The organism is Catellatospora coxensis, assembly GCF_016862635.1.
Lineage (GTDB): Bacteria > Actinomycetota > Actinomycetes > Mycobacteriales > Micromonosporaceae > Catellatospora > Catellatospora coxensis.
On record NZ_BONI01000024.1, the window covers coordinates 57672 to 108224 of the forward strand.

Here is a 50553-nt window from a genome sequence, read left to right on the forward strand (position 1 = left end):
CGCGCAGGGCGAGCGCCCGCTGGATCACCTCGCGCTCGCGCTGTGTGCCGCCCTTGGCGCCCTTCGGCCCTGCGGCGGCCTCGTTCTGCCCGGTGCTGGCCTCTTTGCCCAGCGAGACGCCGACATTCTTCGAGTCGGTGATCGTGTTGTCCTCGATCACCCAGCCCTTCGACCAGTGCGGGCCGATCAGGCCCTCTTGCAGCGCCGTGGGCGGGGCCCACTGCGTGGCGGCCTTCGTCAGGGTGAAGCCGCGCACCGTGATGTAGTCAATGCCCGTGGCGGCGGGCCAGAAGACGGACTTGCGCGCGTTGATCTCGATCTGGTGGTCCGCCGGGTCGGCGCCCCCGAAGTTCGCCCAGATCGTGGTGACGTCGTCGCCCACCTCGCAGTACCAGGTCAGCAGCGAGCCCGCCTGGTCGAACGAGTCCACGGTGACCTCGGGGTGCTCGACGCCGGCCATGGTCAGCGACTCGTACAACGACTTGCCGTCGAGATACACCTCGCCCGTATGCCAGGTGTTGACCTGGTCGAAGAACCAGTCCCCACCGATGCGCTCGAGGTAGGGGTTGGGCGACCCGAACAGGGTGTTCGGCACGGTCGCCACCCAGACCCGGCCCGCCTGGCCGGCGTGCGGATGCCAGTCGCCGATCACCTCAGCGCCCGAGATCGTCACCTTCTCGAACAGGCCATCCGCGTCCAGTGCAGCCTGGTAGGTGATCGGCGCGGCAGCCGTGCCGCCGCGCGGCGGGTTGACCCACTCGCGGTACACACCTTCGTGCACGAAGACGGTGTCCCCCGGCTGAGCCAGCGCCGCGGCAGCACCGATCGTGAGCAGGGGGGCCTGCGCGGTTCCGGCGGCGTTGTCGGAACCAGACTTCGCGACGTGCAGCGACACGCCGGTAACCTCAGCCTGAGGGACGGGGAAAGCAAGAGCGCTGCTGGCCATTGATGATCTCGATTTCTAGAGTTTCCATCGGTACCTGGAGGTCTGCGTCTGAGTGCGATTACCTTGCGAGACGGTGGCGAGTCCGTACGGCAGCCGGCGCGGATCGGGCCGTCCGGCATATCTCACTCGATCTGCGTGAGCAGCAATGCCGCGGCAGAGAACGGCTCATTCAGCTCCACGACTACTAGCTCCTCGGTCAGCTTGACCACGATCTCGCGGTGGGAGTAGAGGTCGCTGACCTCGTACCTACCCGGTGGCAAAGCAACCTCGATCGGAGTTCGCTCAGCGGCTCCGAACCGGTGGACGACGACCAGGATCTGGGCCCCGTCGTTGGACACTCGCCGGACTGCCTGCCACCCTTCGGGGTGCCGATAGCTGCTCACCTTCGGTCCGAACCGGTGACTGACACCGTTCTTGATCACCGGGACCGCCATCCTGTAGAAGGTGATTGCCCGGGAGACCACAGCCCACTGCTCGTCACTCAGTTCGTGGATGTCGCCCGATAGGCACATCCGGCCGAGCATGGTCGCGGTGAGCGAGTACGCAAGCCGCTGTGGGGAGTCCTGCGCGCGCAGCACTGCCCAGATCTGGCTCTGCCGCGGGAGCAGTGCGCGTTGCACGTTGGCGGCGATGATGGGGATCTCCGCGCACTCGTGCGCGTCCGAGAATGACGACATGCTGGTGAGGGCCAGCATCGAGGGCTCCAGCCGGTGGCCGCCGGACGCGCAGTTCTCCATCACGAGCTCCGGCATCTCCTCGCGGATCATCCGGAAGAAGGCCTGGACTGCGGCCATCTGCTGTCGCAACCCCTCACCGAGGGACTCTGCTCCGTCGCACCCGATTCCGATGCTGTTGTTGTAGTCGACTTTGAGATAGCCGAAGCCGTTGGCCTTGAGGAAGTCGATCACCCGGTCTTTGAGGTACCCGATCACGAACGGATCGCGGAAGTCCCAGAAGCGTCGGCCGCCTACGGTGACGGGGACGCCGTCGCGCTTGAGGAGGTGGTCGGTCAGCGGGAATGACGTGGCCCGGGAACCGACCGTCTCGAACTCGAACCAGATGCCGGGGATCATGCCGGCGGACCGCACGTGGTCAAGCGCCTCGGTCAGTCCGTCGGGGAACGTTCGGCGGTCCAGCTCCCAGTCGCCGTGACCGTTGAACCATTCGCTTCCCTCGGCCTTGTACCAGCCGCTGTCGATGACGAGATATCGAATCCCTTTCCGCAACGAACGACCGGCCGAACCGCCCGGGTATGTGTCACCGACGGTCTTGATCTGGACGAGCGAGTCGATGGCAGACGACTTCTCGGCGACCTGGCCAGCCATTGCCGCCGGGAAGAGCATCATTCCCACCGGCCCGCCCGGACCAGGCCGCATGTAGCGGGCGATCGTGTCCCCGAGGACGTAGTCCTTCAGGACCTCCACGACTACTCCTTTCAAAGACCGTGTCGAAGTAGCACCAGCACGATCCGGACGAAGTTGCCGAACCAGCCGAGCCCGTCAATCTGAGCGGCCTCGGCTGGAGAGCGTCAGATCTCCGCCTCCTTCGGCTCCGGTTGCACGTACCCCCGGGCGACGAAGAACCCCTCGAGCAGGTAGCACCACCACAGGAGGATCAGGCCGGGCGCCACGAACACCGCGGGCATGAAGTTCCAGATGGCGACGCCTCCGAGGACCACGGCGATCCCGAGCAGGAACGTCAGGCTGGGCGTCGTCAGCCCCAACGTGAGCCCGTTGAGCACCTGGCGCCAGGTGGGGTTGGTGAAGCGGGCTGCTAGGGGGAGGCACCAGAAGACCAGGACCAGGAGGAAGAGTCCGACGACAAGGAGCGGCACCCAGACTTCGGCTGGCCCGAGAGTGGGCAGGTAGGAGAGCGTGAGGATGCCCACGGCCGCGACCGGGACGGCCAGCAGGCCGATGACGGTCGCCTGCCTCCAGCTCTGCCGCAAGGCCTTCGTGGCGATGGCCCAGGGGCCTGCGTCCTTGCCCAGGACGTACCGGCGGCACACCTCGTAGGCGACCACCGTTCCCGCTCCCGCCGTCACGACAAGGCCGAGGCTCACGAGCCAGAACAGGCTGATCACGATGACGGAGCCGAGCGAGTCCAGGATGCGCCACAGTCGCGACGCGGGGTGGTAACGGAAGATGGTCGGCGCCTTTCCGTGTGCTGAGTTGCGGGGTCGTGAGGATGGGGTCGGCCTGCCGGCGGGCGGGAGCCCGGCGCCGTCAGCCCTTCACGGAGCCGATCACGAGACCGGACACGAAGTGCTTCTGCAGGAACGGGTAGACGAGCAGGATGGGGACGGCCGCCACCATGGTGATCGTCGATCGCAGCGCGATCGGTGTGGTGACCTGCCCGCCAGACTGCGCGCTGCCCGTGGCGGCCACGGAGTTCATGCCGGCGTTCATCGAGCTCGCCAGTAGCTTCTGCAACTCGTACTGCAGGGTGGACAACGCCTGATCGCCCGAGTTGTAGAGCAGGGTGTCCAGCCAGGAGTTCCAGCTGGCCACGGCCACGAACAGACCCACCACGGCCAGCGCGGGCTTGCACAGCGGCATCACGATCTGCCACCACATGCGGAACTCGCCCGCGCCGTCGGTCCGTGCCGACTCGATGATCTCGTCGGGGATCGACTTCATGTACGTGCGCAGGACGATCAGGTTGAACGCGCTGATGATCGTCGGCACCCAGTAGGCCTGGAAGCTGTTCAGCATGCCCAGGTCCCTGATGAGCAGGTAGTTGGGGATCAGCCCGGCGTCGAAGTACATCGTCAGCACGAAGATCAGGGTGATCGAGCGGCGGAAGATGAACTCTTTGCGGCTGAGCGCGTAGGCGAGCATCGAGGTGAAGAACAGGTTTGTCGCCACCACCACGACCGTCTTCAGGACGCTCATGACGAACGCCTGGTAGATCGTGGTCATGTTGAACACGACGTGGTAGTTCTGCAGCGAGAAGACCCGAGGCCAGATGCCGATCCCGCCACGGACGGCGTCGTTGCCGTCGTTGAGGGAGATGGCGAGCGTGTTCAGCAGCGGGTAGATCATGAGCGCCGCGAGGGCCAGCAGGAAGGTCGTGTTGAGCGTCGTGAAGATGATCTGCTCGACCGTCCGCTTGCGACGCCGTGACCCGCCTCGTGATGCGCGCCGCGGCAGAGGCTTCGCGACAGTGGTGCCTGACATGAAGTCCTCCTAGACCAGCGTCTCTTGGTTGAGGCGCTTGGCCGCTAGGTTCGCCGAGCCCACCAGGATGACGGCGACGATGGTCTTGAAGATGCCCGCGACGACGGCGAGGCTGTAGTTGCCCAGCTGGTAGCCGTAGCGCAGCACGAAGACGTCGATGGTCTCGGACTTTTCGGACACCAGGCCGTTGCCGAGGAAGTACGGCAGCTCGAAGTTCGTGGACAGGATCCAGCCGCTGTTGATGATGAGCAGCACGACGATCGTGGGCCTGATGCTCGGGAGCGTGATGCTGAACATCTTGCGATAGCGGCCCGCTCCGTCGACCTCGGCGGCCTCGTACAGGCCCGGGTCGATCGCAGTGATCGCGGCCAGGTAGAGGATCGTGTTCCAGCCCAGCTCCTTCCACAGGTTCGTCCCGGCGACGATCTCCCAGAAGTAGTTCGGCTGGGTCAGGAACAGGACCGGCTCGTCGACGAGGTGCAGGCTAATGAGGCCCTGGTTGATGAACCCGCCGGAGGAGGGCAGCGAGAGCGCCACCGATGCCAGGCTCGCCACGATCACCCAGCTGAGGAAGTGGGGCATGTACGTGATGTTCTGCATGATCCGCTTGAACGGCAGGTTCTTGACCTCGTTCAGCAGCAGCGCCAGGACGATGGCCCCGAAGGTCCCGACGATCAGGGTCAGGACCGACTGTCCCATCGTGTTGACCACGACCTGGCGGAACCGCTCACCGTTGACGCCGGTGAACAGGTTGTGGAAGTTTTCGAGGCCCACCCACTGCTGGTTCCAGATGCTGCCGCGACCCGGCTTGTAGCGCTGGAAGGCGATCGCCCAGCCGTAGACCGGGACGTACTTGAACAGGATCTGGTACAGCAGCAGCGGGACGGCCATCGCGAGCAGGGCTCGCTGCGCCCAGACCCTGTCCCAGGTGATCTTGCGCTTGGGATCCTTCGACGCGTTCTTTCGGGCCTTGCGCTGCTGGGCACGCGAGCTGCTCGCGGGCTCCGGGGCCGGTTCGGCCCCGGAGGCGGTCACAGGGGCGCTGACCGTGGTGTCCGACATCTGTCCAACCTCGTCAGGAGCAGTGGGCGGTAATCGAGAACGCGTCGTGGTGGGGGCGCACGCCGCCCACCACGACTGCGCGCAGACTGTTACCAGTTGGCCAGACGGTCCTTGATGCCGGCGTTGACGGCGTCCTCGTACACCTTGACGTCGACCTTGTGGATGGAGTCGACGTAGGCCTGCCAGTTCTTGTCGAAGTCGGCGGGATTGCCGGCGATGATCTTCGGCAGGTTCTGCACGCTGGTGTCGGTCAGCTGCTGGTTGACCTGGTTGGCGGCGTCGGAGAGCTTGATGTTCCAGGCCGGGTAGTACTTGGGGTTCTCCGGCGCCTTGTTCACGAAGTCAAGCCAGGTCTTCTTGTTGCCGTACTTGGCCATGAAGTTCTTGTCGTAGTCGCTCAGCGTCGCGTAGAACTCGGCGGGCTGGTCGTCGGGGCTGTAGGCGTTGCCGTCGGAGAACTTGCCCTGGTGCTTGGGCAGCATGTCGAGCAGCGCATCGAGACGGTTGTGCGAACGCCAGGTGATGTCCTTGTAGTTCTTGCGCTGCTCGTCCGTGCGGGAGAAGACGCCGTCGGCGCCGACCTGGTAGTCCTCGCCGGCGATGCCCCAGGAGAGCGTCTTCTGCCACTCCTCGCTGAGCATGGTGTCGAGGAACTTCAGTGCCTTCTTCGGCTGCTTGCTGGAGACCGAGACGCCGAAGCCCTGGTTGATGTTCATGACGGCGCGGTCGGCGTACCAGGGCGTCACCCCGTCGTAGACGGGCATGAGGGGCACGTAGGTGTTCTCGTCCTTGCCGGCGCTCTGCAGCGACTGGGTGGCGGTCCCGAAGTTCCAGCCCTGGTCGTGCATGCCGAGGACGGCGCCGGTGGCCAGCTTCGCGGTGTACTGGTCGAACGTCAGGGTGAAGGACTCGCGGTCGACGAGGCCCGCGTTGTACTGCTGGTTGAGGACCTTGTAGAAGTTCTTCGCGACGTCCTTGTCGGCGTAGATCGACGCGTTGTTGTTGCCGTCGACGATGACGCCACCGTTGTTCGGGGAGCCTGCCAGCAGCGCCGGCGGGTTGGTCATGCCCCACTCGCGGCCCTTGGACGCCAGAATCTCGAAGCCGACGGTCGGGGCGCCGTTGGTCTGGGGGTGCTTCGCCTTGTAGTCCGAGATGAGCTGGAAGTAGCGGTCGAGCGTCATGTTGCCGAGGTCCGGGTAGCCGGCGTCCGCGAGCACACGCTTCTGGATCCAGAACGCGGGACCGTAGTAGGTGCCGCCGGTGATGTCGCCGTAGAAGCGGTTGTAGTTCGGGAAGATGTACAGGCCCTTGTCCACCTCATCGCCCGAGTAACTCATCTTCTTGATGTCGTCCTTGACGTGCGCGGCGAGGTTGGGGTAGGTCCCCGTCTGCAGCATGTCGTCCAGGCGCCGCAGAGCGCCGCCCTCCAGGAAACGCTGCTTCAGGTCGCCGGTGCCGACGAGGTCGGGGTACTGACCGCCCGCGAGCATGACACCGATCTTCTGGTCCTCGTTGTCCGGCGTGACGATCTCGTACGTGAGGGTGACACCGAGCTTGTCCTTGAGCAGCTTGGTGATCTTGTTGTCGGGTGCCGGGGCCTGCTGGGCCGAGGTGATCCAGACCGAGAGCGTCGTCGGGTTGCTGGGGCTCAGCGCGTCCGAATCGTCCGTGCTCTCGTCCTCCGTGCAGGCAGCCAGGGCGATCAGTGCCATGGCCGTGGCGGCCACGGTGAGCTGCCGCCCGGCCCGGCGCAGGCCGCCGAGTCCAAGGTTGCGCTTCATGTCTCTCCTTATGAGAACTGTCCTGATGTCTCCGCTGTGAGAAAACTTTCCGGGCGATGTTGCCCGGAAGGTGCGCTGTGGACGCGAATTCGGCCTCGCGTCTTAATCTCGGCGTGATTTTAGCGATAAAGTAGAGAGGCGATCGAGTTCCGTCAAGCCCCGCGCACGAACCGAGACTCCGCCGTGACGTCCCGGTCCACATGCAAGGAGCCGCATGCGCCACACCGTTGCAATCGAGTGGACTCTAGTGATCACTCGTGTTGCAGTCGGCCGTTGCCAGCCGACGGTCCCCGTCTAACCCACCGAGATGGTGCGGGGTGGTCGTTTCACAGCCACCAGCCACCACGAGGTGGTCTCACGGTCGGCTCCACGGCCGTTTTGCGTCTCCCGGCCACTCCGGGCGACGTACTGCTTCAGGTTGATCGCTGCGTTCAGGTCGCGGTCCAGGCACAGGCCGCAGTGTTCGCAGGTGTAGGTCCGTACCTGCAGGCGCAGTTTGGGTTTCACTACGCCGCAGGATGAACAGGTCTTCGAGGAGGCGAACCACCGGTCGGCCACGATCAGCTGGCCGCCGTTCCATGCGGTTTTGTATTCGAGGTGGCGGCGCAGGGTGGCCCACCCGGCGTCGGCGATGTGCCGGGCCAGGCGCCGGTTGCGGATCATCCCGGTGATGTTGAGGTCCTCGACCACGATCGTGCCGTAGGCCGCGGCGAGGGTGGTGGTGAGTTTGTGCAGGCCGTCGGCGCGCAGGTTCGCCACCCGAGCGTGCACGCGGGCCAGCCGGGTCTTGGCCTGCCGCCAGCGACGCGACGGCTGCGGTCCGGTGTGCCGGTCCGGGCCCTGGCGCCGGGACAGGGTCCGGGCGGCGGCGCGCAGCCGCGCCTGTGCCTGGGTCAGGTGGCGGGGGTTGGGCACGACCTGCCCGGTCGACAGCACCGCCAAGTTCGTGATGCCGACGTCGACACCGACGGTGGCCTGCGGGCGGGCGGGGGTGCGTACGGTGCGGGTGACCTCGACGGTGAAGGACACGTGCCAGCGCCCGCCGGTGTGGCGGACGGTGGCCGACAGGATCCGGGCCGTGCCCGCGTGTAGGCGCCGGGCGAGTTTGCGGGTCGACTCGTGGGTGCGGATGCGGCCAAGTCTGGGCAGCGTGACGTGGTGGCGGGTGTCCTCGACCCGGATGGTGCCGGTGGTGAACCGCACCGACGGCGTCACCCGCCGCCGGGACCGGAACCGCGGGAATCCGACCCGCTTCCCGGCACGGCGGCCCGACCGGGACGCCGACCAGTTGCCCAGCGCCCGCGCAAGCCCATCCAATCCGGTGTTGAACGCCTCCTTCGAGCACTGCGCCCACCACGGCGCGACCTGGGGCTTTGCCGCATTCCATGCGCGGCGCAGGGCGGGCAGGGACCAGCCCAAAGCCGGGGTCAGCTGCTCACCGTCCAGGCCGTAGGTGCGTTCGGCGGCGCGCTGGTCGAGGTTGGCGCGCACCGCGGCCAGAGCCCAGTTGAACGCGAACCGGCCCGCACCGGCATGGCGGTGCAGGTCCCGGTCCTGGGCCGGGGTTGGGTCAAGGGCGAACCGGTAGGCCTGCACCACGACAGCACCAACCACATCGGACACGCTATACACCGAGTACGACAACACCTCGACCACCACCCGCCGCACAACACGCCGGCCCGGCACACCAACGGGCGCTGAAGCACACCAAAGCTCACTCAACCAAGAGCAGCTGGATGCCCTCCAGAACGACGCCCTGTCGGCGTACGGGTTGGCGTGGACAGGTAGGTGCGGCTGAACGTACCCAGCTCGCCGTACGCGATCGATCCCGCAGCGTGACTGCCCGTTCACTTTGGCCACTTCGGCGGTGGCGGTGGTAGGCCGAGGTCACGGCGAAAGGAATGGGCTCGATCGAGGGATACACCGTCGTCGGCCTTCCAGGGCGGGCATAGTCAGCCGGTGACCGGTAGGCCCCGGACGTACCCCTGGTGGCGGCCAGGTCCGGGGACCTGACAGCTGCCCGGCGCGGCGTGCGCGAAGCGGCCGGCCAGCCGCGCTGGTTCGAGCCCCCCGCCCGACGCTTCCGACGGACGATGAGCTACCCAACGCCGACAGGCGGCATGTCCCATCCAGCGTCTCGACAGTCGACTATGGATCATGCAGAAGCTGGGTACGTTCAGCCGTACCCGGCTGTGTACCTTCGCTCCTACGCCGACATCGTCACCATCCTGCCGGCATTGCCCGCCGGATGGACATCGGGAAAGGCACGCGGACTGCGCGTCCGGGCGGTGACGCCGTCGATCTCGAGTGGCGGGACAGGGTGCTGTCGAGCGTGGTGCTCCACGCCTTGGCGACGCGTGAGGTGACCATCGACGTGCCCGGAGACGGGCAGGTGCGCATCAGGCGCAGGGTGTCGCTGCAGGCCGGCGCGACGGTGACCGTGGTGGCACCGTAGGCGTGGGATGGTGCCGGGCCCCCACAGGGTCAGCAGAAGCTCGCCCCGTCAGGCTCGGTGGACTCACTTGCCAAGCCGCATTTTATCGATAATATGACGGCATCCCGCGGTATGGCCGAGCCGCGAGCCTCTCGTCAGAGGTTGCTGGGGTGGCAGAACGTCGCGCACAGGAGGATACACATGGCGAGGGTGACGATGGCGGACGTCGCCCGTGAGGCGGGCGTGTCGACCATGACCGTGTCGAACGTCCTCAACGAGCGCCTGCCGGTCAACGAGCCGACGCGTGCCCGCGTCATGGCCGCCGTCGCGGCTCTGGGGTACGAGGTCAACCTGACCGCGCGACACCTGCGCGCGGGACGGACCGACACCGTCGCCTTCATCGTGCCCAGCTTCCACGACTACTTCGGTGAGATCGCCGACAAGATCGCGCCGCTGATCGAGGCCGACGGGCGGCACCTCGTCCTCGAGCGGACGAGCGCCAGCCCGGAGCATGAGATGGCGGCGGTGAGCGTCGCGCGACTGCAGTACTACGACGGCGTCCTGCTGTCCGTCGCCGGCCTCGACCGCGACCAGCTGGACCGCGTGCGCACGCCCAAGCCGATCGTGCTGCTCGGCGAGCGTGACGTGCCCGACCGCTTCAACCACGTGCGGCTGGCCAACGAAGAGGGCGCCCGCCTCGCGACAGCGCACATGATCGAGCACGGCTCGCGACGCATCCTTGCACTGGGCTGCACATTCGACACCGCGCACATGATGTCGTCGGACCGCCGCGCTGGCTGGGAGCGCGCACTTCGCGATGCCGGCCTCGATGTCGACGCACGCCATGTTGTGCCCGTCTCCACCTACACGTCGGCGGCCGGACGCGATGCCCTGCTCGACGTCATCGCGTCCGGGCTGCCCTTCGACGGCGTCTTCGCCGTCACCGACGTCATCGCGCTCGGCGCGATCGCGGCCCTGGCAGAGAGCGGGCTTCGGGTGCCCGTCGACGTCCAGCTCGCCGGGTTCGACAACCTCGACATGGCCAGGTTCGTCCCGCCCGGCCTCACCTCCGTCGACGCGGACCATGAAGGTGTCGCCGAGACCGCGGTGGGTCTGCTGCGCCGGCAGATGGCGGGCTGGACCGGCCCGGCCGAGCACGTCGTCGCGCCCGTCAGTCTCGTGGTGCGTGGCTCCACCCGCGGTGGCGCGTAAGGCCGTGCACTCACGCGCGCAACGCCGCGCGCCACTTTAGCCCGAACGGTTACAGCGATCCCGTTCTCGACCTGGGGTAACCGTGCCCCCGGCCCGATGCGGGTCTGGCCTCCGCGAGCTCCTCGCTGCGGCCAGCAATGACGGACCACGCACCTGATGGGAATACGATGACGACGAGCACGATCGCAGTGATCGACCTCGACCTGCCCGGCGCCACGATCAGCCGGCACGTGTACGGGCACTTCGCCGAGCACCTGGGGCGGTGCATCTACGGCGGGTTCTGGGTGGGCGAGGACTCGCCGGTCGCGAACGTGCGGGGCATCCGCTCGGACGTCGTCGAGGCGTTGCGGGCGATCTCGATACCGAACCTGCGCTGGCCGGGCGGCTGCTTCGCCGACGACTACCACTGGCGTGCCGGCGTCGGCCCGCGCGAGAGCCGCCCGCGGATGGTCAACTCGCACTGGGGCGACGTGGTGGAGGACAACGCTTTCGGCACGCACGAGTTCATGGACCTGTGCGAGCTGCTCGGTGCGGACCCGTACGTGTCGGGGAACGTGGGGTCCGGGTCGGTGGCGGAGATGTCGGAGTGGGTGGAGTACCTGACCCGGGCGGACGACTCACCGATGGCGGCGCTGCGGCGGGCGAACGGGCGCGAGCGGCCGTGGCGGGTGCCGTTCTGGGGACTGGGCAACGAGGCGTGGGGCTGCGGCGGCAACCTGCGCGCCGAACAGTTCGCTTCGCTGGCCCGGCAGTACGCCACCTACTGCCGCAACCACGGCGGCAACCTGTTGTACCGGATCGCGGCGGGCGCGAACGAGGCCGACCTGCACTGGACCGAGACGCTCATGCGCTCGTTCGACGACCTGGCAGCGGACCGAGCCGGTTCGGCGGGCCCGTTCCAGGCCGTGTCGCTGCACTACTACACGATGGCCGGGCCGTGGTCGGACAAGGGCGACGCCACCGGGTTCAGCACGGACCAGTGGTACGTGACCATGGCCCGCGCCCGGCGCATGGAAGAGCTGCTGACCCGGCACTCCACGGTCATGGACCGCTACGACCCGCACCGCAAGGTCGGCCTGGTCGTGGACGAGTGGGGCACGTGGTGGAACGTGGAGAAGGGCACCAACCCCGGGTTCCTGTACCAGCAGAACACGCTGCGCGACGCCCTGGTCGCCGCCGTGCACTTCGACGCGTTCCACCGGCACGCCGAGCGCGTGGTCATGGCGAACATCGCCCAGACGGTCAACGTGCTGCAGGCCATGATCCTCACCGACCCCGACAGCGGGGCGCTCGTGCTCACCCCGACGTACCACGTGTTCGCCATGAACACCGGCCACCACGACGCCGCCGCCCTCGCGGTGCACCTGCGTGACGTCGAGACTCGCGCCGTCGGCGCGACCGAGCTGCCGCTCGTCTCGGCGTCCGCGTCGGTCAAGGGCGACACCGCCCTGGTCTCGCTGTCCAACCTCGACGCCGACACGGACCGCACCCTCGTTCTGGACCTGCGCGGCCGCGATGTCGTCGGGCACACCGCGCGGGTGCTGACCGCCAAGGCGCTCGACGCGCACAACACTCCCGAACAGCTCGACGCCGTCGCCCCTACCGACCATGCCGGCGTGCACCCCCACCCCCGGGGGCTCGAGGTCGAGCTGCCTGCCCACTCCTACGTCACCGTGGCGCTCGAGCTGCGCTGATGGACCGACCGGAGGTGAACATCCGCGACGGCGGGGTGCGGGCAGGCGTCACCGGCCCCGTCATCTTCGCGGACGTGCCCGACCCGGACGTCATCTTCGACGGCCGGTACTACTACATGGTCAGCACGACCATGTACTTCGCGCCGAGCGTCCCGATCATGCGCTCGGGCGACCTGGTGCACTGGTCCATCGCCGGGTACACCGCGGCGATCCTCGACGACACGGACGCGCTGGCGCTGCGCAACGGCCAGGACGCGTACGGCCAGGGCAGCTGGGCAGCGAGCATCAGGTTCCATGACGGGACCTACTACGTGTCGGTCGGCAGCCTCACCACGCGGCAGACATACGTCTACTCGACTCCCGACATCGAGCACGGGCCGTGGACCAGGTCGGTGCTCGACGGGTACGCCCACGATCAGTCGCTGCTGTTCGACGGCGACGACGTCTGGCTTGTCTACGGTGGCGGGTCGATCGACCTGCGCAGGCTGCGGCGGCACGACGACGGGACCCTTGCCTGGGACGGCCCGGCGACCCGGCTCGTCGAGGACGCCGACGTCGACCAGACCAGCGGACTGAACGCCGAGGGCGCGCACGCGTACAGGATCGGGGACTACTACTACGTCTTCATGATCGAGTGGCCGTCGGGTGGCATTCGCCAGGAGGTGCTGTGGCGGTCGACGTCGCTGACGCCGCAGTCGGCCGGCGGTGTGTGGGAGGGCCGGGTCGTGCTCAGCCATGGCGTGACGGTCGGGGGCCGACCCGGAACCGGCGTCGCCCAGGGAGGAGTCGTCCAGACATCCGACGGACAGTGGTACGCCATGCTGTTCCAGGACGAGGGCCCGCTGGGTCGTGCGCCTCAGCTCATTGGCGTGACCTGGGACGACGACGGGTGGCCGGTGTTCGATCTCCATCCGCAAGCGCCCGCGGCGGCCGCACGGACGGCCGGTGACGGGGCCGCCGTCGTCGCCTCGGACGACTTCGACAACCTCCCCGAGCGCGCGGGCCACTGGAACACGGCCAACGCGGACCTCCTGGCAGAGTCCGCCGAGAACGCATGGAACGGGTCGGACCTGGGGCTCCAGTGGCAGTGGAACCATAACCCGGACAACCGGTTCTGGTCGCTCACCGAGCGGCCCGGACACCTGCGGCTGACCACGGGCAGCGTCGCGTCGAGCATCCTCGATGCCCGCAACACGCTCACCCAACGCACGCTCGGACCCGCGAGCTCCGGCGCCATCTCGCTGGACGTCTCGCACCTGAAGGACGGGGACGTCGCAGGCATCTCCGCCTACCAGCGCAAGTACGGATACATCGCCGTGACGATGGAGGGCGGCACCAAGAGCCTGGTGATGCGCCGGGCGGGCGGCGACGGCGTCACCGCCTTCACCAGCGCACCGGTGCCGCTGCGGGCGGACGTCGTCTACCTGCGCGCTGACGTCGACTTCCGGGATGCCGTCGACACGGCGTCGTTCGCGTACTCGTACGACGGCAGCAACTGGACGTGGCTGGGCGACACCCTGCGGATGCAATACGACCTCGCGCACTTCACCGGGTACCGGTTCGCCCTCTTCAACTACGCCACTGCCGAGCCCGGAGGCCACGTCGACGTGGACTGGTTCCGTGTCAGCGACCTCACCAGGCTCGCAAGCCCTACTCAGCGACGGAGCGAAGGAGCTGTTCATGACTGAGCAGGCGACGTCAGCCCTGCTGATCGACGGGCAGGAACCCGCCGAGGTGCGGCTGCATCATGTGTGGAACGAGTGCGTCGGTGCCGGGCGCGCGAATGAGGCGTTGCGGGCGGACTGGCAGGCGCACTTCCGCGAGGCCGTCCAGGTGCTGGGCGCCCGGCACGTGCGCTTCCACGGCCTGTTCCACGACGACATGTTCGTCTACCGGACCGACGACGGCGGCGGCTTCGGCCCGAACCAGCCGCTGCCCGAGCCGGTCTACACGTTCGCATATGTCGACAAGGTGTTCGACGCGATCCTCGACGCGGGCGCCCGCCCGTTCGTGGAGCTCGGGTTCATGCCGCGCGAGCTCGCCACCCGGACCGAGACGCTGTTCTGGTGGAAGGCGCACTGCAGCCCGCCCAAGGAGATGGGCCAGTGGGTCGCGCTGGTCGACGCCACCGTGCGGCACTGGATCGAGCGGTACGGCATCGACGAGGTGCGGCAGTGGCCGTTCGAGGTGTGGAACGAGCCGAACCTCGTGCCCAACTTCTGGACCGGGACGCGCACCGAGTACTTCGAGCTGTACGAGGCCACGGCGCGCGCGATCAAAGCCATCGACCCCCGGCTGCGGGTCGGCGGCCCGTCGACGAGCGTGTTCGTCCCCGACGCCCGTTACTCCGGAGAGACCCACGACCCGTCGCTCGAGGTCGAGACCGCGGTGGCCGCCGACCCCGACGAGCTCGACTGGCAGCCGGTGTGGATCCACGAGCTGATCGAGTACTGCGCGCAGCGCGGACTGCCGATCGACTTCCTCTCCACCCACCTGTATCCGACCGACTACGCGGCGGACTCCCTGGGCACTCTCAAAGCGATCACGCGCCAGAAGGACGCCACGTACGTCGACCTGCAAGTCCTGCGCACGATCATCGAGAACAGCCCGTACCCGGATGCCGAGCTGCACATCACCGAGTGGTCGACCTCGCCGTCGAGCCGCGACGCGATCCACGACACGCTCTTCGCCGCCGCGTACATCGTCCGGGCGTTCCTCAAGGGCGCGCCGCTGGCCGACTCGATCTCCTACTGGACCTTCACCGACGTGTTCGAGGAGGGCGGCGGCGGCATCGGCCCCTTCCACGGAGGCTTCGGGTTCGTCAACGAGAACGGCCTGCACAAGCCGACGTTCCACGCGATGGCCATGCTCCACCGCCTCGGTGACCGCCTCCTGGCCGAGCTGCCCGACGGCGCCATCACCCGCTCGTCCGCGACGGGTGACGTGTCGGCCATCTTCTACAACTACCCCGCCGATATGGGCACGACGGGGCTCGCGTCCCGCAACGGCTACGCCGAGACGCGAGCCCTCGCCGAGATGGGCCCTGAGCGCCGCGTCCGGCACCGGGTCGAGGGACTGCGCCCGGGCACCGAGCTCACCGTGGAGATCCTCGACTGGGAGCACGGGAACGTCGCCGAGGCGTGGTACCAGATGGGCGCCCCGCTCAACATCACGCGGGAACAGACCGCCGAGCTGCGCCACGTCGCCGACGGCCTCCACCGCAGCACGCTGACCGTCGGCGACGACGGCGTTCTCGACATCGACCTCACGCTGCCCGCCTGGGCGGTCGCCTCGGTCGCGCCGACGCTTGCCCGCGCCGCTGCTTGCCGCATTCCAGGAGCTCTGAGACCACGAGGTGGGTCTACTCGGCGCTGAGGACGCGTACAGGTGCGAGTACACCGACGACGGTGCCTACCGGTACGGATTGGACATGCCGCACGTCGCCACAGGGTTGGCAACGTCGCCAACTAGAGGGAGCGCGGAATCATATCTTGTCCTGTTTGGCATGATGCGATTCGCTACGCTGCATGCGGTATGTGTCGTGAAGTGGGTGAACGTGGTGCCGGAATGGTGCAATCACAGACCCCTTGACTGGGGCACTTTATACTTTCAGTGACCTCGGCAAACGTTGCCCAGTACACCGCTGACCCTTGCTTGAACTGGGGGTCAAGGGGTGGGCGTCAGCCGCGCAGGTAGGCCAGCACGGCCAGGACGCGGCGGTGGTCGTCGGCGTCCGGCGGCAGGTCGAGCTTGGCGAGAATGCCCGCGATGTGCTTGGCCACCGCCGCCTCGGTGACCACCAGGCGGCGGGCGATCGCCGCGTTGGAGCGGCCCTCCGCGACCAGGCCGAGCACCTCGCGCTCGCGCGGAGTCAACCGGTGCAGCGGATCGCGGCGGCGGTCGAGCAGTTGGCGGACCACCTCGGGGTCGATGACGGTGTGCCCGTCGGCGACCCGGACCAGCCCGTCGACGAACTCGGCGACCTCCCCGACCCGGTCCTTGAGCAGGTATCCCGTGCCCGCCGAGCGCCCCGCGTCGATCAGCTCCGCGGCATAGGTCTGCTCGACGTACTGGCTGAGCACCAGGATCGGCAGGTGCGGCAGCTCGGCGCGCAACGCCAGCGCGGCCCGCAGCCCCTCGTCGCTGAAGCCGGGCGGCATGCGCACGTCGGTGACGACGATGTCGGGCCGCACCAGCGGCACCTGCTCGCGCAGCGCGTCGGCGTCGCCGACCGCGGCGACGACCTCGTGTCCGAAATGGCGCAGCAGGCTGGTCAGGCCCTCGCGCAGCAGCACGGAGTCCTCGGCCAGCACCACTCTCAGCGATCGCACGGCAGCTCCACCCGCAGCAGCGTCGGCCCGCCGGGCGGGCTGGCCAGCAGCAGCCTGCCGCCGACGGCCGCGGTTCGGTCGGCGAGGCCGGTCAGCCCGGTGCCGCGGGCCGGGTCGGCACCGCCCGCGCCGTCGTCGTGGACCTCCAGCACCAGCTGCCGGTCCTGCGTCCAGGCGCGCACCCGGCCGCCGGTGGCACTGCTGTGCCGGGCCAGGTTGGCCAGCGCCTCGTTGACCGCGAAGTACGCGGTGGCCTCGACGGGTGCGGGCAGCCGCCCGTCCAGCCGCAGGTCCAGGTCGACGGGCACGGGGGAGCGCCCGGCGATGTCGCGGATCGCGGCGGCCAGGCCGCGGTCGCTGAGCACCTGCGGGTGCACGCCGCGGATCAGCTCGCGCAGCTCGGCCAGCGCCGCCGCGGTCTGCTGCCTCGCGTCGTCGAGCAGCGGCGCGACCGTGTGGTCGTCGGCGACCCGCAGCCGGGCCAGGCCGAGCGTGACGCTCAGCGCGACCAGCCGCTGCTGCGCGCCGTCGTGCAGGTCGCGTTCGATCCGGCGGCGCTCGTCGTCGAAGCCGGCGGCCAGCCGCTGCCGGGAGCGCAGCACCTCGACCAGGTCGGTGTCCGCCGAGGCCAGCACCGCGCGGGCGACGGCGGCCCGCGCCCCGGCCCAGGCCGTGATCGGGTACGCCGCGAACGGCAGCAGCACGAACCCGGCGGCGCACAGCAGCGCGGTGAACCACGCGTCGGCGGGCAGCTCCGCGCCCGGCCCGGACGGCTGCAGCGGCGCGGACATCAGCATCAGTGGCGGGAGCAGCGACAGCAGCACCACGGCCAGGTCGAGCCACCAGGCCACGCAGGCGCTCAGCACGGCATACCCGATCTCGCGCCAGGTGCCGGCCTCGCCGAGCCGCAGCGGCGGGCGTGGGGGCAGCGGGCGGGTGTCGACCAGGCGCAGCTTTCGCCGGTCGAACCCGGCGATCAGCGGTCCGGCGGCGACCACGATCAGCAGCGCGGCGACCAGCAGCAGGATGAGCGCGGTGCGTCCGGGGCGGAGCAGCTCGATCCCGGCCAGCAGCGCCAGCGGCAGCCCCGCCGGGACCAGGCCCGCGGCCAGGTACAGCAGGGACCGCCACGGCCAGCTCGACCGTGCCAGCCGCCAGGGCGGTGTCGCGGCGGCGGACAGGGCGGTGCGAGGGGTCACCGCACGACCCTAACCTGCACCGATGCCCGGCACAGTAGTGCTGGGACTAGTCCGGATCCTCGCCGCCGCACCCGTGTGCCCGGCCCCGCGTTCGGGTGGGGTGGTCCCATGACATCAACGGCGACGGTCCGCCTGCACGCGGTCCGCAAGACGTACGGGACCGGCGCGAACACGGTCACCGCCCTCGGCGGGGTGAGTGCCGAGTTTACCCGCGGCAGCTTCACCGCGGTGATGGGCGCGTCCGGCTCGGGCAAGTCCACGCTGCTGCAGTGCGCGGCCGGGCTCGACGCCGTCGACAGCGGGCAGATCACCATCGACGGCACCGACCTGGCCGGGCTGTCCGAGCACGCCCGCACCCTGCTGCGGCGGGACCGGATCGGGTTCGTGTTCCAGGCGTACAACCTGGTCGGCGCGCTGACCGCGGCGCAGAACACGGCGCTGCCGCTGCGGCTGGCCCGGCGCGCGCCGCAGGCCGCGGCGGTCGTGCAGGCGCTGGCCGAGGTGGGTCTCGCCGAGCGGGCCGGGCACTACCCGGCGCAGCTGTCCGGCGGCGAGCAGCAGCGGGTCGCCATCGCCCGCGCGCTGATCACCCGGCCGGCGGTGCTGTTCGCCGACGAGCCCACCGGGGCGCTGGACAGCACGTCGTCGGCGGTGGTGCTGGCGGCGCTGCGGCGGCTGGTCGACGCGCACTTGCAGACCGTGGTCATGGTGACCCACGACCCGGTCGCCGCCGCGGCCGCGGACCGGGTGCTGGTGCTGGCCGACGGGCGGCTGGTCGACGAGATCACCGGCGCGGACCCGGCACGCATCGCCGCCCGGCTGGCCCGCGGGGCGGTGGCCGCATGATCGCGCTCGCCTCGCTGCGGGAACGCCGGCGCAGCCTGCTCGGCACCCTGATCACGCTCGCCGTCGCGGTCGCCGTGCTCACCATCTGTGGCCTGCTGCTCGTCTCGGCCCGCCCGGTCACCCCGGACCGGTACGCGGCGAGCCCTGTGCTGATCCGTCCGGTGCCGCCTAGTGACCCGGAGGCGTTCACCGAACCGCGCCCGTGGCCGAAGGAGCAGGCGGCGGCGCTGACCGCCCGGCTCGCCGCCGTGCCCGGGGTGTCGGCCGCAGTGCCGGTGCACCGCTTCTACGCCCAGTTGCTGCGCGACGGCGCGCCCGTCACGGGGGAGCACGAGGCCTACAGCTGGTCCTCGGCGGTCCTCGGCGGCTACCGACTCGCGGCGGGCCGGGCGCCGGCCGCCGCCGGTGACGTCGCACTCGGCGAGGACCTTGGGCTGCCGCCCGGTGCGCGGGTGGAGTTGCTGACGGCGGCCGGGCCGCAGCCGTTCACGGTGACGGGCACCGTCGACGGCTCCGGCATCTGGGTGGGCGACCCGGTGTCGGGGACCGTCGGCGGCCCCGGGAGCCGGGCGGGTGACGCGGTGACGGCCGTGAGCAGCGCGCGGGTGGGCAGCGGGGGCGCGGGCGGCGGGGTTCCCGTGATCGGCCTGCTGATCGGCGCGGACGCCGACCCCGCTGCGGTTGCCGTTGCGGTGACCGGCGTGGTCGGTGCGGAGGGGGTCGTGCTGACCGGCGACGCGCGCGGTGCGCTGGAGCCGGTCGGCGACGCCCGCACCCGGTGGATCGGCCTGCAGGTGCTGTCGGCCCTGGCCGCGTTGGGCACGTTCGTGTCGGTGTTCATCGTGGCGTCGACGTTCGCGTTCGCGACCCGGCAGCGGCACCGAGAGCTGGGGCTGCTGCGGCTGCTTGGGGCGGTGCCCCGGCAGGTGCGGGGCTGGGTGCTCGGCGAGGTGCTGCTGCTCGGCCTGCTCGGCGGGGCGATCGGAGTTCCGGCGGGCCTGCTCGCCGCCGGGCCGGTGGCGGGCTGGCTGGTGCGCACCGGGTTCGAGCCGGCGTCGTTCACCGTCCTGTACCAGCCGGTCGTCCCCGTTGCGGCGCTGGCCGCCGGGGTGCTGGTGGCGCTCGTGGGAGCATGGTCGGCGGCCCGACGCGCGGCGCGGGTAGGACCACTGGCGGCGCTGCGGGAGGCCGCCGTCGACGACCGCCCGGTGAGCCGGGTGCGGCTGCTCGCCGGTGCGGTGGCCCTGGTCGGCGCGGTCGCGGTGGGTGTGGCGGCGACCCGGGCGTCCGGGGCCGACCTGGGCTCCTACGCCCTGTACGCGGCGATGCTGCTGGTCGTCGCGGGCAGCCTGCTCGCCCCGCTGCTGCTGCCGAGGGCGGTGCGGCTGCTCAGCGCGCCGTTCGCGGGCGGCCGGGGCGCGACCGTGCTGCTGGTCCGCCAGCACGTCGCCACCGCGGCCCGGCGCTCGGCGTCGGCCGCCGCGCCGGTGCTGCTGTGCGTGGCGTTCACCGTCCTCATCGGCGGGATGGTGCAGACCACCACCGCGTACTACGGGCTGAACCGGGTCACCGCCGTGGACGCCGCCGCCGTGGTCGTGCCCGACGGCACGCCGGGCCTGTCCGATGCCGCGGTCGCCGCCGCAGGCGGCCTGTCCGCCCTGCCCACCACCCTGTACGAGGGTGCCGAGCCGCTGCCCGCCGCGGGCGTCACCCCGGCCGAGCACACCGTGCTGACCGTCGTCGAAGGCGACCTGGCCACCCTGCACCGGTCGCCGATGGGGGGTTCCCCGGAAACCACGAGCGCCGCGCCGCCGGCCGTTCCGGTCGGGCCGGCCGGTTCGGGCCGGACGCCGCCGGCCGGTCCCCTGGTTCCGGTGGCCGTGGCGCAGGGGTTCGCCGCCTCGGCGGGGTGGGCCGTCGGCGGCAGGCACCCGGTGTCCGGCCCCGACGGGCAGCCGATCACGCTGGAGGTGGTCGCGGTGCTCGCCGGTGGCCCGCTGCCGGCCGGCATCCTGCTCGACCGCGCGGTGGTGCGAGCGATGGACCCGTCGGCGCTGACCTCGGTCGTCTACTCCGACCGTCCCGTCCCGGCAGCCGTGCTCGCGGGACTGGGCGGGCGTCCGCTGAGCGCCGCCGCGTACGCGGGCAGCGGCCAGGAGGAGGACGACCGGCTGGTGTGGGTGTTCACCGCGCTGCTGATCGGGGTGTCGGCAGGGTTCGCGCTGCTGGCGGTGGTGAACACGATGCTCATGTCCACCACCGGCCGGGCCGGGGACCTGCGGGTGCTGCGGCTGTCCGGGGCGACCCGCCGCCAGGTGCTGGGCCTGCTCGCCGCCGAGACCGCGGCAGTGGTCGCCACCGGGGCGGCGCTGGGCCTGGCCGTGGCCGTCGCCGCTCTGGCGGCGCTCGCCCGCGGGTTGAGCGTGCAGCTCGGCGTCGCCGTGCCCATGGTGATCCCGTGGGGCACCCTCGCCGCGACCGTCGGCGTCTGCCTGGTGCTGGCCGTGGCCGCGGCGACGCTGCCCGCGCTCGGCTCCCGCCGGGCCGCCTCGCCCTCAGCCGGTGTTTGAGCAGGTAGCCGGTGGGGAAATTCAGCAGATGCACGGGGGTGCGAGGAACTCCGCGCCGACCGTGCCGGTGACGGACGGCGAGGAGCGCGGATGACCCAGGTGACGTACGACCCGTGGCACGCGGCGCTGCTCGACTTCCTGCACCTGACCCAGCAGGCACAGGACGACCAGATCGCCGGGTGTGTCAGCGCGTCGCTGCGTCCGCTGGGCATGGAGCCCACGTGTTACCTGGTCGACGAGGAGCAGCGTCAGCTGCATCCGCTGCCGGAGTTCGGCAAGGCGGCGGCCGAACCGCTCGGCGTGGAGGGCACCCTCGCCGGGCGTGCTTTCACCAGCGTGGAAACCCAACGGGCCGGCACCGGCGCGGGGAGCCGGCTGTGGGTGCCGCTGGTGGACGGCACCGAGCGGCTGGGCGTGATCGAGATCGTGGTGGTCCGGGACGACTGCGACATCGAGGCGCTGCGGGACTGGTGCGAGAGCTATGTGAACCTGGTGGGGCACCTGATCGCGGTGAAGATGCCGTACGGCGACGCGCTGCAGCAGGTCCGCCGGACCCGACCCATGACGGTGGCCGGGGAACTGCTGCTGTCCACGCTGCCGCCGCTGACGTTCACCTCCGACCGGCTCGTCATCAGCGCGGTGCTGGAGCCGCACTACGACATCGGCGGGGACGCCTTCGACTACGCGCTCGACGACCAGACCGCCTGGTTCTGCGTGCTCGACGGCATGGGCCGGGGCCTGCGCGCGGCCGTCATGACGGTGACGACGCTGGCCGCCATCCGCGCGGCCCGGCGCGACGCCCGCGGCCTGTACGCGATCACGCAGGCGGCGGAGGAAGCGCTGCAGGAGCAGTTCCCCGACACCGCGTACGTCACCGGTGTGCTGTGCGAGTTGGACACCGGCACGGGGCGGCTGCGCTTCATCAGCGCCGGGCATCCGGCCCCGCTGCTGCTGCGGCACGGCCGGGCGGTGCGCGAGCTGGCCGGGGGCCGCCGGCTGCCGCTGGGACTGGACGACAACACCATCGACGTCGCCGAGGAGGCGCTGGAGCCGGGCGACCGGCTGCTGCTGTACTCGGACGGGGTCGTGGAGGCGAGCGACCGGCACGGGGACATGTTCGGCGTCGAGCGGCTCGTCGACCTCACCGAGCGGGCAGGACAGGCGCGGCTGCCGGCCCCGGAGACGCTACGCATCCTGGCCCACCGGGTCGCCGAGTTCCGGGACGGCCCGCCCCGCGACGACGCGACGCTGATGCTGGTCGAATGGTCGGCCGAGGCGGCCCGCCGGGTGCTGCCCTGATCGGCCTCAGCGCGGTGAGGACCAGTGCGCGCTCGCGGGAGCGGCCGGGACGGCGGGCGTCGCCGCCGGGGCGTACTGCTGCGGACCTGTCACGGCGGCGGTCATCGCGGCGGTGAACTCGGCGTCGAACTCGGGAGCCGGATCGCGTACGGCGATCCACTGCCCGTCCCGGGTCACCCGCGCCTGCGCGATGACCTCCCAGCGGGCACGGACCAGTCCGATGTACCCGACGATCAGGGCGATCACGGCCGCGGCCGTCAGCAGGGACGCGACCGGCCCGTCGGCCGCGGACGCCATCGCGGCCACCGGAATCGCGAAGCCGACCGCCGTGAGCAGCCCGAAACCCACCCGCTGCCGACGACGCCGGCTGCGGCACCGGTCGCAGTAGTGCCACACGGGCGCGTCGACGACGTGGCGCGTGACGGCCCGCACGATGAGGAAGGCGAGGAGTCCCAGCGGGATCAGCGCGTAGGTCCATCCGGCCGGGGCCGACTCGAACCTCGTACGCGCCCGCAGCGTGGCGGCGAGCCCGTGCCTGCTGCACACGCTCGGGATGCCGTGGCCCACGGCGGCCCAGCTCGCGGGGATGAGGGTCTGCACGCTGCTCCTCGAGGTCGGTCCCGGCGGTGACGGCGCCCGATCATCGCACGAGCCGCGCCGCGGCGGGGACCCGTGGTCCGTCCACGAACGAGCGGCGGCCGGTCAGCCGGAGACCATGCCAAGCATCATGGTGACCTGGGCGGTGCGGGTCTGGTCGACGCGCGTCGCGAACTCCAGCACCTGCGGGTTGACGCCCGCGGTCAGCTCCATCCGGGCGTACTCGACGGCCTGGTGCTGGTGGCCGATCAGCAGGTTGAGGAAGACCTTGTCGAACTCGGCCGCCGGGGCGTCGCGCAGTGCCTTGACCTCGTCCGGCCCGGTCGCGGGCAGCCCGCCGTGCCCGGCATGCAGGCTCGGGTCGGCGGCGGGGGTGAGCGGCTCGGACCAGCCGCGCAGCCAGCCCTGCACCTTGGCCAGCTCGTCGGCCTGCGTCACGTCCATCGCCGCGGCCAGCTCGCGCACCTTCGTGTTCGCGCTGCGCCCGGCGGCGAGCTTGAGCAGCTCGGCGGCGGGGCCGTACTGCGCGGCCATCATCTGCAGGAACATCACGTCGGTGGGGTTGTGCCCGCCCGACTCGGAGACCGCGGGCGGCGGCGATCCGGACGGCGGCGCGAACGACGGGGCGGTGGTGACCCCGGGCGGCGCGTCGCACGCGGCCAGGGTCGCCAGCGTGACGGCGAGCAGGACGAAGCGCTTCATTCGCGGTGGCTCCTCGTGGGCGCCGGGCGGAGCGGCTGCGGCCCGCCGCGGCTCGGTGGCCGGTCCGCGGCTCGGGCGGAGCCGCGGACCGGGTGGGACGGTTCTCAGATGCGCTGCCACAGGGCAGGCGTGTTGGGCGGCTCCCAGCCGGCGAGCGCGGTGTGCGCCTGCAGGCAGCGGTAGCTGAGCCCGCCGTAGGTCACCGTGGCGCCGACGGCGTACGCGGTGCCCGCGGCCCAGGTGCCGCCGGGGTTGGTCGGCGGCGGGGACTGCGGCGGCTGCGGCGACGGCGAGGTCGGCGGCGGCGTCGGGGTGCCACCGCCGCCACCACTGCCGACCTGCAGGTCGACGCAGGAGTAGAACGCCATCGCGGTGTCGTAGATGTTCCACCGGGCCAGGACGAGGATCCGGCCGGTGCGTCCACCGAGGCTGACGTTGTGCGAGACCGTCGCACCGGGCTGGGCGCCGTTGTCGTTGATCACCGCGATGCGGGTGCTCCCGACGAAGTACTCCCAGGTGCTGGTGCGGTGGCGGGCGGTGAGCACCCAGTTGAACGTGACGTTGTTGCCGACCGAGGCCGCGGGCCAGGGCTTGCTGTTGTCGTTGAGCACCGCGAACCGGCTGCCGCCGCCGTTGCACTGCATCGAGCCCTTGGGGGCCTCGACGCTCTGCGGCTCCCAGACGATGTCGCCGCAGTTGGCGACGCGTCCCTGAGCGCAGTTGGCCTGGCGGCTGGGTGGGGACGAGATGTATCCGTGCGCGCTCGCCGGGTTGGCGATCATGCCGGACATCACGATCGTGAGGATGGACAGGACAGGTAGGACGATCCGTTTTCTCACGGCTCCTCCGCTTCTGTGCGGGATGGATCGACCGGTGGGACGAGTGCCGGTGTCGTGAGAGGAGACATCGACACTCGTTCACGAAAACATAAAATAAACAGTCCTAACTGTAAATACGCTTAACTGAGATTGCGTTCAAGTTGGCACGCGCTCCGACATGCGAGAAGCCCCGACCGAACTCGGCCGGGGCTTCCCACGTACGTGCTCAACCGGCCAGGTGGCCCCAGCCCGCCTCCAGCTCCTCCCACGAGCCCTGCGCGACCGCCTCGCCGTTGATCAGCACGACGACCCGGTCGGCCTGCACCAGCGCCGCCCGCTTCGACGTCGAGCCGACCACGGTCACCCCGTGCGCCCGCAGCGCCTGCCACAGCGCCAGCTCCGTGGTCACGTCCAGGGCGGACGACACGTCGTCGGCGATCAGCAGCTCGGTGCCCGGCGCCAGGGCGCGGGCCAGCGCCAGCCGCTGCAGCTGGCCGCCGGACAGCCGGGTGCCCTTGTGCCCGATGAGCAGCTCCATGCCGCTGCCCGCCGCCGCCAGGTCGTGCTCCAGCTGCGCCGTCGCCACCGCCTGCGCGGCGTCGACGTCGTGGCCGAGCCGGATGTTGTCGCCGACCGTGCCCGACAGCACCCGCGGCAGCTGGGCCACGTACCCGACCTGGTTGGGGCGCAGGAACACCTCCGGCTCGCCGACCGTCTCGCCGTTCCACAGCAGCGCGCCGTCGTGGTGCACGATGCCCGCCAGGGCGCGCAGCAGCGACGACTTGCCCGAGCCCACCGGCCCGACCACCAGCACCAGGTCACCACGCTCCACGGTGAGGTCGACGCCGCGTACGCCGACCGTGCCGTCCTCGTGCACCGCGCCGAACTTGGCCAGCTCCAGCCGGTGCAGCGGGTTGCGCGGCGCGGCCACCGGCCCCGGCGCGGTGCCCGCGGACAGGTCCACGCCCGGCACGGCAGCCGAGTACGCGCCCACCCCGGCCATCGCCACGGTGCGCCTGGTCCACACCCGAGCCGACGGCAGCTGCGACACCAGCGACGCCGTGGTCCAGGCGAACCACCGGGCCGAGCCCAGCGTCGACACGGCGACCAGGGTCGCGCCCGCGCCCAGCTCACCGGCCATGAACAGGGCCCACACCGCGATCGGCAGCAGGCCCGCCAGCAGCGACGGCGTCGAGCGCGCCCACACCTGCATGGCGATCTCCTGCCGCTGCCGTTCGCTGCGTGCCGCGTCCAGACCGGCCAGCTGGTTCAGCACCGGCCGGGTCGCGCCGGCCAGCTTGACCGTGCGCGCCGACGACAGCGACGACACCAGGAACGTGGCGAACGCGGCCCGCGCCGCCACGGTGTGCGCGGCCGAGCGCTTGAGCACCGGCGCGAACACCGTCGCGGCCAGCGCGGAGACCACCATCGTGCCCGCGAAGAACAGCGCCGGCACGATCGAACCGGACACCAGCGTCATCGCCACGATCATCACGATGCTGATGGACTGGTCGACCAGGTTGTCGGCGAGCATGACCACCCGCTCGTTGTCGCCGCCCTGCGCGACGACCTCGGCCGGGGTGTGCGCGCTGACCCGGCGCGGCCCGGTCTGCCCGTGCACCAGGCGCAGGTTGATCCGCAGCATCTGCCGGACCCACCACTCCGGATACCACAGGCCCGCGAAGTAGCCCGCCGGGGTGGTCACGGCCAGCCCGGCGACGATGCCCAGCGCCGGCCACCACGGGCTGCCCGCGCCGTCGACCACGTCGGCCCACAGCCACGGCAGCACCGTGCCGTCCAGGCCGAACAGCACCATGACGGTGAACAGCGCGACCGAGACCTGCCCGAAGCGGAAGTCGTTCACGGTCAGCCGGAAGATCTCGCGCAGGGTGCGCACCCGCTGCGGCGCGGGCAGCGGCGGCGGATCGGCCTTCGGCGGCGCGACCAGGTCGGTGCCCGCGCCGGCACCGGCGCTCCCGCTCGGGCGAGCCGGGACACCCTGCGGTCCGTCGCCGGACGCACCCTCGCCGGCCGACTCCAGCCCGTACGCGGTCGCCAGCACCAGCTCGCCGTCAGCCGCGCTGTGGCTGGTGGCCAGCAGCTGCGCGAAGCGCTGCGACTCCGACAGCGGCCCGGCCTCCACGACCCGGCCGTCGGCCAGCACCACGACCTCGTCGCAGTCGCGCACCGAGGACAGCCGGTGCGCGATGACCACGCCGATCCGCCCTCGCAGCAGGCGCTGGGCGGCGTGCTGCACCCGGGACTCGGTGACCGGGTCCATCCGGGCGGTGGCCTCGTCGAGGATCACCACCTGCGGGTCGCGGACCAGGATGCGGGCGAACGCGACCAGCTGCTCCTGACCCGCCGACAGCTTCTGCCCGCCCTCGCCCAGCAACGTCTGCAGGCCGTCGGGCAGGGAGTCGACCCACGAGGTCAGACCCAGCTCGTCCATCGCGGGTCCGGCCGCGTCGAGCAGCTCCGGGTCGAACAGCGCGATGTTCTCCGCCAGCGTGCCGGCCAGGATCTCGGTGCGCTGCGGCACGATCGCGATCCAGCGCCGCAGCGCCTCCACATCCAGGTCGTTGAGGTCCACCCCGCCCAGGAACACCGTGCCGCGGGGCACGTCCACGGCCCGGGTCAGCACCTTGGCCAGCGTCGACTTGCCCGAGCCGGTGCGGCCGACCAGGGCGTACGAGCGGCCGGGCGCGAAGGTCAGGTCCAGCTCGCGCAGCGCGGGGCGGCGGCGGTCGGCGGAGTAGTGGAAGGTCAGCCCGCGTACCTCGATGTTGCCGGTGTCGGGCGCCGCGCCGCCGACCGGCTCCTGCGGGGTGTCGCGCAGCAGCTGCACCCGCGCCCACGCGCCGAGCGCGTGCTGCAGCTCGGGCAGCATCCGGCTGACCTGCTCGACGGTGCCGCCGAACGCGAGCGCCAGCAGCCACGCGGCGGTGAGCCGGGCCGCGTCCAGCTGGCCGGCCGACAGCGCCCACACCCCGCCGAGCACGAGCAGGGCGATGCCCGCCCGGGTCACGCCGCCCGCGATGGTGCTGACCTTCGACGACAGCGCCCACACCCGGCGGCCGCGTTTGAGCACCTCCGCGGAGCGCTGGGCGTACAGGCGCAGCACGTACGGGCGGCCCAGGCTGGTGCGTACGTCGTCCTGGCCGTGTACCGACTCCTCCTGCACGGCGGCCAGGTCCGACCAGGCCTCCTCCTCGTGCATCCGGGCCGGGCCGATCGCCGCGGTCGGGCGGCGCAGCCCGAACCCGAGCACCACCGACAGCAGCAGCATGGCCAGACCGGCGGGCCACCACACCACGAACGCGGTGACCACGGACAGCACCGCCACCGCCGCGGACTGGGCCAGCCGCACCCCGCTGCCGCGCAGCTGCGAACCGACCTGGTACACGTCACCGTCGATCCGGTCGAGCAGCTCGCCGACCGGCGTGCCCTCCAGCGCGGGCAGGCTCTGCCCGAACGCGACCCGGCACAGCCGGCGGCGCACGTCGGCCGCCCAGTCGGCGGTGAGCCTGGACATGATGAGGCTGAGCGTCAGGTCGCTGAGCACCACCACGGCCAGCGCCGTGGCCAGCGCGGCGAAGGCGAGAGCGGACCGGTTCACCAGCACGGTGCCGGCCAGTGCCGCGGACAGCGCGGCCGCGCCGGCGCCGGCCACGATGAGCACCAGCACCGCCAAGGTGCGGCGGGGCGACGTGGCCCACAGGTCACGGAACAGACGCATGGCACGGCCCCTTGCAGCTGGTTTGATCTGGTCACCAGCATGCAAGGCCGCCCGGCCCGAGCTCAACGCAATTACGGCGGCACGGGCGTGGTGATCAACACAGTCGGCTACTCCGCGGCGCGCAGCGCCACGAGCATGCTCAGGAACGCGCCGGGATGCACGATCGGGACACGGTGCCGCCGGGCCTGGCGGGCCTTGCCGGACATGGTGTCGGGGTCGGCGGCCACCAGCAGCCGGGTGGTCCGGGTGACGGCGCGGCCCACGGTCAGCCCGGCGATGCGCGCCCGCTCCTCCCACAGCTCCCGTGACTCGGCGGTCTGCCCGGTGAACACCACGGTGTCGCCGGGCAGCAGCCGGAACGCGGGCGCGGGCAGCGGCCGGGTGGTACGGCGCTGCTGGTCGCCCGCGTCGGGGTCGAGCGCCCGGTCGACGTCGGCGCGATCCAGGCCGAGCAGCGCGGCGACGGTGTGCAGGTCGTCGCGCTCGATCTCGGTCACCCGGCCGTCGTCGAAGGCCTCCGCGGCGAGCGCCTGCAGGTAGAGGCGGTGCAGGTCGAGCACCTCGGCGCGGCTGAGCCCCAGCGTGTCCGCGGCCTCCACCAGCGCGTCCGCCTCGACCGCGGACACGTGCCGGTCGAGCAGAGCATGGTCTAGCAGGGACAGGTAGCTGTCGGCCTGCGGCGGCGCGGGCACCCGGGGCAGCCGGTCGACGAGCCTGCTGAGGAAGTGCTCCTCGGTCTCGTGCGGGTGGCGGCGCACCACCGGCAGCGCCTCGGCCGGCGGCAGCGGCGGCCAGGCCAGCGTGGACGCGTCGAGCACCAGCTGCTGCCAGGGCGGCGGCGTGCCGACCCGGTGCAGGTAACGCGCCAGCAGCCCGGCGGCGGCGCGGGCGTCGTCGAGCGCGCTGTGCGCCCGCTGCTGCGGGATGCCCGCCGCCTGGCAGCAGTCGCGCAGGCTGCGCCCGGCCGACGGCAGCAGCTGCGCGGCCAGGTTCATGGTGCACAGGCCGTACTCGTGCCCGACCGGGGCCTGCAGCCCGAGCCGGGAGTACTCGGCGACCAGGAAGGCGGCGTCGAAGGCGAGGTTGTGCGCCACGATCACCCGCTCGCGCAGCAGCGCGCCGATCTGCCCGGCGAGGTCGGCGAAGACCGGCGCCCGCCGTGCCTCGGCGGCGGTGATGCCGTGCACGTGCTGCGGGCCGAGGTCGCGTTCGGGGTTGACCAGGCTGGACCAGTCGCCGGTGACCCGGCCGGCCGCGTCGACGTGCACGATCGCGATCTCGCAGATCCGGTCGTGCCAGCTCGTGCGCAGCCCGGTCGTCTCCACATCGATCACCGCGTACACGCCGCCACCTCCGCCGATCCCGCCCGACCGTCCCATCACGACCCGTTCCCGGGGATCTCACCTTATGTCCTGCGGCACGGACACGGCTCCGCCGAGCGCACCGACGCGCCCGCGAATCCGGTGGATTTCTCGATGCCGGACGACGGCGGCGGCGCACCGGCCGGCTCAGGCGCGGCGGGAGCCCTCGGGCCAGACCACCACCACCGGCAGGCCCAGCGCGTGGGCCTGGGCGACCACGGCCGCGGTGCCGCCCCCGTCCGCGGCGGGCTGCCCGTCCCACACGGCCAGGAGCAGGTCGCAACCGGCCAGCATGGCGGCGTTGGCGTCCTCGTACGCGGCCCGGCCCGCCCGCTCGTGCGGCATCACCCGCACCGACGCCGCATGCCACGCCATCCGGTCGAACGCCGCGGCGTGCTCCGGGGCGACCTTCCGGGCCCGGTAGTCGGCGGAGGGCAGCACGACCTCCAGCCGCGCGCCGCGCGCCACCACCGCCTCCGCGAAGATCGTGTCGGCGCCCGCGGCCAGGCAGGACACGCCCACCAGCTCCTCCGGCGGGTACCCGGCCAGCAGTTCCCGCAGCGCCGCGGCGACGAGGGCCGCGGTGTCCGGGGTGAGGCCGATGTGTCCGGTCACGCCGATCCGGGTCGGTTCGGTGCTCGCATCCATGCCCGGCAATCTGCCACAATGGGCCGCCCGGCGCGGCTGCGGCTAGGCTCGGGTCATGGTCACCGATGACGACGCCGTCCGGATCCGGCCCGCGACCGCCGCCGACGCGCCCTCGGTCGGCGCGATCTGGCGGGACGGCTGGCGCGACGGCCATCTGGGCCACGTGCCCGAGGAACTGGTCGCGATCCGTACGCCGGAATCGTTCGACCTGCGGGCCGCCCAGCGCGTCGGCGACACGACGGTGGCCGAGGTGGCCGGCGAGGTCGCGGGTTTCGTCATGGTCGTCGCGGACGAGGTCGAGCAGGTGTACGTGGCCGCCGCCCGGCGCGGCACCGGTGTCGCGGGCGCGCTGCTGGCCGAGGGGCTGCGGCAGGTCGGCGGCAACGGGCACCCGCGGGCGTGGCTGGCCGTCGCCGGCGGCAACGCCCGCGCCCGGCGCTTCTACGAACGCCAGGGCTGGACCGACGAGGGCGCGTTCGACTACCCCGCGCGCAGCTCCGGCGGCCCGATCGCGGTGCGCTGCCACCGGTACACCAGGCAGGTCTGAGCGGGCGCCGGTCCGGCGGCGGGGGTGTCGACCGGGCGGCGGATCAGGCCGGTCCCTCGCGCCACAGGTCGTCCGGGTCGACGAAACGCTGCGCCAGGGCGGCCTGCGCCTCGGGGCTGCCGATCTCGGCGAGCCGCCGGGCCGCGGCCTGGTGCGCCCAGTGCAGCATCGGGTCGGGGCGGCTGACGACCTCGCGCAGCGCCTCGATCTCGGCGGCGTCGGACATGCCGCACAGGCCCTCGATCGCCGCGGTCACCACCGTGGGCCGGGCCGAGCGCACCTTCTCCAGCAGCGCGGGCCGCTCGGTCTCCTCCTGCCCGCCGGCCCGGGCCGCGACGGCGACCATCTCCTCCCACGGGTCGGTGGAGTTCCACCAGCGGTCGACGAGGTCGGCGACAGGTGCGCTGTGGGCGTTCTCGCGCGCCGTGGCGATCTCGTAGAGCGCGGCCCGCACCGCGCCGACGCAGCAGAACCGCGGTTCGAGGCGCAGGGTGTCGTGCGCCTCCAGCAGCGCCGGAAGCGCACGCGGGTCGCGGGTCGCCTGCAACCGGCGGGCGTACGGGCCCCAGTGCTCGTCCGCCGCGGGGCGATCGTCGAACGCCCGGTCGGGAACAGGCTGCTCGGGCCGCGGCACGGACGCGCCACCGCCGTCGAAGGTCGACTCCTGCTGCATCCGGCCGAGGTTCCGGCGACTCTTGGCGATTCCCACCGGATCATTGAACACTGCGCCGCCGATCACCCGACAGGGCGTATGCGGCTTCCCCCGATCGGATTACCGCCGCGGGGCGCCGGCGAGTGCCCCGCACGCTCAGCCATAGCAGATCATCAATGGTCTGGGATGTCTCATGTGTGCCACATCGATGCGGTGTAACGATCTCTAGCATCGAAATTCGCATTGATTCCGATTCATGGAGGTGTGCTGTGAAGCGTGCGCTCGCCGCACTCGTCGCGGCTTCGACACTGGTCGCCGCACCCGCATTCGCCGCCGACGGCAACCTGCCCGGCGGCACCAGCATCGCCGTCACCATCGCCACCCCGGCCGACGGCGCCGAGGTCGCGCCGGGGCCGGTCACCGTCACCGGCACCGCCTCGGTGGGCACCGGGGTCCCGGTGGCCGACACGTCACTCATCTACGTGCTGGACGCCTCCAGCAGCACCGCCAACCCGGGGGCGCCGAGCTGCGGCAACATCCTGCAGTGCGAGATCGCCGCCGGGCTGGCCCTCAACGCCCAGGCCCAGAGCGGCACGATCGGCGACGTGGGCATGGTGGCCTTCGGCGTCACCGCGGCCACCGCCGACGTGCGGCCCGGTGCGGGCGATCAGCTGCTCACCGGCCCGGCCACCGACGACGACGGCGACGGCGTACGCGACATCGAGGAGGTCATCTCGTCGACCTTCATCAACGGGGTCGCCACGTTCACCAACAAGAACGTCGGCGGCGGCCAGACGAACTTCGCGGACGCGATCGCCAAGGCCCGCACCATCGCCCAGGCCTCCACCCGGGCCCGCAAGATCGTGGTGTTCATGTCCGACGGCTTCGCGGTGGGCGGCGGCAGCATCACGGTGCCGCTGGCGGGCATCCCGGACGACATCGACATCTACACCTTCGCCGTCGGCGGCGGGGCCGACTGCGCCTATGCCGGGCCGAACAACGAGGGCAGCCTGGAGCAGATCACCGCCGCGACCGTGCCCGGCGGGCACTGCGTGCAGGTCACCGACGTCGCCTCGCTGCCGGCGATCCTGCCCGCGGTCATCGGGTCCAGCCTCGGCACTCTGTCGATGCAGGTCGACGGCGGGGCGTTCACGCCGATCGGCAACGCCGCGATCACGCCGGACCTGCCGCAGGACGGGCCGGTGAACGTGAGCTACAGCGTCGCCACCCCGGCGCTGGGCGTCGGCGTCCACGAGATCTGCGTACGCGCCGCCGGGTCCGACGGCGGCGGGTCCGGCCAGGTGACCGACTGCCACACGGTCGTGGTCAACGGCCCGGCCGGCGCGTTCGCCCTGGAGGCGACCGGCCTGGTCAAGATCCCCCGTACCCCGGAGGCGGTCTGCCCGCCCGGCGCGACCAAGACCCAGGTCGCCGTCAACCTGCCCCCGCTGCTGACCACGGGCGCCCTGAACGCGAGCTGCGCCGCCGCCGGTGGCACGACCACCGCGGTCGCCTCGGTTGACGGGGCCACACTGCTGGGCGGCGCGATCCAGCTCAGCGCCATCTCCAGCACCTGCGTCGGCAGCGCCGGCGGCAACACCCGGTCCTCCCAGGTCGTAGGCACCATCAACGGCACCCCGATCAGCGCCAGCCCGGCCACCATCGGCATCCCCGGCGTCGCCACGGTCCACCTGAACGAGAGCACCACCGGCCCCGGCGGCCGCCTGGTCCAGAACGCGGTCCGCGTCGAGGTGCTCGGCCTGCTGGGCATCGTGACCCAGCAGATAGTCCTCGCCAGCTGCTACCTCGGCTAGTCCCTCGCCTCACGGCGAAGATCGCGACGATCTTGCGCGAACTGTTGTCGATACGTCCGGATTGGGCGTGTCGTCCCCACAGTTCGCGCAAGATCGTCGCCTCGAGGGGGTCAGCCCTTGACGCCGGTGAGGGTTACGCCCTGGACGAAGGCTTTTTGGGCGAAGAAGAAGAGGACTACTACGGGGATCATGGTGAGCATCGTGGCGGCGCTGACCAGGTGCCACTCGACGTGGTGCATGGTGCGGAAGCTGGCCAGGCCTAGCGACACTGTCCAGTTCGCTTCGTTTTCGCTGGTGTAGAGGAGGGGGCCGTAGTAGTCGTTCCAGGCGTAGAAGAACTGGAACATGGCGGCGGCGGCGATGCCGGGGCGGGCCATCGGGAGGACCACCTTGCGCAGGGTGCGCCACTCGCCTGCGCCGTCGACGCGGGCTGCGTCGAGGTACTCGTCGGGGATGGTGACGAGGAACTGGCGTAGCAGGAAGATGGAGAACGCGTCTCCGGCCAGCATCGGCAGGACCAGTGGCCACAGTGAACCGGTGAGGCCGGCGTCGGCCCAGAACAGGTACAGCGGCACGGTGGTGACCTGCGGGGGCAGCATCATCATGCAGACGATCGCGACCATGGTCACCGATCGGCCGCGCCAGCGCAGCTTGGCCAGCCCGTACGCGGCGGGCACGCTGGCCAGCAGCATGAAGCCGGTGGCCAGGGCCGCGTACAGCAGGGTGTTGAGCAGGTAGCGCAGCAGCGGGGCCTTGGCGAACGCCTCGGCGTAGTTCTCCGGGTGCCACGAGGTCGGCCACGGTTGCGAGGTCAGGGTCTGGTCGCTGGTCATGAACGAGGTCAGGCCGAGGAACACGACCGGGGCCAGGAACATCACCGACAGCGCGATCGCGATCGCGTGGCGGGCGACGAAGAGCAGGACGTTGCGTCGGGTCACCGGGTGAACTCCTTGAACCGGCGCAGCAGCAGCACGGTCGCGGTCATCGAGACCACGAACAGCACCACGGCCAGCACATTGGCGTACCCGAGCACGTGGTAGCGGAAGCCGACCACGTACAGCCAGAGCGGATAGGTGAACGTCGAGCCCTCGGGGTAGCCGAACGTGTCGGAGATGCCGCCGCCGCCGGTGACCTGCCCGGAGGCGACGCTGGCGGCGACGGCGGCCTGGGTGAAGTACTGCAGCGTGCCGATGATCCCGGTGATGGCGGCGAACGCCAGCACGGGCGAGATGCTGGGCAGGGTCACGTACCGGAAGCGCTGCCAGCTGCCCGCGCCGTCGAGCGAGGCGGCCTCGTGCAGCTCGGCGGGCACGTCCAGCAGCGCCGCGATGAAGATCATCATCAGGTCGCCGATGCCCCACATGGCCAGCACGACCAGCGACGGCTTGGCCCAGGCGGGGTCGTTGAACCACAGCGGCGGGTCGTCGACGCCGAGCGCCGACAGTGCCGTGTTCACCGGGCCGGTGCCGGGCTTGAGCAGCAGCACGAACGCGAGCGTCGCGGCGACCGGCGGGGCGAGCGCGGGCAGGTAGAACAGCGTGCGGTACACCCCGCGGGCCCGCTTGACCTGGTTGAGCAGCAGCGCGGTGAGCAGCGCGCCGAGCATGCGCGCAGGCACCATCACCAGGACCAGCCACAGCGTGTTCTTCGCCGCCCGGACCACGTTGTCGTCCTCGAACAGGAAACGCCAGTTGTCCAGCCCGACCCACTCCGGGGCCTGGATCAGGTTGAACCGGGTGAACGAGAAGTACACCGCCGACACCAGCGGATACACCAGGAACAGCGCGAGGCCCACGAGGGTCGGGGCGACGAAGGTGTACGGCGTCAGCCTGCGCCGCAGCCGGGTGAGCCTGGGGGAGGGGGTGCGGGACGGACCCGCACCCCCGGTGAGCGGCAGTGACATCAGCCCGCCAGCTTGACGAGGTTGTCGATCTGCTGGTCGACCTTCTTCAGCCCGCCGGCCAGGTCGGTGACCGTGCCGGACTGATAGGACTGCAGGAACCCGGACAGCTCCTCCTGGTACGCGGCCCCGACCGCGCTCGGCGGCGTGGTTACCGTGGCCGGGTGGGCGAAGATGTCCAGGAACACCTGGAACTCCGGGTCCACCACCAGGTCCTTGCTGGTCAGCGCATCGGTGGTGCTGGGCACGTTGCGGATGCCGTTGCTGAGCTTGACGATGGCGGCGGTCTCGGTGGTCAGGAAGCGCACCAGGGCCCAGGCCGCCTCGTTGTTCTTCGCGGTGCGCGACACCCCGATCACGTTGCCGGTGACGTAGCCGCCGCCGTAGCGGGCCGGGTCGGCCACCGGCAGCGGCGCGACGCCGAACCGCACGTCCTTGGCCTGGTCGCGCAGGAACGCCATGCGCCACTCGCCGTCGATGTTCATGGCGACCTTGCCCTTGTGGAAGGCGTTGTCGGCGGACCACTCGTCGCCCAGGCCGGCCCGGAACTTCTCCAGCTTGTCGTAGCCGTACCAGTCGACCAGGTCCTTCTGCCAGCGGACCAGCTCCTGCCACTTCGGGTCGCTGCCGATGGCCGAGGTGCCGTCGGTGTTGAGCCAGCTCGCGCCGACCATCGGGGCCAGGTGCGACGGCGAGTTCTCGTAGAAGCCGAACGAGGGCAGGAAACCGGCCCGTTCGATGGTGCCGTCGGGCTTGCGTACCGTCAGCTTCTTGGCCAGCTCGGTCAGCTCGGCCAGCGTCTTGGGCGGCCCGGCGACGCCGGCCTCGGCGAAGATCGCCTTGTTGTAGTACAGCCCGTACACGTCGGCGAGGAACGGCATCGCGCAGCGCTTGCCCCGGAACTCGGTGTAGGACCGGATCACCTCGGGGTAGCGCTTCAGGTCGATCCCGTCGCGCTGCAGGTACGGCGTCAGGTCGGTCCACGCGCCGGAGGAGCAGAACTTGCCGACGATGTCGGTGGAGTAGCTCAGGCCGACGTCGGGTCCCTGACCCGCGCCGATGGCCTGCAGCATCTTGGTGTCGTCCTGCCCGCCCTTCACGGTGACCTTCACCTTGGGGTGCTTGGCCTCGAAGTCCTTGACGATCTCGGCGATCGCGTCCGCCTCGCGGTCGGTGAAGAAGTGCCAGAGCTCGACCTCGCCGGACGCCTCGACGCCGGGACTGGCCAGGGGAGCGGCCTGCTCGCCCGGCGTGCAGGCGGCCGTGGCCAGCAGCCCTGCCGCCAGCGTGGCCAGCAGCAGCCGGGATTTATGAGTGGTGAACACGTGTTCGCTCCTCACTGCACACTGTTAGGAAGATTGACTAACTATTGCGTCGAGGATCGAGCGTGCGGGCACCGCTGTCAACACCTGCCGGCGGGATCGACGCAGGCCGGGCGCGCTCCCACGTCCGATGTGGAACCGCCGGAACCGTTACGCGTCAGGTTCCGTAGCTGGTGAAGGTTGATTTAAGCGATCATTAAGTCGGCTCGCCTTGACGGCCTCGCATCGACGAACTTAGGGTGGTCAATAGTAAGTTAGTTTTCCTAACAGATGGGCCGGTCCCGTCCGGCCCGTGGAGGCGCGCATGTCACGAAAACTGAGGAACGTCCTGGTCGCCGGTGCGGTGTCCGTGCTGGCCGCGGTGTCGCTGGCCGTCGCGGTCGGCTCCGCGAGCGCGGCGACCACCCCCACCGCCACCTTCACGAAGGTGTCCGACTGGGGCTCCGGATTCGAGGGCCGCTACACGATCACCAACGGTGGCGGCAGCACCCTGAACACCTGGCAGGTGTCGTTCACCCTGCCTGCCGGCACCACCATCAGCTCGCACTGGGACGCCGCCCGCTCGGGCAGCGGCCAGCAGGTCGTCTTCGCCAACCTGTCCTGGAACGGCACCATCGCCCCCGGCGCGTCCGTCGTCTTCGGCTTCATCGGCGCGGGCTCCGGCAGCCCCAGCGGCTGCCTGCTCAACGGCCAGCCCTGCACCGGCGGCGCCCAGCCCAGCCCGTCGGCGTCGTCCCCGCGCCCGCCGTCACCGTCCGCGTCGCCCTCGAAGCCGCCGTCGCCCTCGGCGTCGCCGTCGGCCAGCCCCAGCACCAGCCCGACGGCCGACCCCGGCACTCCGGTGGCCGCCAACGGCCAGCTGCGGGTCTGCGGGCGGCAGCTGTGCAACAAGAACGGCAAGGCGGTCCAGCTGCGCGGCATGAGCACGCACGGCATCCAGTGGTACGCGAACTGCGCCACCGCCGGTTCGCTGGACGTGCTGGCCAACGAGTGGAAGGCCGACGTGCTGCGCGTCTCCATGTACATCCAGGAGGACGGGTACGAGACCGACCCGCGCCGCTTCACGGACCTGGTGCACAACTACATCGAGCTGGCCACGGCCCGCGGCATGTACGCCATCGTCGACTGGCACATGCTCGACCCCGGTGACCCGAACTACAACCTGGCCCGCGCGAAGACGTTCTTCGCCGAGATCGCCCAGCGCCACGCGAACAAGGTCAACGTGCTGTACGAGATCGCCAACGAGCCCAGCGAGGTCAGCTGGTCCACCATCAAGAGCTACGCCGACCAGGTCATCCCGGTCATCCGCCAGCGCGACCCCGAGGCCGTCGTGCTCGTCGGCACCCCCGACTGGTCCTCGCTGTCGGTGTCCGGCGACGGCAACGGCGTCGCGACCATCGCCGCCAACCCGGTCACCGCCGGCAACCTGATGTACGTCTTCCACTTCTACGCCGCCTCGCACGGCAGCGTGTACTACAACACCTTCGCCCAGGCCGTGGACACCCTGCCGATGTTCGTCACCGAGTTCGGCACCCAGCAGGCCACCGGCGACGGCCCGAACGACTTCACCAACGCCCAGCGCTACCTCGACCTGATGGCCGCCAGGAAGGTCAGCTGGGTCAACTGGAACTACTCCGACGACTTCCGCTCCGGCGCCGTCTTCACCACCGGCACCTGCGCTACCGGCCAGTTCTCCGGCACCACCCGCCTCAAGCCCGCCGGCTCCTGGATCCGCGACCGCATCCGCACCCCCGACGACTTCTAGCCCATCCCCACCCCCACCCACCCACCCACCCCGCCCCACCGCGTTGATCATGAACTTATGGCACGGCTCGACGGCGTGTCACCGGCACAACCTCATGATCAACGCGGAGGGGCGGTGGTCTTTTGCTGGAGTGGCAACGTTGGTTGCCTGCCGGGCTGCGGCGGGGGCAGGGTGGTCGGTATGACCGACGCGCAGGCAATCGAGATCATGTTCACCGCGGAGTTCTGGGACGAGCGGTACGGCTCCAAGGACCGGGTGTGGAGCGGCAACCCGAACCCGCACCTGGTAACCACCGTCGCCGGGCTCGCGCCGGGGGACGCGCTCGACGTCGGCAGCGGCGAGGGCGCCGACGCCGTCTGGCTGGCCGGCAACGGCTGGCGGGTCACCGGCGTCGACGTGTCCACCGTGGCGCTGCGACGCGCCGCCGCGCACGCCGCCGAGCGGGGCGAGCAGCTCGCCGACCGCATCACCTGGCAGCAGGTCGACGTGCTGTCCTGGGACCCGGCGCCCGCTCAGTACGACCTGGTGTCGGCGCAGTTCATGCACCTGCCCCGCCCCGCGCTGGAGGCGCTGCACCGCCGCCTGGCCGCAGCGGTGCGCCCCGGCGGCACGCTGCTGATCGTCGGGCACCACCCGTCGGATCTCGACACCACCATCGGCCGCCCTCGCCTGCCGGAGCTGATGTTCACGGCGGAGCAGGTCGCCGCCACGCTGGACGAGCGCGACTGGGACATCCGCGCCGAGACCCCCGGCCGCGAGGTCACCGACCCCGACGGCAACCCGGTCACCATCCACGACGCCGTGCTGACGGCGGTCCGCCGGAGCTGAACCGGGTGACCCGCTGCGGATCGATCGCGCCGCAGCGGGTCCCGGCCTGGCCTGCGTCAGGCCACGTAGCCGTTGAACACGTGCACCCCGTCATGGGCGCCGGTCTCGTTGGCCCGGTTGGTGTTGAAGTACAACCTGCCGTCGCTGATACCGACGCCTTCGATCTCGAACAGCTCCGAGTACGCGGAGGAGGTGATGCGGAAGGACAGGTCGGTGGCGGCGGGTGCGGTCCCGGTCGTCGTCGGCGACACGTTCCGGTACACCAGCACGATGCTGCGGTTGTCCTTGGTCAGCGGATAGTAGAGGACCTTCTTGGCCGCGTCGTAGAAGATCCCCTGGGTGAGGAAGGTCCCCAGGTCCGACACCGGAGCGCCGTTGACCAGGGCGCCCTCGACCTGCAGGTCGAACGCCTTCGTCAGGTCGATGGTCCCGGAGGACGCACGCAGCGGCAGGCTGCCGTTGTAGATCGTGCGTCCGCTCTTGAACAGGAACGTGATCGTGGTGCCGCTGACCGACACCCGGTTGATCCCGGACGGCGCGAAGGCGGCCCCGTTGAGCCGCACCTGGTAAGACCCGGCATGGTAATAGGTGGTGCCGTCGTAGCGCAGCCGCACGAGCTGCGGTCCGCTCGCCTTCATGGTGACGACGAACAGGTGGTGCTGAGCGTCGATGTCGACGATCGTCATGTCGTTGCCGTGTCCGAGCCAGGTGTTCGTCGTCCCGCCGTTCGTGCCGTTGGTCATCAGCACGCGCTCGCCGGTGGTCTTGTGGACCCGGTAGATGACGGACACGTCGTCGACATTGGTGTGATTCTTGATGGAGTACAGGTAGGTCGATCCGGCGGCGAATCCCTGTACTCCGGTGCAGCAGCTGGTGTTCGGTGTGTCGGCGATGTCGGTGTACGTGTTGAAGTAGGCGGCCTGCGCCGGCTGTCCTGTCAGGGCCAGTAGCCCGAGAACCAGGGCTACCGAAGTGGCCAGTCGTCCACCAAGTCGCATGTGTCCTCCCCGCAGTCGTGACGACGTGGGCCCGGTGCCCGAAGATCGTCAAGCGCAGGCTATGCCGAGCGGTCAGGGCGGGCAACACGGGACGAACACGGCGAACGGCCGTGGCATACGGGATGTGCCCGTATGCCACGACCGTTCGCTTGTCAGACGCCGGCGCCCACCGGCTCGCGCACCGGCTCCTCGGCCCGGTTCAGCTTCTCGCCCTCGACGTCCACGTTGGGCAGGATGCGGTCCAGCCAGCGCGGCAGCCACCAGGCGGCCCTGCCGAGCAGCGACATCAGCGCCGGCACGATGGTCATGCGGACGATGAACGCGTCCACCAGCACGCCGAACGCCAGCGCGAAGCCGATCGACTGGATCAGCGTCTCACCGGAGAACACGAACCCGCCGAACACGCTGATCATGATGATGGCGGCGGCGGTGACCACCCGGGCTCCGTGGCGGAAGCCGGTGATCACGGCGTCGCGGGCCGGCGCGCCGTGCACGAAGTCCTCGCGCATCCGGGTCACCAGGAACACCTGGTAGTCCATGGCCAGGCCGAACAGGATGCCGATGAGCAGCACCGGCAGCATGCTCATGATCGGCCCGGTCTCCTGCACGCCGAACACGTCGCCGAGCCAGCCCCACTGGAACACGGCCACCACCGCGCCGAACGTCGCCGCGACGCTGAGCAGGAAGCCGAGCGTCGCCTTCAGCGGCACCAGCACCGACCGGAACACCAGCAGCAGCAGCAGGAACGCCAGCCCGACCACGACCGCCAGGTACGGCAGCAGCGCCTCGTCGAGCGTCGTGGACACGTCGATGGCCAGTGCGGTGACGCCGGTGACGGCGATGGTCGCGCCGGTCCCGGCGGTCAGCGCCGCGCGCTCGTCGCGCAGGGCGTGCACCAGGTCGGCGGTGGCCTCGTCGTTCGGTCCGGTCTTCGGGATCACCGCGAGCAGGACGGTGCGGCCGTCGGGGCTCACCCCGTTCGGGGCGGCGTAGAGCACGTTGTCCACGGCGGTCAGGCGGGGGACGAGCTGCCCGATGGCGGCCTGCGGGTCGGTGCCCGCGGGCAGGTCGGCCACGACCACCAGCTCACCGTTGAAGCCCGGCCCGAAACCGGTGGTGACCAGGTCGTACGCCTTGTGCTGGGTGGTGTCGGCGGACTGCATGCCGTCGTCGGGCAGGCCGAGGCGCAGGTCCGCGGCCGGGATCGCGAGCACGCCGAGCGCGGCGACGGTGAGCACCAGCACCGGGATGCGGAACCGCACCACGAACCGGGCCCAGCGCTCGCCCATCGGGACCGGGCCGGTGTCGGACTCCGGATCCGGGGTCGCGTGCCCGAACAGGCGTCCCTTGACCAGGCGGTCGCCGGTGAAGCCGAGCAGCGCGGGCAGCAGCGTGACCGCCACGAGTACCGCGACCGCGACCGTGGCCGCCGCGGACAGGCCCAGGCCGGCCAGCAGCGGGATGCCGACGATGGTCAGCGCGGCCAGCGCGATGATGACGGTGAGCCCGGCGAACACCACGGCCGAGCCGGCAGTGCCGACGGCGCGCCCGGCGGCCTCCGCGCCGTCCTTGCGGACCAGCAGCTCGTGCCGGAACCGGGAGACGATGAACAGGGCGTAGTCGATGCCGACGGCCAGGCCGAGCATCAGCGCCAGGATCAGGCTGTTGGAGTTGATGTCGACGAAGCGCGAGGCGATCGCGACGCCGGACAGGCCGATGCCGATGCCGGCGATCGCGGTGAGCAGCGGCAGCCCGGCGGAGACCAGCGAGCCCAGCGTGATGATGAGCACCAGGGCCGCGACGGCTATGCCGATGACCTCGACGACGCCGGTCTTCGGGTTGGCCCGCAGCGCGTCGCCGCCGACCTCCACGGTCAGCCCGGCGTCGCGGCCGAGCGCGGCCGCGTCCAGCAGCGCGGCCCGGTCGCTGTCGGTCAGCTCCATGCCCTGCACGCCGTAGGTGACGTGGGCGAAGGCGTAGCGCAGGTCGGGGGAGATGGACTTCGCGGTGTACGGGTCGATCACCCGCGCGACCTGCGGGGCGTCGTTCAGCGCGCCGACCACGCGGCCGACGGCGGCCTGCACGTCGGGGTCGGTCATCGTCTTGCCCTCGGGCGTGGCGAACACGACCCGGGCGCGCGCCCCGCCCGCGTGGGCCTCGGGGAAACGCTCACCGAGCTGGTCGATGGCCCGCTGGGCTTCGGTGCCCGGGATGCTGAAGTCGTTGGACATCTTGCCGGAAAGCGTCGCGGCGCCGGCCCCGGCGAGCGCGAGCAGCAGCACCCAGATGCCGAGGACGATCCAGCGTCGGCGGTAGGAGAACCGGCCGATCCGGTAGAGGAAGGTCGCCACGTCGAGTACTCCAAACGAGGGATGGGTGGCTGTCATCGCGGCGAAACATGCTGTTCACGTGCATGTTCAGGGGTCGCCGCACCACGGCCGACCCTAGCCGTTCGGCAAGGAGTGAGCAAGCCGATCGGCAAGGAGTGAACCTGTCGATCGGCAAGTTTTCAGCTTGCCGTTCGGCTGGTTTCCAGCTTGTCGACCGGCTAGGCGGAAGGCTGCTGATCAGCTAGATTTGCTCAGGACGGGTGACTTCCCCCGGCGTCGTTGATCTGGTAAGGAGGGTGCCGTGAGAGCTGCGACACACGCCGACTCGCGCAGCCCGGAGCGCACCCGGCAGCGCCTGCTGGACGAGGCCTGCCGGCTGTTCGCCATGCACAGCTTCGCCGGCACCTCGCTGCAGATGATCGCCGACACCCTCGGCGTCACCAAGGCGGCCGTCTACCACCACTTCAAGACCCGCGACGACATCCTGACCGCGGTGATCCAGCCCGCCATCGAGGAGATGCACGCGATCATCGCCGCCGCCGAGGCGCAGCGCACCCCGTCCGCGCGCGCCGATGCGATGCTGTCGGGCCTGGTCGACCTGACCGTCAAGCACCGCGGCCTGATCGCGATGATCGGCACGGACCCCGGCGTGACCAGCGCGCTGCAGAGCCACCCCGACGTGATGGAGCTGTTCCGCCGCCCCGGCGAGCTGATGGCCCTCGACGGCTCCGCCGAAGCCGAGATCAACGCGACCCTCGCCCTGGCCGGCATCGCCACCACCGCCTCGTCGCCGGTGATGCAGCACCACGACGCCGACGTGCTCCGTCGCCACCTGCTCGCCGCCGGCCGCCGCATCCTCGGCCTGCGCGCCCGCAAGCCCTGACCCACCCGCCGCCCGCGCGCCGCGTACGCTCAAGATCGACCGATGTGCCGGGCACCTGTGCGTATCTTGCGCGTTGATAAGCACAGGTGCCGGGCAAGTCCGACGGTCTTGGTCCGGTCAGGCGGCCCGCTGGCCGGGTCCCGGGAGGTGGACGTGAACAGTTCATTCATTCGTACGCTCGGCGTCGACCTGCCGGTGTTCGCCGCGCCGATGGCCGGTGGGGCCGGCACGCCCGCCCTGGTCGTGGCAGCCGCCCGAGCCGGTGGCCTCGGGTTCCTTGCCGCCGGGTACAAGACACCCCAGGCACTCGACGCGGAGATCGTGACCGTCGAGGCGGCGGCGGTGCCGTTCGGGGTGAACCTGTTCGTGCCCAATCCGGTGCCGATCGACCCCGCGGCGCTGCGCCGCTACGCCGAGCTGCTCGCCGCCGAGGCCGACCGGCACGGCGTCACCCTGGACCCGGCGCCCGTCGAGGACGACGATCGCTGGCACGACAAGCTCGACCTGCTGCGCGCCCGGCCGGTGCCCGTGATCAGCCTGACGTTCGGCATACCGGGTCCCGCGGACCTGGCCGCGCTGCGCGCGACCGGGGCGCTGCTGGTGCAGACGGTCACCAGCCTCGACGAGGCGAAGGCGGCCGCGGCGGCCGGTGTCGACGCGCTCGCCGTGCAGGCCGCCACCGCGGGCGGCCACTACGGCACCTTCACGCCGTCCGCGCCGGTCACCGGCATCGCGCTCACCGACCTCGTCGCCGCCGTCCGGCACGCCGTGGACCTGCCGTCGATCGCCGCCGGTGGACTGTCCACACCGCAGGACGTGGCCGCGGCGTTGCGCGCCGGCGCCGACGCCGCCGCGGTGGGGACCGTGCTGCTGCGCAGTGACGAGGCGGGCACCTCCGCGGTCCACCGGGCCGCGCTCGCCGACCCGGACCGGACCGGCACCGTCGTCACGCGCGCCTTCACCGGACGTCCCGCACGGGCACTGCGCAACGAGTTCACCGACCGCTATGCCGAACTCGCCCCCTACGGTTATCCCGCCGTGCACCACCTCACCGCGGGCCTGCGCCGGGCGGCCGCCGCGGCCGGCGACGCCGAGCGGGTGCACCTGTGGGCCGGCACCGGCTACCGGCAGGCCGCCGACGGCCCGGCCGCCGCGATCCTGGCCCGCCTGGCCGCCCAGCCATAGCTGTGTCGCGGTCCGCGCCCGGCTGGCCGCCCGGCTCTGGATCTAGAAGAGAGTTGTAGTCGCCGGGACGACCACAACTGTTCTAGATCCGCATGGCAATGGTCCGGCATGGCCGGTCAGGCGACCGGGGCGAGTCTGCTCAGCAGCGTGCGTGCGGCCTCGGCGACCAGCGAGCGGTCATAGCTGATGATCACGTCGAACTCCCGGTCGGACTCCCGGGCCGACGCGGTCGGCAGTTGCCGGGCGAACAGGCCGCCCGAGAAGTAGCTGCCGAGCACGATCACCGACCATTCCCCGATCAGCGGGTCGTCGTCGGCCAGCGGTCCACCGCGGATGCCCGGAGCGGGCTGCGGGGTGATCCCGTGGCCGAACACCGCGGTCAGCGCCCCCTTGCCGGCGATGGACAGGTAGCGGTGCCGGGTGTGCTCGGTGAAGTGTTTCGCGTCCTGGAACGCTCCCAGCAGCACCGACGCCTCGGGCGCGTGCTCGCTCATGCTCTCCAGGTGGTTGCTGAGCGGGATGAGCTGCCGCTTGGTGGCGCGGGTGGCGCGGCGCTGCCGCCGGGCGACCTCGAACGGGGTGCGCGCCCCCGTGTTCGGCGCGGTGCTGTACGGCAGGTCGGTGTCCGGCCGTGCGAACTGGCCCGGCAGCGGGCCGGGCCGCCCCAGCAGCCAGCCCTGCCCGAGCGTCGCGCCCATCGAGATCGCCGCCGCGAGGTGTCGTTCGGTCTCGATGCCCTCGGCGAGGATGATCGCGCCGGTGCGCTCGGACTCGGCCAGCACCGCGTTGACGACCTGTGCGGTCTCGTGGGTCGGGCGGCCCTGCACGACGTGCCGGTCCAGTTTGATGATCTCGGGGCTGAGCAGGGCGAGCAGCGACAGGCTGGCCGGGTTCACGCCCACGTCGTCCAGGGCGATGCGGGTCGACTGGCCGCGTACCCGGGCGACGGAGGTGAGCAGCGCGGCCGGGTCGTCGCTGAGCGAGCGTTCGGTGATCTCCATGACGACCTGCAGCTCGCGCATGGCCGTGTCGATGGTGTCGACCAGCCCCGCCGGGCAGGCACTGCCCATGGTGGACGGCTCGACGTTGACGAACAGCGGCACGTCCCACGGCAGGCACGCCGCCAGTGCCGCCCGGAACGCCGCCGCCCGGGCCACCCAGTCCAGTTCGGTGAGCCGGCCGGCGCGCTGGGCCTGCGCGAACAGCTCGGCGGGGTTGCGCAGCTCGGAGCCCGCCGGTCCGCGTGCCAGCGCCTCGTAACCGGCGACCCGGCCGCTGCGCAGCGAGATGACCGGTTGGAAGACCGGGTAGACGGCACGTTTGGTCACCGTGCGGTCGAGTTCGGTGGGCCCGTCCTGCGTCACTGTCTCACCAGTCCCGCCAGCTGCTCTGCGCATTTTGTACCGGTTGTAAGGCTAACGGCCGAACAGCCCGCGCCCCGGCACTTCCCGGTACTGCCTCAACGTTCTTCCTCCACCCGGCCCCCACCCCCCGCCCGACCGCCATCGCCGGAGGCTGCACTTTCTGGGAAATTGCTGCTATTTCAGATTGGATAGGTGCAGAATCCCCGAGAGAGCAGGAACCGGTACGGCGACCAGCCAGCCCTGCGGGCTCGCGTAGATCGCCGTGACGGCCGCGCCGAGCCCCGCCCCGGGCGACCCCGCCGGACCTGGTCCGCCGCGCCGTCGGCGGCGAGCCGGCCGTGGAGGGCCCTCGACGACACCGGCCGCCCGACGCCACCACGTTCACCGCGTCCGCCTGGCGTCCCTCGCCGCCTACCCGCCGCCTGCTGCCCTGACCCCGCAAGATCATCCGATGTGCCTGGCACCTGGGCGTATGGACGCTCAAGATTCGCTCGAGTGCCCGGCAAGTCCGACGATCTCGCGGGTCACGGGCGGATGAGGACCTTGAGGGCGGTCCGGTCGGCCATCGCCTGGTAACCCGCGGGCACCTCGTCGAGGCCGATCACGGTGTCGAACACCCGGCCGGGCTCCACCTCTCCGGCGAGCACGTCGGGCAGTAGCTCCTCGATGTACGCGCGGGCCGGGGCGATGCCGCCGGTGAGCGTGACGTTGCGCCGGAACTCCTCGAAGCCCATCGGCACCTCCGGGTACTGCGGCGCGCCCACCCGGCTCACCGTGCCGCCGGACCGGGCCACCGCGAACGCCGTCTCGATGGCCGGGCGCAGGCCCACGCACTCCAGCACGGTGTGGGTGCCGTCGCCGCCGGTCAGCTCCAGCACCTTCGCCACGCCCTCGTCGCCGCGTTCGGCGACCACGTCGGTCGCGCCGAAGTCCCGCCCGAGGTCGGTGCGGCCCTGGTGGCGGCCCATGAGGATGATCTGCTCCGCGCCGAGCCGCTTGGCGGCCAGCACCGCGCACAGGCCGACCGCGCCGTCGCCGATCACGGTCACCGTGGTGCGCGGGCCCACCCCGGCGGTCACGGCGCAGTGGTGGCCGGTGGGATACACGTCGGACAGCGACAGCAGGGAGGGCAGCAGCGCCGAGTCCTCGCCGACGGGCAGCTTGACCAGCGTGCCCTGGGCCTGCGGGACGCGTACCGCCTCGCCCTGGCCGCCGTCGACGCCGTTCGCGCCCCAGAAGCCGCCGTGCCGGCAGGAGGTCTGCAGGCCCTCGCGGCAGAAGTCGCAGGTGTTGTCCGCCCAGACGAACGGCGCGACCACCAGGTCGCCGGCTGTCAGCCCGGAGACGTCCGCGCCGACGTCCTCGACGACGCCGAGGAACTCGTGGCCGATGCGGTCGCCCTGCTCGCTGGCGGGCCGGGACCCGTACGGCCACAGGTCGCTGCCGCAGATGCAGGAGCGCAGCACGCGGACGAGGGCGTCGGTGGGCTCGTGCAGCACCGGGTCGGGCACGTCCTCGACCCGTACGTCACCGGCACCGTAGATCAAGGTGGCTCGCATGGCTCTCCCCGTTCCGTGATCTTCGCCAGGTCCGGCCGGGGCCGACCTGGTCCAACGATCAGTATCGGCGCGCGGCGGCCACGGTATCCGGTCATTGCGGGCAATCCGTACGGATGCCGACGCGACGGCGGCCCGGGCTGGGGAGAACCCGGGCCGCCTGGTCGCGGTGTCAGTCTTCCTGGAAGTACGAGATGAGCCGGAGGATCTCCAGGTAGAGCCAGACGAGTTCGACGAGGATGCCGAACGCGCCGAGCCAGCCGTACTTGCGCGGCAGCCCGGCGGCGATGCCGTCCTCGATCTGCTGGAAGCTGACCACGAACATCAGCGCCGCCACCACGATGCAGACCAGCGAGAAGATGATCGCGATGCCGCCGCCGTCGCGCAGCGGACCGGCCGAACCGGTGAACATGCTGATGACGAAGTTGACCAGCATGACCACGGCCAGCCCGGCCGCGGCCCCGATCACGACCTTCATGAACTTCGGCGTCGCCCGGACGATCCGGGCCCGGTACAGCGCGGCCATGATGAAGAAGACGCCCAGGGTCGCGATGACCGCCTGCAGGACGATGCCGTTCCAGCGGGTTTCGAACGCCTTGGACACCGCACCGAGGAACACGCCCTCGACGATCGCGTAGCTGAACAGGATGACCGGGTTGGTGATCTGGGCGAACGAGATGACCAGGCCCAGCACCAGCCCGACCAGCATCGCGGCGATCCACACCACGCCCAGCGACTGCGGCGGGACCAGGATCCAGGTGGCGGCGGCCGCGGCCACCGCCGCGCCGATCAGGGACACGGTCTTGACCACGACGTCGTCGATCGTCATGACGTCGCGGGAGTGCTGGACGGTCTCGGGGTATCCGTAACCGCCGGCCGGCTGCTCGTAGGTCCGGCCGCCGTAGCTGTAGGGCTGGCCGCCGGGCACGCTGTAGGTCGGCTGCTGCGCGGCGGCGGTGATCCGCCCGAGCACCGGGTTAGAGGACTTCACGCAGGGTCTCCTTCGTCTACGGGCGGGGTTGGTCCATCGGGGGTGGGTGGTGCGGGCCTCCGGCTAGGACAGGCCCGCACCACCCGCGGTCGGCGGTCAGAAGTCTCCGAAGTCGCCTCCGAAATCCCCGCCGCCGAAGTCTTCGAAACCGGCGTCGGCCACACCCGGGTCCAGCCCGGCCGCCGAGGCGGCGTCACCGAGGTCGGGAGCCATCACGTCGCCGATCATGTCGCCGATCACCATGCCGCCGAGGAAGCCCAGCGCCGCGCCGCCGACCCCGGCCGCCATCGCGCCGGCCATGCTCGGCTTGCCCCGGTAGCCGCCGTACTTGTAGCCGCCGCCGTGCCCGCCGTAGGCGTATCCGGGACGGCCGTGCCCGTACGCCAGCTGGCCGTACCCGGGCTGGCCGTAGCCCGGCTGGGCCGGTGCGGGCGACTGCAGGAACGCGCCCGGGGCGGCCGCCGCGGGGGAGCCGAGCTTGTCCAGCGCGTTGGTCAGCCACCGGTCGACCTCGGCGATCCAGCCGCCCTCCGTCTCGGCGAGCCGCGCCAGGTCGGCCGCCGACAGGTCGTGGCGGTCGGGCGCGCCGAACCGGCCGGTCAGCTCCGCCAGCACCACCAGGCCGTCCCCGGCCGCGGCGATCGCGAAGGTGAGCAGGGGGATGTGCGGGCCGTGCTGCCCGCCCTCGGGCAGCGGCGCGTAGCAGGTGATCGCCTGGGCGGCGGGCACCGGCAGGCCGGGCACCCCGCCGGGGCGCAGCTCGCTGCGGACGAACCGGCAGCCGATCGTGCCGAGCGCGTCCATGATGTGCTGCTGCACCGGCGCCGCGTCGATGCGCGCGGGGTCGAAGTCACCCTTGGCGCTGCCGGAGGCGACCGACACCTCGGTGCGCACCCCGACGCCCAGACCCGGCAAGGCCTGGCCGTACAGCGCGGTGAACGGCGCGTGCACCGGGACCGGCACCGTGAACGGCACGGCCTGGTTGCTGCCCGAGGGCAGGCGCAGGTGCTGCGCCACCTGGTAGCGGGCCAGCTCCAGCTCGCCGGCCGGCCCGGTCGCGACGAGGAGCAGCGAGATCGCGGTGATGTCGGTGTCGGACTTGGCGCGCAGGTTCACCTGGCCGCTCAGCTGACCGCCCGGGACCGCGGACTGCGGCGACAGCACGGTGTCGACCTCGACGCCGCCCAGTCCGAGCCCGGCGAGCAGTTTCTTGAAGACCATGGGTTTCCTCTCCTGTGGAACTCCGCCCCGGCCTCAGCCGCGGCGGTGGTGTGCGGGCGGCATGGGCGGCGTCGCTCGGGCGCGCGGCAGGTGCGAGGGCGAGGCGGCTGCGCCGACGGTGGAGTCCAGGCCCGCGAGGATCAGCACGGCGGTGCCAGCGCTCCTCGGCTCGGCCGCGGCGCTGTCGGCCCTGGTCTGGACCGGTGCCGTTCGCGGCGGGCGGCGGTAGGATCAGCCACGGGAGCGACACTAACACGTGAAACTGTATGGTTGCTGGAAAGGGGCTGCTCATGGCACTGATGCGGATCGGCGAGCTCGCCGACGCGGCGGGCGTGAGCAATCGGACCGTCGACTTCTACACCAACCTCGGCCTGATCACCCCCGCCTCGCGCACCACCGGCGGCTTCCGGCTGTACGACCCCGCGACGGTCGAGCAGATCGCCACCGTGCAGCGGCTGGAGTCCAGCGGCATGGCGCTCGACGACATCGCCGCGCACCTGCAGAGCGGGGCCGCGGCCGACCTGGCCGGCGCGCTCGCCCGGCTCGACCACGACCTGACGGCGCTGCGCGCGCTGGCCGAGACCGCGGGCGGGACCGCGCACGGCCTCGCCACGACGCTCGCCGTACGCGCCAATCAGCTGCTGGCCGCCGCCGCGGAGCTGCTGTCGACGATGCCGCCGCCCTGAGCGCGGCACGCCCTGGACCGCCGGGTCGCGCTTGCGGCGAAGGAAGGGCACCTTCTTAACGGTATATGTAGCGGAAGGGCACCTTCTTAA

Annotated in this window: 40 protein-coding genes and 1 pseudogene (1 of these 41 cut by a window edge); 16 read left to right on the plus strand and 25 right to left on the minus strand. The window is 71.1% G+C overall.

Features of this window, described 5'->3' with window-relative positions; genetic code table 11:
- The 7 genes from Cco03nite_RS16095 to tnpB form a co-directional block, all read right to left on the minus strand.
- On the minus strand, positions 1–895 hold the 5' end (the start) of the coding sequence (locus tag Cco03nite_RS16095; protein ID WP_203692901.1) for a right-handed parallel beta-helix repeat-containing protein. Its footprint begins 1133 nt before the window's first position; 895 of the gene's 2028 nt are visible here — the first part of the coding sequence; the start codon lies at positions 893–895; the stop codon falls past the left edge of the window.
- Between the two features lie 173 nt (positions 896–1068).
- The gene (locus tag Cco03nite_RS16100) at positions 1069–2370 is read right to left on the minus strand and encodes a glycoside hydrolase family 36 protein (protein WP_203692902.1); all 1302 of its coding nucleotides are present in this window, start codon (positions 2368–2370) and stop codon (positions 1069–1071) included.
- 104 nt (positions 2371–2474) lie between these two features.
- A complete protein-coding gene (locus tag Cco03nite_RS16105; RefSeq protein WP_203692903.1) occupies positions 2475–3029 on the minus strand; it encodes a DUF624 domain-containing protein in 555 nt (184 codons plus the stop codon).
- A 142-nt stretch (positions 3030–3171) separates the two neighbouring features.
- Positions 3172–4125, minus strand: coding sequence for a carbohydrate ABC transporter permease (locus Cco03nite_RS16110; protein ID WP_203692904.1), 954 nt, complete (start codon positions 4123–4125; stop codon positions 3172–3174).
- Between the two features lie 9 nt (positions 4126–4134).
- Positions 4135–5187, minus strand: a complete 1053-nt coding sequence (locus tag Cco03nite_RS16115; protein WP_203692905.1) for an ABC transporter permease — start codon at positions 5185–5187, stop codon at positions 4135–4137.
- 89 nt (positions 5188–5276) lie between these two features.
- Positions 5277–6971, minus strand: a complete 1695-nt coding sequence (locus Cco03nite_RS16120) for a type 2 periplasmic-binding domain-containing protein (RefSeq protein WP_239167412.1) — start codon at positions 6969–6971, stop codon at positions 5277–5279.
- 294 nt (positions 6972–7265) lie between these two features.
- Entirely contained in the window at positions 7266–8594 is a 1329-nt protein-coding gene (gene tnpB, locus Cco03nite_RS16125) for an IS607 family element RNA-guided endonuclease TnpB (protein WP_239167413.1), read from the minus strand.
- Between the two features lie 709 nt (positions 8595–9303).
- On the opposite strand from tnpB, the gene Cco03nite_RS42865 reads away from it, so the two are divergent.
- The 6 genes and pseudogenes from Cco03nite_RS42865 (at position 9304) to Cco03nite_RS16145 (ending at position 15686) form a co-directional block, all read left to right on the plus strand.
- Entirely contained in the window at positions 9304–9426 is a 123-nt protein-coding gene (locus Cco03nite_RS42865; RefSeq protein ID WP_275412043.1) for a hypothetical protein, read from the plus strand.
- A 195-nt stretch (positions 9427–9621) separates the two neighbouring features.
- Positions 9622–10617 carry a LacI family DNA-binding transcriptional regulator gene (locus Cco03nite_RS16130; RefSeq protein WP_203692906.1) on the plus strand — a complete coding sequence of 332 codons (996 nt, stop codon included), beginning with the start codon at positions 9622–9624 and terminating at the stop codon, positions 10615–10617.
- Positions 10618–10665: 48 nt separating this feature from the next.
- A pseudogene (locus tag Cco03nite_RS43175) lies at positions 10666–10758 on the plus strand (hypothetical protein); the annotation flags it as partial.
- A gap of 26 nt (positions 10759–10784) precedes the next feature.
- Positions 10785–12311, plus strand: a complete 1527-nt coding sequence (locus Cco03nite_RS42870) for an alpha-N-arabinofuranosidase (protein ID WP_203692907.1) — start codon at positions 10785–10787, stop codon at positions 12309–12311.
- On the plus strand, positions 12311–13999 hold the full coding sequence (locus Cco03nite_RS16140) for a glycoside hydrolase family 43 protein (RefSeq protein ID WP_203692908.1): 1689 nt from the start codon (positions 12311–12313) through the stop codon (positions 13997–13999). Before Cco03nite_RS42870 ends, Cco03nite_RS16140 begins: the two co-directional genes overlap by 1 nt.
- Positions 13992–15686, plus strand: coding sequence for a GH39 family glycosyl hydrolase (locus Cco03nite_RS16145; RefSeq protein ID WP_203692909.1), 1695 nt, complete (start codon positions 13992–13994; stop codon positions 15684–15686). The genes Cco03nite_RS16140 and Cco03nite_RS16145 overlap by 8 nt, the downstream gene beginning before the upstream one ends.
- A 305-nt stretch (positions 15687–15991) precedes the next feature.
- Here Cco03nite_RS16145 and Cco03nite_RS16150 read toward each other — a convergent pair whose 3' ends face one another.
- Together Cco03nite_RS16150 and Cco03nite_RS16155 are read right to left on the minus strand one after the other, a co-directional pair.
- Entirely contained in the window at positions 15992–16627 is a 636-nt protein-coding gene (locus Cco03nite_RS16150) for a response regulator (protein WP_239167421.1), read from the minus strand.
- A 2-nt stretch (positions 16628–16629) separates the two neighbouring features.
- Positions 16630–17841 carry a sensor histidine kinase gene (locus Cco03nite_RS16155; protein WP_203692911.1) on the minus strand — a complete coding sequence of 404 codons (1212 nt, stop codon included), beginning with the start codon at positions 17839–17841 and terminating at the stop codon, positions 16630–16632.
- A gap of 108 nt (positions 17842–17949) precedes the next feature.
- Here Cco03nite_RS16155 and Cco03nite_RS16160 point away from each other — a divergent pair, with 108 nt between their 5' ends.
- From Cco03nite_RS16160 to Cco03nite_RS16170, 3 genes are all read left to right on the plus strand, one after another.
- Complete coding sequence (locus Cco03nite_RS16160; RefSeq protein WP_203692912.1) at positions 17950–18687, plus strand: ABC transporter ATP-binding protein; 738 nt, start codon at positions 17950–17952, stop codon at positions 18685–18687.
- Positions 18684–21257, plus strand: coding sequence for an FtsX-like permease family protein (locus Cco03nite_RS16165; RefSeq protein ID WP_203692913.1), 2574 nt, complete (start codon positions 18684–18686; stop codon positions 21255–21257). Before Cco03nite_RS16160 ends, Cco03nite_RS16165 begins: the two co-directional genes overlap by 4 nt.
- A gap of 90 nt (positions 21258–21347) precedes the next feature.
- Positions 21348–22556: a PP2C family protein-serine/threonine phosphatase gene (locus Cco03nite_RS16170; protein WP_203692914.1), complete on the plus strand. Its 1209-nt coding sequence runs from the start codon at positions 21348–21350 to the stop codon at positions 22554–22556.
- A gap of 6 nt (positions 22557–22562) precedes the next feature.
- On the opposite strand, the gene Cco03nite_RS16175 is transcribed toward Cco03nite_RS16170, so the two are convergent.
- The 6 genes from Cco03nite_RS16175 to Cco03nite_RS16200 form a co-directional block, all read right to left on the minus strand.
- A complete protein-coding gene (locus Cco03nite_RS16175; RefSeq protein ID WP_203692915.1) occupies positions 22563–23156 on the minus strand; it encodes a hypothetical protein in 594 nt (197 codons plus the stop codon).
- Between the two features lie 102 nt (positions 23157–23258).
- A complete protein-coding gene (locus Cco03nite_RS16180; RefSeq protein WP_203692916.1) occupies positions 23259–23855 on the minus strand; it encodes a DUF305 domain-containing protein in 597 nt (198 codons plus the stop codon).
- A 104-nt stretch (positions 23856–23959) separates the two neighbouring features.
- Positions 23960–24694, minus strand: a complete 735-nt coding sequence (locus Cco03nite_RS16185) for a lytic polysaccharide monooxygenase (RefSeq protein WP_203692917.1) — start codon at positions 24692–24694, stop codon at positions 23960–23962.
- Positions 24695–24899: 205 nt separating this feature from the next.
- Positions 24900–28412, minus strand: a complete 3513-nt coding sequence (locus Cco03nite_RS16190) for an ABC transporter ATP-binding protein (RefSeq protein WP_203692918.1) — start codon at positions 28410–28412, stop codon at positions 24900–24902.
- A gap of 107 nt (positions 28413–28519) precedes the next feature.
- Positions 28520–29755, minus strand: a complete 1236-nt coding sequence (locus Cco03nite_RS16195) for an exonuclease domain-containing protein (RefSeq protein WP_203692919.1) — start codon at positions 29753–29755, stop codon at positions 28520–28522.
- 165 nt (positions 29756–29920) lie between these two features.
- Positions 29921–30421: a hypothetical protein gene (locus tag Cco03nite_RS16200; protein WP_203692920.1), complete on the minus strand. Its 501-nt coding sequence runs from the start codon at positions 30419–30421 to the stop codon at positions 29921–29923.
- A gap of 55 nt (positions 30422–30476) precedes the next feature.
- Here Cco03nite_RS16200 and Cco03nite_RS16205 point away from each other — a divergent pair, with 55 nt between their 5' ends.
- Positions 30477–30968 carry a GNAT family N-acetyltransferase gene (locus Cco03nite_RS16205; protein ID WP_203692921.1) on the plus strand — a complete coding sequence of 164 codons (492 nt, stop codon included), beginning with the start codon at positions 30477–30479 and terminating at the stop codon, positions 30966–30968.
- A 43-nt stretch (positions 30969–31011) separates the two neighbouring features.
- Here Cco03nite_RS16205 and Cco03nite_RS16210 read toward each other — a convergent pair whose 3' ends face one another.
- Entirely contained in the window at positions 31012–31677 is a 666-nt protein-coding gene (locus Cco03nite_RS16210; RefSeq protein WP_203692922.1) for a HEAT repeat domain-containing protein, read from the minus strand.
- Between the two features lie 212 nt (positions 31678–31889).
- On the opposite strand from Cco03nite_RS16210, the gene Cco03nite_RS16215 reads away from it, so the two are divergent.
- Positions 31890–33434 carry a vWA domain-containing protein gene (locus tag Cco03nite_RS16215; RefSeq protein ID WP_203692923.1) on the plus strand — a complete coding sequence of 515 codons (1545 nt, stop codon included), beginning with the start codon at positions 31890–31892 and terminating at the stop codon, positions 33432–33434.
- Between the two features lie 110 nt (positions 33435–33544).
- Here the strand turns inward: Cco03nite_RS16215 and Cco03nite_RS16220 are convergent, their stop codons facing one another.
- From Cco03nite_RS16220 to Cco03nite_RS16230, 3 genes are read right to left on the minus strand one after another with little or no spacing between them, the layout of a single operon-like run.
- Entirely contained in the window at positions 33545–34372 is an 828-nt protein-coding gene (locus Cco03nite_RS16220) for a carbohydrate ABC transporter permease (protein ID WP_239167414.1), read from the minus strand.
- A complete protein-coding gene (locus Cco03nite_RS16225; RefSeq protein WP_203692924.1) occupies positions 34369–35337 on the minus strand; it encodes a carbohydrate ABC transporter permease in 969 nt (322 codons plus the stop codon). The genes Cco03nite_RS16220 and Cco03nite_RS16225 overlap by 4 nt, the downstream gene beginning before the upstream one ends.
- A complete protein-coding gene (locus Cco03nite_RS16230; RefSeq protein ID WP_239167415.1) occupies positions 35337–36659 on the minus strand; it encodes an ABC transporter substrate-binding protein in 1323 nt (440 codons plus the stop codon). Before Cco03nite_RS16230 ends, Cco03nite_RS16225 begins: the two co-directional genes overlap by 1 nt.
- A gap of 301 nt (positions 36660–36960) precedes the next feature.
- Here Cco03nite_RS16230 and Cco03nite_RS16235 point away from each other — a divergent pair, with 301 nt between their 5' ends.
- Entirely contained in the window at positions 36961–38421 is a 1461-nt protein-coding gene (locus Cco03nite_RS16235; RefSeq protein WP_203692925.1) for a cellulase family glycosylhydrolase, read from the plus strand.
- 180 nt (positions 38422–38601) lie between these two features.
- Entirely contained in the window at positions 38602–39249 is a 648-nt protein-coding gene (locus Cco03nite_RS16240) for a class I SAM-dependent methyltransferase (protein WP_203692926.1), read from the plus strand.
- A 56-nt stretch (positions 39250–39305) separates the two neighbouring features.
- Here the strand turns inward: Cco03nite_RS16240 and Cco03nite_RS16245 are convergent, their stop codons facing one another.
- Both Cco03nite_RS16245 and Cco03nite_RS16250 read right to left on the minus strand, forming a co-directional pair.
- Entirely contained in the window at positions 39306–40247 is a 942-nt protein-coding gene (locus Cco03nite_RS16245; protein WP_203692927.1) for a hypothetical protein, read from the minus strand.
- A 152-nt stretch (positions 40248–40399) separates the two neighbouring features.
- The gene (locus tag Cco03nite_RS16250) at positions 40400–42598 is read right to left on the minus strand and encodes an MMPL family transporter (RefSeq protein ID WP_203692946.1); all 2199 of its coding nucleotides are present in this window, start codon (positions 42596–42598) and stop codon (positions 40400–40402) included.
- Between the two features lie 280 nt (positions 42599–42878).
- Between Cco03nite_RS16250 and Cco03nite_RS16255 the strand changes: the two genes are divergently transcribed.
- A complete protein-coding gene (locus tag Cco03nite_RS16255) occupies positions 42879–43460 on the plus strand; it encodes a TetR/AcrR family transcriptional regulator (protein WP_203692928.1) in 582 nt (193 codons plus the stop codon).
- Between the two features lie 42 nt (positions 43461–43502).
- Positions 43503–44645: a nitronate monooxygenase gene (locus Cco03nite_RS16260; protein ID WP_203692929.1), complete on the plus strand. Its 1143-nt coding sequence runs from the start codon at positions 43503–43505 to the stop codon at positions 44643–44645.
- A gap of 116 nt (positions 44646–44761) precedes the next feature.
- Here the strand turns inward: Cco03nite_RS16260 and Cco03nite_RS16265 are convergent, their stop codons facing one another.
- The 4 genes from Cco03nite_RS16265 to Cco03nite_RS16280 all read right to left on the minus strand — a co-directional run bounded on the left by Cco03nite_RS16265 (position 44762) and on the right by Cco03nite_RS16280 (position 49777).
- Positions 44762–46009, minus strand: coding sequence for a sensor domain-containing phosphodiesterase (locus Cco03nite_RS16265; protein ID WP_203692930.1), 1248 nt, complete (start codon positions 46007–46009; stop codon positions 44762–44764).
- Positions 46010–46533: 524 nt separating this feature from the next.
- Complete coding sequence (locus tag Cco03nite_RS16270) at positions 46534–47568, minus strand: zinc-binding dehydrogenase (protein ID WP_203692931.1); 1035 nt, start codon at positions 47566–47568, stop codon at positions 46534–46536.
- A 169-nt stretch (positions 47569–47737) separates the two neighbouring features.
- Complete coding sequence (locus Cco03nite_RS16275) at positions 47738–48556, minus strand: Bax inhibitor-1/YccA family protein (protein WP_203692932.1); 819 nt, start codon at positions 48554–48556, stop codon at positions 47738–47740.
- Between the two features lie 96 nt (positions 48557–48652).
- Positions 48653–49777, minus strand: coding sequence for a sporulation protein (locus Cco03nite_RS16280; protein WP_203692933.1), 1125 nt, complete (start codon positions 49775–49777; stop codon positions 48653–48655).
- A gap of 290 nt (positions 49778–50067) precedes the next feature.
- On the opposite strand from Cco03nite_RS16280, the gene Cco03nite_RS16285 reads away from it, so the two are divergent.
- Positions 50068–50463, plus strand: a complete 396-nt coding sequence (locus Cco03nite_RS16285) for a MerR family transcriptional regulator (RefSeq protein WP_203692934.1) — start codon at positions 50068–50070, stop codon at positions 50461–50463.
- The last annotated feature ends 90 nt before the right edge of the window (positions 50464–50553 follow it).

Coding starts and splice junctions, on each gene's coding strand:
- Cco03nite_RS16245 (WP_203692927.1), bottom strand. CDS start 40,247: ATGCGACTTGGTGGACGACTGGCCACTTCGGTAGCCCTGGTTCTCGGG.
- Cco03nite_RS16130 (WP_203692906.1), top strand. CDS start 9,622: ATGGCGGACGTCGCCCGTGAGGCGGGCGTGTCGACCATGACCGTGTCG.
- Cco03nite_RS16165 (WP_203692913.1), top strand. CDS start 18,684: ATGATCGCGCTCGCCTCGCTGCGGGAACGCCGGCGCAGCCTGCTCGGC.
- Cco03nite_RS16270 (WP_203692931.1), bottom strand. CDS start 47,568: ATGCGAGCCACCTTGATCTACGGTGCCGGTGACGTACGGGTCGAGGAC.
- Cco03nite_RS16235 (WP_203692925.1), top strand. CDS start 36,961: ATGTCACGAAAACTGAGGAACGTCCTGGTCGCCGGTGCGGTGTCCGTG.
- Cco03nite_RS16205 (WP_203692921.1), top strand. CDS start 30,477: ATGGTCACCGATGACGACGCCGTCCGGATCCGGCCCGCGACCGCCGCC.
- Cco03nite_RS16115 (WP_203692905.1), bottom strand. CDS start 5,187: ATGTCGGACACCACGGTCAGCGCCCCTGTGACCGCCTCCGGGGCCGAA.
- Cco03nite_RS16120 (WP_239167412.1), bottom strand. CDS start 6,971: ATGAAGCGCAACCTTGGACTCGGCGGCCTGCGCCGGGCCGGGCGGCAG.
- Cco03nite_RS16280 (WP_203692933.1), bottom strand. CDS start 49,777: ATGGTCTTCAAGAAACTGCTCGCCGGGCTCGGACTGGGCGGCGTCGAG.
- Cco03nite_RS16110 (WP_203692904.1), bottom strand. CDS start 4,125: ATGTCAGGCACCACTGTCGCGAAGCCTCTGCCGCGGCGCGCATCACGA.
- Cco03nite_RS42870 (WP_203692907.1), top strand. CDS start 10,785: ATGACGACGAGCACGATCGCAGTGATCGACCTCGACCTGCCCGGCGCC.
- Cco03nite_RS16170 (WP_203692914.1), top strand. CDS start 21,348: ATGACCCAGGTGACGTACGACCCGTGGCACGCGGCGCTGCTCGACTTC.
- Cco03nite_RS16200 (WP_203692920.1), bottom strand. CDS start 30,421: ATGGATGCGAGCACCGAACCGACCCGGATCGGCGTGACCGGACACATC.
- Cco03nite_RS16285 (WP_203692934.1), top strand. CDS start 50,068: ATGGCACTGATGCGGATCGGCGAGCTCGCCGACGCGGCGGGCGTGAGC.
- Cco03nite_RS16145 (WP_203692909.1), top strand. CDS start 13,992: ATGACTGAGCAGGCGACGTCAGCCCTGCTGATCGACGGGCAGGAACCC.
- Cco03nite_RS16140 (WP_203692908.1), top strand. CDS start 12,311: ATGGACCGACCGGAGGTGAACATCCGCGACGGCGGGGTGCGGGCAGGC.
- Cco03nite_RS16240 (WP_203692926.1), top strand. CDS start 38,602: ATGACCGACGCGCAGGCAATCGAGATCATGTTCACCGCGGAGTTCTGG.
- Cco03nite_RS16180 (WP_203692916.1), bottom strand. CDS start 23,855: ATGAAGCGCTTCGTCCTGCTCGCCGTCACGCTGGCGACCCTGGCCGCG.
- Cco03nite_RS16225 (WP_203692924.1), bottom strand. CDS start 35,337: ATGTCACTGCCGCTCACCGGGGGTGCGGGTCCGTCCCGCACCCCCTCC.
- Cco03nite_RS16260 (WP_203692929.1), top strand. CDS start 43,503: ATGTGCCGGGCACCTGTGCGTATCTTGCGCGTTGATAAGCACAGGTGC.
- Cco03nite_RS16160 (WP_203692912.1), top strand. CDS start 17,950: ATGACATCAACGGCGACGGTCCGCCTGCACGCGGTCCGCAAGACGTAC.
- Cco03nite_RS16190 (WP_203692918.1), bottom strand. CDS start 28,412: ATGCGTCTGTTCCGTGACCTGTGGGCCACGTCGCCCCGCCGCACCTTG.